General features: G+C 66.5%; 44 protein-coding genes (1 of these 44 cut by a window edge). 23 read left to right on the plus strand and 21 right to left on the minus strand.

The window, feature by feature from the left end:
• The 6 genes from NF876_RS10265 to NF876_RS10290 form a co-directional block, all read right to left on the minus strand.
• Window positions 1-344, minus strand: partial view of an SAM-dependent methyltransferase gene (locus NF876_RS10265; protein ID WP_262268702.1) — the beginning only. Its footprint begins 514 nt before the window's first position; the window shows 344 of its 858 coding nt (coding positions 1-344); it begins with the start codon at window positions 342-344; its stop codon lies beyond the left edge, outside the window.
• Window positions 341-1,495, minus strand: coding sequence for an NAD(P)/FAD-dependent oxidoreductase (locus NF876_RS10270; protein WP_262268703.1), 1,155 nt, complete (start codon window positions 1,493-1,495; stop codon window positions 341-343). The genes NF876_RS10265 and NF876_RS10270 overlap by 4 nt, the downstream gene beginning before the upstream one ends.
• Entirely contained in the window at window positions 1,492-2,205 is a 714-nt protein-coding gene (locus NF876_RS10275; protein WP_262268704.1) for a methyltransferase domain-containing protein, read from the minus strand. The genes NF876_RS10270 and NF876_RS10275 overlap by 4 nt, the downstream gene beginning before the upstream one ends.
• Before the next feature lie 8 nt (window positions 2,206-2,213).
• The gene (locus NF876_RS10280) at window positions 2,214-3,305 is read right to left on the minus strand and encodes a type III polyketide synthase (protein WP_262268705.1); all 1,092 of its coding nucleotides are present in this window, start codon (window positions 3,303-3,305) and stop codon (window positions 2,214-2,216) included.
• Between the two features lie 111 nt (window positions 3,306-3,416).
• Complete coding sequence (locus NF876_RS10285) at window positions 3,417-4,337, minus strand: DMT family transporter (protein WP_262268706.1); 921 nt, start codon at window positions 4,335-4,337, stop codon at window positions 3,417-3,419.
• A gap of 90 nt (window positions 4,338-4,427) precedes the next feature.
• Complete coding sequence (locus NF876_RS10290) at window positions 4,428-4,733, minus strand: hypothetical protein (RefSeq protein ID WP_262268707.1); 306 nt, start codon at window positions 4,731-4,733, stop codon at window positions 4,428-4,430.
• 387 nt (window positions 4,734-5,120) lie between these two features.
• On the opposite strand from NF876_RS10290, the gene purT reads away from it, so the two are divergent.
• From purT to NF876_RS10310, 4 genes are all read left to right on the plus strand, one after another.
• Window positions 5,121-6,293 carry a formate-dependent phosphoribosylglycinamide formyltransferase gene (gene purT / locus NF876_RS10295; RefSeq protein WP_262268708.1) on the plus strand — a complete coding sequence of 391 codons (1,173 nt, stop codon included), beginning with the start codon at window positions 5,121-5,123 and terminating at the stop codon, window positions 6,291-6,293.
• A gap of 171 nt (window positions 6,294-6,464) precedes the next feature.
• Window positions 6,465-9,155 carry a PAS domain-containing protein gene (locus NF876_RS10300; RefSeq protein WP_262268709.1) on the plus strand — a complete coding sequence of 897 codons (2,691 nt, stop codon included), beginning with the start codon at window positions 6,465-6,467 and terminating at the stop codon, window positions 9,153-9,155.
• Entirely contained in the window at window positions 9,155-9,586 is a 432-nt protein-coding gene (locus NF876_RS10305) for a response regulator (protein ID WP_262268710.1), read from the plus strand. The genes NF876_RS10300 and NF876_RS10305 overlap by 1 nt, the downstream gene beginning before the upstream one ends.
• Window positions 9,583-10,635 (plus strand): sensor histidine kinase, encoded by a 1,053-nt coding sequence (locus NF876_RS10310; protein WP_262268711.1) that lies wholly within the window; start codon window positions 9,583-9,585, stop codon window positions 10,633-10,635. Before NF876_RS10305 ends, NF876_RS10310 begins: the two co-directional genes overlap by 4 nt.
• A 354-nt stretch (window positions 10,636-10,989) precedes the next feature.
• Here the strand turns inward: NF876_RS10310 and NF876_RS10315 are convergent, their stop codons facing one another.
• Window positions 10,990-11,331, minus strand: coding sequence for a hypothetical protein (locus NF876_RS10315; protein WP_262268712.1), 342 nt, complete (start codon window positions 11,329-11,331; stop codon window positions 10,990-10,992).
• A gap of 416 nt (window positions 11,332-11,747) precedes the next feature.
• On the opposite strand from NF876_RS10315, the gene NF876_RS10320 reads away from it, so the two are divergent.
• Window positions 11,748-13,391 carry a Na/Pi cotransporter family protein gene (locus NF876_RS10320; RefSeq protein ID WP_262268713.1) on the plus strand — a complete coding sequence of 548 codons (1,644 nt, stop codon included), beginning with the start codon at window positions 11,748-11,750 and terminating at the stop codon, window positions 13,389-13,391.
• An 8-nt stretch (window positions 13,392-13,399) separates the two neighbouring features.
• On the opposite strand, the gene NF876_RS10325 is transcribed toward NF876_RS10320, so the two are convergent.
• Window positions 13,400-13,600: a hypothetical protein gene (locus NF876_RS10325; protein WP_262268714.1), complete on the minus strand. Its 201-nt coding sequence runs from the start codon at window positions 13,598-13,600 to the stop codon at window positions 13,400-13,402.
• 126 nt (window positions 13,601-13,726) lie between these two features.
• Here NF876_RS10325 and gcvA point away from each other — a divergent pair, with 126 nt between their 5' ends.
• Window positions 13,727-14,644 carry a transcriptional regulator GcvA gene (gcvA, locus tag NF876_RS10330; RefSeq protein WP_262268715.1) on the plus strand — a complete coding sequence of 306 codons (918 nt, stop codon included), beginning with the start codon at window positions 13,727-13,729 and terminating at the stop codon, window positions 14,642-14,644.
• A 39-nt stretch (window positions 14,645-14,683) separates the two neighbouring features.
• Here the strand turns inward: gcvA and mdoH are convergent, their stop codons facing one another.
• Entirely contained in the window at window positions 14,684-16,879 is a 2,196-nt protein-coding gene (gene mdoH / locus NF876_RS10335) for a glucans biosynthesis glucosyltransferase MdoH (protein ID WP_262268716.1), read from the minus strand.
• Window positions 16,855-18,426, minus strand: a complete 1,572-nt coding sequence (locus NF876_RS10340; RefSeq protein WP_262268717.1) for an OpgD/OpgG family glucan biosynthesis protein — start codon at window positions 18,424-18,426, stop codon at window positions 16,855-16,857. Before NF876_RS10340 ends, mdoH begins: the two co-directional genes overlap by 25 nt.
• A 184-nt stretch (window positions 18,427-18,610) precedes the next feature.
• Here NF876_RS10340 and glmU point away from each other — a divergent pair, with 184 nt between their 5' ends.
• Together glmU and glmS are read left to right on the plus strand one after the other, a co-directional pair.
• Entirely contained in the window at window positions 18,611-19,987 is a 1,377-nt protein-coding gene (gene glmU, locus NF876_RS10345; RefSeq protein WP_262268718.1) for a bifunctional UDP-N-acetylglucosamine diphosphorylase/glucosamine-1-phosphate N-acetyltransferase GlmU, read from the plus strand.
• A gap of 120 nt (window positions 19,988-20,107) precedes the next feature.
• Window positions 20,108-21,934, plus strand: a complete 1,827-nt coding sequence (gene glmS, locus NF876_RS10350) for a glutamine--fructose-6-phosphate transaminase (isomerizing) (RefSeq protein ID WP_262268719.1) — start codon at window positions 20,108-20,110, stop codon at window positions 21,932-21,934.
• Between the two features lie 531 nt (window positions 21,935-22,465).
• Here the strand turns inward: glmS and recG are convergent.
• Complete coding sequence (recG, locus tag NF876_RS10355; RefSeq protein WP_262268720.1) at window positions 22,466-24,583, minus strand: ATP-dependent DNA helicase RecG; 2,118 nt, start codon at window positions 24,581-24,583, stop codon at window positions 22,466-22,468.
• Window positions 24,584-24,777: 194 nt separating this feature from the next.
• Between recG and NF876_RS10360 the strand changes: the two genes are divergently transcribed.
• Both NF876_RS10360 and mfd read left to right on the plus strand, forming a co-directional pair.
• On the plus strand, window positions 24,778-25,074 hold the full coding sequence (locus NF876_RS10360; RefSeq protein WP_262268721.1) for an FAD assembly factor SdhE: 297 nt from the start codon (window positions 24,778-24,780) through the stop codon (window positions 25,072-25,074).
• A gap of 197 nt (window positions 25,075-25,271) precedes the next feature.
• Window positions 25,272-28,793, plus strand: coding sequence for a transcription-repair coupling factor (gene mfd, locus NF876_RS10365; RefSeq protein WP_262268722.1), 3,522 nt, complete (start codon window positions 25,272-25,274; stop codon window positions 28,791-28,793).
• Window positions 28,794-29,039: 246 nt separating this feature from the next.
• Here the strand turns inward: mfd and NF876_RS10370 are convergent, their stop codons facing one another.
• Both NF876_RS10370 and NF876_RS10375 read right to left on the minus strand, forming a co-directional pair.
• On the minus strand, window positions 29,040-29,384 hold the full coding sequence (locus NF876_RS10370) for a response regulator (protein WP_262268723.1): 345 nt from the start codon (window positions 29,382-29,384) through the stop codon (window positions 29,040-29,042).
• A gap of 127 nt (window positions 29,385-29,511) precedes the next feature.
• Window positions 29,512-31,326, minus strand: a complete 1,815-nt coding sequence (locus tag NF876_RS10375) for an extracellular solute-binding protein (RefSeq protein WP_262268724.1) — start codon at window positions 31,324-31,326, stop codon at window positions 29,512-29,514.
• A gap of 218 nt (window positions 31,327-31,544) precedes the next feature.
• Here NF876_RS10375 and NF876_RS10380 point away from each other — a divergent pair, with 218 nt between their 5' ends.
• Window positions 31,545-32,351, plus strand: a complete 807-nt coding sequence (locus NF876_RS10380; RefSeq protein WP_262268725.1) for an invasion associated locus B family protein — start codon at window positions 31,545-31,547, stop codon at window positions 32,349-32,351.
• A 76-nt stretch (window positions 32,352-32,427) separates the two neighbouring features.
• Here NF876_RS10380 and hspQ read toward each other — a convergent pair whose 3' ends face one another.
• Window positions 32,428-32,757, minus strand: coding sequence for a heat shock protein HspQ (gene hspQ / locus NF876_RS10385; RefSeq protein ID WP_262268726.1), 330 nt, complete (start codon window positions 32,755-32,757; stop codon window positions 32,428-32,430).
• 251 nt (window positions 32,758-33,008) lie between these two features.
• Here hspQ and NF876_RS10390 point away from each other — a divergent pair, with 251 nt between their 5' ends.
• Entirely contained in the window at window positions 33,009-33,980 is a 972-nt protein-coding gene (locus tag NF876_RS10390) for an AEC family transporter (protein WP_262268727.1), read from the plus strand.
• A gap of 90 nt (window positions 33,981-34,070) precedes the next feature.
• On the opposite strand, the gene NF876_RS10395 is transcribed toward NF876_RS10390, so the two are convergent.
• Window positions 34,071-35,282, minus strand: a complete 1,212-nt coding sequence (locus NF876_RS10395; RefSeq protein WP_262268728.1) for a UbiH/UbiF family hydroxylase — start codon at window positions 35,280-35,282, stop codon at window positions 34,071-34,073.
• Between the two features lie 315 nt (window positions 35,283-35,597).
• Here NF876_RS10395 and NF876_RS10400 point away from each other — a divergent pair, with 315 nt between their 5' ends.
• From NF876_RS10400 to pncA, 5 genes are all read left to right on the plus strand, one after another.
• A complete protein-coding gene (locus NF876_RS10400; RefSeq protein ID WP_262268729.1) occupies window positions 35,598-37,145 on the plus strand; it encodes an ABC transporter ATP-binding protein in 1,548 nt (515 codons plus the stop codon).
• The gene (locus NF876_RS10405; RefSeq protein WP_262268730.1) at window positions 37,135-38,211 is read left to right on the plus strand and encodes an ABC transporter permease; all 1,077 of its coding nucleotides are present in this window, start codon (window positions 37,135-37,137) and stop codon (window positions 38,209-38,211) included. Before NF876_RS10400 ends, NF876_RS10405 begins: the two co-directional genes overlap by 11 nt.
• Complete coding sequence (locus NF876_RS10410; protein ID WP_262268731.1) at window positions 38,208-39,125, plus strand: ABC transporter permease; 918 nt, start codon at window positions 38,208-38,210, stop codon at window positions 39,123-39,125. The genes NF876_RS10405 and NF876_RS10410 overlap by 4 nt, the downstream gene beginning before the upstream one ends.
• Window positions 39,126-39,228: 103 nt before the next feature.
• On the plus strand, window positions 39,229-40,311 hold the full coding sequence (locus tag NF876_RS10415) for a BMP family ABC transporter substrate-binding protein (protein WP_262268732.1): 1,083 nt from the start codon (window positions 39,229-39,231) through the stop codon (window positions 40,309-40,311).
• 98 nt (window positions 40,312-40,409) lie between these two features.
• The gene (gene pncA, locus NF876_RS10420; protein WP_262268733.1) at window positions 40,410-41,060 is read left to right on the plus strand and encodes a bifunctional nicotinamidase/pyrazinamidase; all 651 of its coding nucleotides are present in this window, start codon (window positions 40,410-40,412) and stop codon (window positions 41,058-41,060) included.
• Window positions 41,061-41,198: 138 nt separating this feature from the next.
• On the opposite strand, the gene rimO is transcribed toward pncA, so the two are convergent.
• From rimO to NF876_RS10435, 3 genes are all read right to left on the minus strand, one after another.
• Window positions 41,199-42,515, minus strand: coding sequence for a 30S ribosomal protein S12 methylthiotransferase RimO (rimO, locus tag NF876_RS10425; protein WP_262268734.1), 1,317 nt, complete (start codon window positions 42,513-42,515; stop codon window positions 41,199-41,201).
• A 280-nt stretch (window positions 42,516-42,795) separates the two neighbouring features.
• Window positions 42,796-43,302 carry a GAF domain-containing protein gene (locus tag NF876_RS10430; protein WP_262268735.1) on the minus strand — a complete coding sequence of 169 codons (507 nt, stop codon included), beginning with the start codon at window positions 43,300-43,302 and terminating at the stop codon, window positions 42,796-42,798.
• A gap of 169 nt (window positions 43,303-43,471) precedes the next feature.
• Entirely contained in the window at window positions 43,472-44,512 is a 1,041-nt protein-coding gene (locus NF876_RS10435; protein WP_262268736.1) for an endo-1,4-beta-xylanase, read from the minus strand.
• 71 nt (window positions 44,513-44,583) lie between these two features.
• Here NF876_RS10435 and NF876_RS10440 point away from each other — a divergent pair, with 71 nt between their 5' ends.
• From NF876_RS10440 to NF876_RS10450, 3 genes are read left to right on the plus strand one after another with little or no spacing between them, the layout of a single operon-like run.
• On the plus strand, window positions 44,584-46,578 hold the full coding sequence (locus NF876_RS10440; protein ID WP_262268737.1) for a PP2C family protein-serine/threonine phosphatase: 1,995 nt from the start codon (window positions 44,584-44,586) through the stop codon (window positions 46,576-46,578).
• Window positions 46,565-46,900: an STAS domain-containing protein gene (locus tag NF876_RS10445; protein WP_262268738.1), complete on the plus strand. Its 336-nt coding sequence runs from the start codon at window positions 46,565-46,567 to the stop codon at window positions 46,898-46,900. Before NF876_RS10440 ends, NF876_RS10445 begins: the two co-directional genes overlap by 14 nt.
• Before the next feature lie 33 nt (window positions 46,901-46,933).
• Window positions 46,934-47,377: an ATP-binding protein gene (locus NF876_RS10450; protein ID WP_262268739.1), complete on the plus strand. Its 444-nt coding sequence runs from the start codon at window positions 46,934-46,936 to the stop codon at window positions 47,375-47,377.
• A 2-nt stretch (window positions 47,378-47,379) separates the two neighbouring features.
• Here NF876_RS10450 and NF876_RS10455 read toward each other — a convergent pair whose 3' ends face one another.
• Complete coding sequence (locus NF876_RS10455; protein WP_262268740.1) at window positions 47,380-47,850, minus strand: hypothetical protein; 471 nt, start codon at window positions 47,848-47,850, stop codon at window positions 47,380-47,382.
• Window positions 47,851-48,190: 340 nt separating this feature from the next.
• On the opposite strand from NF876_RS10455, the gene NF876_RS10460 reads away from it, so the two are divergent.
• Together NF876_RS10460 and NF876_RS10465 are read left to right on the plus strand one after the other, a co-directional pair.
• The gene (locus NF876_RS10460; protein ID WP_262268741.1) at window positions 48,191-48,985 is read left to right on the plus strand and encodes a PIG-L deacetylase family protein; all 795 of its coding nucleotides are present in this window, start codon (window positions 48,191-48,193) and stop codon (window positions 48,983-48,985) included.
• Window positions 48,985-49,299 carry an STAS domain-containing protein gene (locus NF876_RS10465; RefSeq protein ID WP_262268742.1) on the plus strand — a complete coding sequence of 105 codons (315 nt, stop codon included), beginning with the start codon at window positions 48,985-48,987 and terminating at the stop codon, window positions 49,297-49,299. The genes NF876_RS10460 and NF876_RS10465 overlap by 1 nt, the downstream gene beginning before the upstream one ends.
• Window positions 49,300-49,566: 267 nt before the next feature.
• Here NF876_RS10465 and NF876_RS10470 read toward each other — a convergent pair whose 3' ends face one another.
• Window positions 49,567-51,417: a glycosyltransferase family 2 protein gene (locus NF876_RS10470; RefSeq protein WP_262268743.1), complete on the minus strand. Its 1,851-nt coding sequence runs from the start codon at window positions 51,415-51,417 to the stop codon at window positions 49,567-49,569.
• A gap of 185 nt (window positions 51,418-51,602) precedes the next feature.
• Between NF876_RS10470 and NF876_RS10475 the strand changes: the two genes are divergently transcribed.
• Window positions 51,603-54,758 carry a tetratricopeptide repeat protein gene (locus tag NF876_RS10475; RefSeq protein WP_262268744.1) on the plus strand — a complete coding sequence of 1,052 codons (3,156 nt, stop codon included), beginning with the start codon at window positions 51,603-51,605 and terminating at the stop codon, window positions 54,756-54,758.
• A gap of 228 nt (window positions 54,759-54,986) precedes the next feature.
• On the opposite strand, the gene NF876_RS10480 is transcribed toward NF876_RS10475, so the two are convergent.
• Entirely contained in the window at window positions 54,987-56,165 is a 1,179-nt protein-coding gene (locus tag NF876_RS10480) for an acyltransferase family protein (RefSeq protein ID WP_262268745.1), read from the minus strand.
• Window positions 56,166-56,712 lie beyond the last annotated feature (547 nt).

Raw genomic sequence — 56,712 nt, forward strand, 5'->3', positions numbered from 1 at the left:
AGAAAACGGAGGCGCGGTGAGCCGACGACACGCTGGTCCGCGCGCCCGATCTGGGCGGCCGACAGGGTCACCCCGGTGACCCGGACACCATGATGGCGGGCAAGCCATTCGGCCGTCGCGCCGTAACCGCAGCCGACGTCGCAGACGTGCTGTCCGTGCACGAGCGCCAAGGCGTCGGCAAGATGCGCGATCAGGGCTTCGACCGCCCCGTCCGGCGTCTCGCGGCCTGTCGTCCACAGCCCATGATGCACGTGCTCGCCCCAGATGTCGCGGTAGAACCGGTCGAGCTCGTCGTAATGCTCGGCGACGGCTGCGGAGGATTGCGGCTCCCGAGGGATGATCATGGGGGCGCCAAAGCGCGGGCCACGGCGGCCTCCTGCACCCGCGTCAGGGACGTGACATAGCGCATGGCATCAGGCCAGATCCGGCTCACATGAAACACCGCGTGCCGGCCCGCCTCATGGCGCACGGTGCGGTTCAGCGCCGAGGCCAGCCGGATCGAGCGCCCGATGTCGGATCGGACCCGATGATGAAAGATCGAGCTGGCCGTGCCATGGGAGAGATAGGTCGCGGCGGCCAGGCACCCGCTGTGCAGCGCAATCGACATGCCTTCTCCGGTAAACGAGGGAATGACCCCGACCTGGTCGCCCAGGCGATACAAGCCCTGCGGCTCGCGGGCATCGGGGGCATGGAGAAAGCCATAGGGGATCTGGAAGATCGACGACGGGCGCGGGAAGAGCGGTTGCGCGTCCTGCAGGCGCTCGGTCAAGGGCGGGCACTCGTCCGCCATGTGGGCGATGAGCGCATCCCACCGCCTCCCGAGTTCGTCGAACCGTTGGCGGGACACGACGAGGCAGAGATTGGCGATGTCCTTCTCGATCATCTGAAGCCCGGCATATCCGCCGGAGAAGAGAATGACGTCGACGCAGCCCTGGAGCGCCCGCTGCTGGCTCTTGGCCAATCGGTAATGCAGCTTGAAGCCGATGAGATCGCCCATGGTGTTCGCCGTCGGCCGCTTCACGCCTCTCACGTCGTGTTTGCCCGACGCCAGGAAGACTGTGTCCGCCTGGATCGGGCGGCTGGCGGCAAGCGCGAACCGCGCCGTGGTCCGGTCGAACGAGATGGACCTGACAGGCTCGTTTCGGACGATTCGGGCGCCTCGGGAGCGCGCCTGAACCAGCAGGGCCTCGTCTAGGACCTTTCGGGACAATCCTCTGGCCACGAAAGGCAGGGAGACCTCCGTCGCGCCGCGCTTGCGGACGAGGCGCAGGCGCGAGATCCGGCTTGCTCCGAGGCCATCGAGATCGATGCCGAGACGGGACAGATAGGTCTGCGCCTCGATGCTCAGAAACTCGCCGCAGACCTTGTGCCGGGGCTGCGCATCGCGCTCGAGCAGAAGAACGGAACGTCCCGCGTCGGCCAGGATGCAGGCCGCCGACGCGCCGGCCAGTCCGCCGCCGACAATCACGATCTCCTCGTGCCATCCGCCGCTCATTTCAACCGGCTCACGCAGAGACGGAAGGAGGGATACCACCGGATCCGGGCCGTCCCGGGTCCGAGACCGGCGGCAGCCAGGATCCGCTCCCAATCGTCCCGACGGAAGCTTCGGGCGATCGAGATCGGCCCGTCGTGCCGGACGAAGCGGTGCCAGCGCGCCGCCCAGGAGAGCGCGCGAAAGAAATGGAACGGGATCGGATGGCGGTAGAGATCGGCGATGAACCAGCCGCGCGCGGCGGTCCGCTCCATCCAGCGCACGAAGCCCGCGACCTCCTGGTCCGACATGTGATGGGTCGTCTGCGAGCAGATGATGAAATCGATGGGGCGTTCGGGCTGGAAATCGAACACGTTTCCTGTCCGGAAGTCGATGGGAACGCCGGCGGGGGTCGCAGCGCGCGCAATCGGCTCGCTCATGGGGTTGAGATCGACGCCGATCAGGTCCACGGGGTGGCCGCGGCGCCGGCTCCAGGAATGGATCCGCCGCAGCAGGTCCCCGTATCCATAGCCGACGTCCAGGATCGTCACGCGGTCGCTGGGGTTCAGGTGACGGGTGGCACGGTCGAGCCATTTCAGGACAGGTCCGTGGGTCATGGTCACCACATTGACGGCCGCCAGATCCTTCAGGCAGGCGCGGTAATCGTCGAGGCTGACAGGCTCCGTGTCCATCCACTCGGTCTCGGGGCTGCGCTGGGCGAAACTCCGGCTCATGGAGGCCTCTATCCGGCGAGGGTGAAGCGGAACGTCTCGGCCGCCAGTCCCGGTCCGAAGGCCATGCCGAAACCGTTCGAGCTCGGGGGAGCACCCTGCATGATCCGGCCCAGGACGAACATCAGCGTGGCCGAGGACATGTTGCCGAAGTCCCGCAGCACGCCGCGGGACCAGCGCAGGGCGTCCGGGGAGAGATCGAGGCCCTGTTCGACCGCGTCGAGGATCGTTCGCCCGCCGGCGTGGACGGCCCAAAGATCGAATTTGTCCTTGCGCTGACCGCGCAGGATGCCGCCCTCGTCGTTGCGGGTGGCCTCGTGGCGCAGCGCCTTGGCAATCTGCTGCGGGACCTCTCCGGACAGGCTCATCTCGAACCCGGCATCGCCGATCCGCCAGGTGATCAGGTTGCGGGTGTCGGGGATCGTCGCGACGCGGAAATCCTTGAGCGCGATGCCTTGCGGATCCGCCGACACGAGGCTGGCCGCGCACCCATCGCCGAAGAGCAGGGCGCTGAGGATCACCTCAAGGTCGGACGTCTCCTGAAGGTGGAGCGTGCAGAGCTCCAGATTGACCACCAGGACCCTTGCCTCCGGCTCGGACCGGACGATGTGATGGGCCACCTTCAGGGCATTCACGGCAGCCGCGCAGCCCATGAATCCCACCATGGTCCGCTCGATCGAGGGGTTGAGCCCCAAGCGCTCCATGATCTGCTGATCGAGCCCCGGTGCGGTGAAGCCGGTGCAGGATGCCACCACCATGTGGGTGAGAGAGGATAGGTCCTCGTTCAGCTCGAGCGCCTCGACGGCCTGCTGGGCGAGATCGACGGCATGGGTCTCGAAACGCTGCATCCGGGCGCCGGTCCCGGCAAACGCGCCGGGCCGGAAAAAGCCCTCCCGGTCGGCTGCCGCCTCGAGGTTCTCGCTCGGAGACAGGGTGGAGTAGCGATGTTCGATGCCCGACCGCTGAACCATGCGGCGGAAGATCAGCTTGTTTTTCCGGTCGGGGAGAAACTGGTCCACGAAGCCGATGAAGGTCTGATGGACGTCATGCTGCGGGACGGCAGTGCCGATCCGGTTGATATACGCGCCTGCCAAGGAAACCACCTGTCAACCTCGGCCCTGGCCCGGACGTCGAGCGATCAGAGCCCTTCAGGTGAAGAATAGGGCGTTGCCGGGTGGAGAAAACGACGGTTGGCGCACAAGTCGCACCCGGCCTCAGCCCTGCGCAGGTGGCGCAGCCGTTCCGGCCGGGACAGCCTCGGCCGGGGTATCCGTCCGGGGCTGCCCGCGCTTGAGGGTCTGCTCCCGGGCGAAGATGAACAATCCGGCCGCCACGACGATGAAGATGCCGACCAGGGCCAGGGCGTCGGGCCATTCGTCGAAGAACAGCGCCCCGATCGCCAGAGCCCAGAGGATCTGGCTGTACTGGGCCGCTCCCAGCCGGTCGGCCGGAGCGTACAGGGTCGCGATGATGAACAGCGCCTGCGCGACGAAGGCTGTCGCCGCGAAGGACAGCAGCAGGACCCACTGCTGGGCGGTGGGCCAGGCAAAGCCCGGGATCATCAGAAGTCCCGCCAGAACGGTCGTGGCCAGAAAGACCGTTCCGATCAGGGTGAAGCGCTTCTCGGTATGACCGATCATCCGGCCGGTGATGACCCCGCCGGCGGCGCACAGAGCCGTGGCGAGCGCGGCCAGATGGCCCGGGAGAAACTCCTTGAATCCCGGCCGGACGATGATCAGCACGCCGATGAAGGCCGCGCAGACCGCGAGACCCCGGCGCCACCGGACATGCTCCTTGAGCACGAAGATGGAGAGCACGGTGACGAGGCTCGGCATGAGGAACAGGAGCGCGAACGCTTCCGCGAAGGGCAGACTCCGGAACGCCATGACGCTGAACGGAGTGGTCGCGGCGATCAGGAAGACCCTGAGCCCCATGAGCCATGGCCGGTTCCAGCGCACCAGATCGACGATCCTGTCACCGCTCTTCATGAAGACGGGCGACAGGAGAAGGGGGATGAGATAGCCGAAGAACGTCACTTCGAAGGGATCGAGCCCATGCCCGATCTCCTTCACGACGGCATCGCCCCAGGCGAAGACGGCAAAGGCAAGGAAAGCGAGAAGAATACCTTTGACCATGATGGGACAATCCCGCGGGACGGCGGCAATGAGGCACGGAGGACGGAGCCGTCGTGCGGCGCATCCGGACGAGCTGGCAGGATAGAGAACTTATCTCGGCATGACGAGGCGCGGGCGCTTGCGCTCCACCACCACGACCTTCGGCCCGTCGCTGCGCTCGGGCATGATCATGCGTTCGGGCATCCGCTCGGGACGACGCGGCTGGGCCGGGGTCTTCAGCACCACAGGGCGGACTTCGTCCTGCGGCAGCCCCATCAGCTGCGCGGCGATCTCGACCTGGCTGTCGATGTCGTCCGTCAGGCCCTGGGCGGCGACGATCGCCTCCTCGAGGACCGGAGGTTCGACCCGGGTGACGCGCCGATGCCGGCTCTCGGACGATTTCTTCTTGGCAAGCATTGGGTTTCTCCTGCGCAGACCCCTTAACCCATTGAACTTCCGATTGCGTAATGCGCGATTGAGACGGCAGGGCTGCATCCAACGCAAGCGAAGCCAGTTCCTGCCGCTGCTGTTGAACGCTACCCGGACAAACTTGATCCATGACCCGCCACGAAAAAGCCCAAAGCGGACGTCCGGCCCATTCGGCCGTCGCGAGGACGAGAGGCTGGCGCTATCCTGAGCGGACCGAGTCGATCCAAGCCTGAGCGGACCTTGCCGGGACTCGACCGGGCGGCTCGGGTCGTTCATTGGTGAGTCAGGGCGCTGCCTGTTCCACGCGATCGGCGGACCAGGTCCCGCGCAGCGTTTTTCGGGTACAAGGCCCAGCTCTCAACGAAAGGCATCGCCGTGTTCACAGCCAAGATTCTCCTTCTCGGATCCGGCGAACTCGGAAAGGAGTTCGTGATCTCGACCAAGCGTTACGGTTGCCACGTGGTCGCCTGCGACAGCTATGCGAACGCGCCGGCCATGCAGGTGGCGGACGAGACGGAAGTCTTCTCCATGCTCGATCCCGACGCCCTCAGGGCTGCCATCGAGAAGCACAGGCCGGATTTCATCGTCCCGGAGATCGAGGCGATCCGCACGGAGGTTCTGCAGGAATTCGAGGCCGAGGGCTTGACCGTCGTGCCCTCGGCCCGGGCCGCCTCGCTGACCATGAACCGGGACCGGATCCGGGAGCTCGCCGCCACCGAACTCGGCCTGCGCACGTCCAGGTACCATTATGCCGAGAGCCTGGAGGAGGTGAAGGCCGGGGTCGAGCACACGGGTCTGCCCTGCGTGATCAAGCCGGTCATGTCCTCGTCCGGCAAGGGGCAGAGCACGGTGCGCACGGCCGATCAGCTCGAGCAGGCCTGGAACGACGCGGTGGCGAACATGCGCGGGGACCGGAAGAAGGTCATCGTCGAGGAATTTGTGGCCTTCGAGTACGAGATCACCCTGCTGACGATCCGATCCCGCGAGGGCGTTTCCTTCTGCGAGCCCATCGGCCATCGCCAGGAACGGGGAGACTACCAGGAGTCCTGGCAGCCGACCCCCATGACCGACACGCTCCTCGGCGACGCCAGGGAGATGGCCAGGAAGGTGGTGGACAACCTGGGCGGCTACGGGATCTTCGGGGTCGAGTTCTTCGTGACCCGCGACGAGGTGATTTTCTCCGAGCTTTCGCCGCGGCCGCACGATACCGGGCTCGTGACGCTCCTGTCCCAAAACCTGTCGGAGTTCGACCTGCATGCCCGCGCGGTCCTTGGACTGCCGATCCCGCCGGTCCGGCTGCATGGCCCCACGGCGTCGGCGGTGATTCTGGCCGACCGGGAGGCCGAGCGCTTCACCATCGGGGGATTGCGTGAGGCTCTCGCTCTGGCGACACCCGATGCCGACGTGGAGGTGCGCCTTTTCGGAAAGCCGACCACCCGCAAGCATCGCCGCATGGGCGTCGCCCTGGCGTCGGGCCGCACCGTCGAGGACGCCCGCGAGCGGGCGCGCGAGGCGGCGGCGCGGGTCCAGATCAAGTATGGCGGGTGAGCCGGGCCGATGACGCCTCGCTCCGGGGCGCTCCGGAAGGTCCGAGTGTCGGATCGGTCACAGTTGCCGGGAGAGTGTCGCATCCTATGGTACTTGGCCGGGAGGCACCTACATACCGTTCAGCTCTGTCAGACAATGAACCAGGGGGCTGGCGGCTGACCAGCATTGCGATTGAAGACGATCGATTTCGAAGCGCTGTTCAGTGCCTCTCCCAACCCCTACGTGCTGGTGGACCCGTCGCTCACCATCGTCGGGATGAACGACGCCTACCTTCAGGTCACGATGCGCCGGCGGGAGGATCTGGTCGGACGCAACATGTTCGAGGCGTTTCCCAGCGATCCGGACTCCGCCAGCCACCGCCGGCTGCGGAGTTCGTTCGACAGGGTCATCCGGGACCGGGCGGCGGACCATCTGCCGCTCATCGAATACGCCATCCCGTTGCCGAACGGACAGGGCTTCGAAGAGCGCTTCTGGAGCGCGACCCACACGCCGCTCTTGAACCAGAAGGGCGAGGTGGCCTTCGTTCTCCAGCATACGGTCGACGTCACCGAGCTTCATCGGCTGAGGAGCCTGGCGAAGAGCACGGTCCTGCCGTCCGGCCCGTCCGCTCTGATCGAGACGGACATGTTCCGAAGGGCGCAGGCCGTCCAGGAGGCGAACCAGGCTCTGAGCGAGGAACGCCAGCACCTGCGGGGATTGTTCCAGCAGGCGCCGGGATTCATGGCCGCTCTCAGCGGACCGGATCACATCTTCACCATGGCCAATGCGGCCTATCTCCAGCTGGTCGGTCGTGAGAACATCCTTGGAAAGCCGGTCCGGGAAGCGCTTCCGGAGGTGGTGGGGCAGGGCTTCATCGATCTGCTCGATCGCGTCTATCGCGGGGGGCAGCCCTTCGTCGGCCGAAGCATTCGAATCGTCCTGAAGCAGAGCCCTGACGCGGTTCAGGAAGAAAGGTTCCTGGATTTTGTCTACCAGCCGATCTTCGGGCCGGACGGGCAGGTCTCGGGCATCTTCGTCCAGGGGCACGACGTCACCGAGACCCGTCAGGCCGAAGAGGCTCTCAGGGCCGAGACGCGGAATCTGGCCATCCTCAACCGGACCGGGGCGTCGATCGCCGCGGAGCTTGATCTCGATCGCGTCGTCCAGATCGTCACGGATGCGGGCGTGGCGCTGACCGATGCGCAGTTCGGGGCCTTCTTCTACAATGTCCTGGACGAGAAGGGCGAGAGCTACATGCTCTACGCCCTGTCCGGCGTGGAGCGCGAGGCGTTCGCCGGGTTCCCGATGCCCAGGGCGACGGCCGTGTTCCAGCCGACCTTCCAGGGCGAGGGGATCATCCGTTCCAACGATATTCTCCGGGATCCGCGCTACGGGCGGAACGGCCCCCATCGGGGAATGCCTGAGGGACATCTGCCGGTTCGCAGCTATCTGGCGGTGCCGGTCACGTCCCGCTCGGGCGATGTCCTCGGCGGGCTGTTCTTCGGCCATCCCCAGCCGGGCATGTTCAGGCAGGAACATGAGGTCCTGCTCGCCGGCATCGCCGGGCAGGCGGCCGTCGCGATCGACAATGCCCGCCTGTTCCAGGCCGCCCAGCGGGAGCTGGAGGAGCGGCGCCGGGTCGAAATCGCCTTGAGGGAAAGCGAGGAGCGCTTCCGGGCCATCGCCAATTCGATCGATCAGCTGATCTGGGCGACCCGGCCGGACGGCTTCCACGATTACTACAATCAACGCTGGTACGAATATACGGGCGTCCCGGAGGGCTCCACGGATGGCGAGGCCTGGAACGGCATGTTCCATCCGGACGATCAGGAGCGCGCCTGGGGCGTCTGGCGTCACTGCCTTGAGACCGGAGAGCCCTACCACATCGAGTACCGGCTTCGTCATCGCTCCGGGGAATACCGCTGGGTCCTCGGGCGGGCGCAGCCGGTTCGTGACGAGGAAGGGCGGATCAGACGCTGGTTCGGCACCTGCACCGATATCCATGATCTGAAACAGGCCCAGGTCGCGCTCCGGGAGAGCCGGGAGCGCGCGCTGCGGACCGAGGAGGAAACCCGCAGGCTGGCCGCCATCCTGGCGGACCGGGTGGCGGAGCTCGATGCGGCCAACGAGGAGATCCAGCGCTTTGCCTATATCGTGAGCCACGACCTGCGGGCACCGCTCGTCAACGTAATGGGCTTCACGAGCGAGCTCGAAGGGGCCCAGGCGGAGATCGAGCGGTTCTACCGGAATGTCGGCCAGGCCGATCCAGGCCTGATCGCGGCCGAGACCCGAGCAGCCATCGAGGAGGACCTGCCCGAAGCCATCGGATTCATCCGGTCCTCGACCGTCAAGATGGACAAGCTGATCGGCGCGATCCTGAAACTGTCCCGGGAGGGTCGCCGGGTTCTGGCCCCCGAGCCCATCGACATGGCCCGACTGCTCGAGGGCCAGCGAGGCAGCGTCGCGCACCAGCTGCACGAACGGGGCGCCGAGCTGCGGATCGAAGCGATCCCCGATCTCACCAGCGACCGGCTCGCCGTCGAGCAGATCTTCGGAAATCTGATCGACAACGCCGTTAAATACCTGCATCCGTCACGCCCGGGCCGTATCGTCATCCGAGGCTGGGAGCGCGGTTCCGATGTCCTCTATGAAATCGAGGACAACGGGCGGGGGATCGATCCGAAGGATTTCGAGAGGATCTTCGATCTGTTCCGGCGTTCCGGGGTGCAGGATCAGCAGGGTGAGGGAATCGGGCTTGCGCACGTGCGCGCTCTCGTGCGAAGGCTCGGAGGCACGATCTCCGTATCGTCCCGGCCAGGGGAGGGCTCGACCTTCACCGTTGCCCTGCCAAGATATGCCAGTCTGAACTCGGAAGCCGCCTGATGCCTCAGCAAAATCCTGTCACCATCATCATGGTCGAGGACGATGAGGGACATGCCCGCCTGATCGAGAAGAACATTCGTCGGGCGGGGGTCTGCAACGAATTGCGCACCTTCGCGAGCGGAACTGCGGCCCTGGAGCATCTCTTCAGCGAGGAAGTGCGCAATGCCGGTCCCTTCCTGGTGCTGCTGGATCTCAACCTGCCGGACATGAACGGGGTCGACATTCTCGCCCGGTTGAAGGGCGATGAGAAGCTCAGGCGCGCACCCGTGGTGGTGCTCACGACTACGGACGATCAGCGCGAGGTGCAGCGTTGTTACGACCTGGGCGCCAACGTCTACATCACCAAGCCTGTTGAATACGAGTCGTTCTCCCAGGCCATCCGCCAGCTCGGGCTCTTTCTGTCAGTGATTCAGGTGCCCGAATCCCTATGAGCGAGGGAGAGACCCAAAGCCCACCCGTCCGCCTGCTGTATATCGACGATGATCACGGCCTCGGCCGCCTCGTCGAACGGACCCTGTCGCGCCACGGATTCGAGGTCAGGCACGCCCTGAGCGGCGACGAGGGGCTGAACCGGCTCGCCGCCGAGCGGTTCGACGTGGTCGCGCTCGACCACTTCATGCCCGGCAAGGAGGGACTCGAGGTCCTCTCCGACATTCAAGCCATGCCGAACCCTCCTCCCGTCGTGTATGTGACCGGAGCCGACGAGGGCAGGATTGCGGTCGCGGCCCTGAAGGCGGGGGCGGCCGACTACGTCATCAAAGATGTCGGCGGGGTCTTCCTCGATCTGCTGCGGACGGCAGCCGAGCAGGCCCTCGCGGCCGAAAGGCTCCGCCGGGAAAAGGAAGTGGCCGAAAGAGAAATGCGCGAGGCGCGGGAGCGGGCCGAGATGCTTCTCCGCGAGGTCAACCATCGCGTGGCGAACAGCCTCCAGCTCGTTGCGGCCCTCGTGGCCATGCAGCAGCGGGCCCTGAGCCGCGACACCATCGCCCGAGATACCCTGACCGAAACCCAGAGCCGCATCACGGCCATCGCCCAGATCCACCGGCGCCTGTACACGTCGAACGACGTGCGGTTCGTCGAGATGGACACCTACCTGCAGGGTCTGGTGGAGGAACTCGAGGGGGCCATGCGGGCGGCCGGGCGGGAGCATACGATCACCCTGAGCGCCCAGCCGACCTCGGTTCCGACCGACAAGGCGGTGTCCCTGGGCGTGATCGTCACCGAACTCGTCACGAACGCCTTCAAATATGCCTATCCGAACGGCGCCACGGGGGACATCCGCGTCGCCCTGTCGTCGTCGGGAGGGAAGGCGGTGCTCGTCGTCGAAGATGACGGGATCGGGTGGAAGGGCACCGGTGTCGTCCAGGGGAGCGGCCTCGGCACGAAGATCGTGAAGGCCATGGCGTCCAACCTGCAATCCGCCATCGAGTTCGATCAGAGCCATGCCGGGACCCGGGCGGTCCTGTCCTTCGCGATCTGAGTTCGAAAGGGCGAGATCCGAGCGCACCGTGCGAAAAAGTGGACCCGGTTTTTCGCGTCGAACGGTGCGCCGGCCAAGAGGGGAGCATTGGACAATCGGGATCACCGGGACGAGCCCGGTGATGACGTGGAGGGTTGTATGAGGCGGTGCGAACACCCTCCCCACGTCATGGTCGGCCTTGTGCCGGCCATCCCGATGCGGAAAAGCGCCGCGCCTCGAACAATCGGGATCACCGGGACAAGCCCGGTGATGACGGGGTGGTGGACCGGCCGAGCGATCAAGACAGGGTCCCGAACGGTGCGCCAGCCAAGAGGGGAGCATCGTGCGGACCCGGAGGGCCGACGCCCGCGAGACCTATCGTGGCTGGTTCTTCTTCGAGGCGCCGGCGCTGAAGCGTGCCCGGATCTCTCCGACGATGATGTTCAGTTCCCGTTGCAGGCGGTTGAGGCGCGACAGGAGTTCGCCGTCCTGCATGCCTGTCGGGCTCGGGCGCGATTCGCCGTTCGGAGCAGGTTGCGTCATGCTGCGCAACTCCTCCAGGGTGGTCGGGCCGATATTGGGCACGGTGAGCCACTGGGCATCTGAGATGCTGGCAACCTCGCGGATGGTGGGACACCTCCCATGGAATTCCGCCAGAATTGCTCCCCGGACCCGTCCGGAGCATTTCTCGATTGGAAATGGATCGTCCAAACCCATCTCACGCCCTCGCACACCAACCAGTGGAATCCCGTCAATCAACGCCCGAACCGCCTTAGAACTTAGCTTTTAGGACACTTCATGCGTACCGATTATATGACGAAAAGAGCAGACGACCTTAAGGGGATGGCTGCATGCGTTAGGAGTAGCCAAATTGGTATCGGGGCCGTCCTGGTCGATTTTGGGCCGATGCCGATACCCTAACGGCTAAGCCTGATCGTCGAACGGGGACGGGGTCCGAGGCTGCGAAACATCGCTGGCGCGGGCTTTCCCATCGGCTATGGGGGCCGCGTCATCCGATATTCTGGAGATCGTTCCGGCACATATTCATTATTAGCCGGCAACCTGATTGCGGTGGCGACGATTGGTCGGTAAGTAACAGGATCGTGCCGCGTCTCCCGGATTCAGAGGACTGAATGTCTGCAACTTCCGTCATGATCCACCTGTTCGGTGAGATTGCCCTGCTTCTGTGGGGTATCAACATGGTCAACAGCGGGGTTCAGCGGGCGTTCGGCAGCGATTTGCGATGGATCCTCGGAGTGGCACTGCGGACACGGCTTCAGGCCTTTCTGGCCGGCCTCGGGGTGACGACCGTCCTACAAAGCAGCACAGCCACGGCCCTCATGGTGGCGTCCTTCACCGCAGGCGGGGCCGTCGACGTCGTTCCTGCCCTGGCCGTGATGCTCGGCGCGAATGTGGGGACGACGCTGATCGTCCAGGTGCTGTCCTTCGACGTGTCTCTGATTTTTCCCGCCCTGATCTTTGGCGGCTTCGTAGCCTACCGCAGGGGGAGGACGAGCCGGATCAAGGATTTGGGGCGAGTGACCATCGGTCTCGGCCTGATGCTGCTGTCGCTGCACCTCCTGGGTGAAACGATAAGGCCGATCGAATCGTCGAAGGTGATCAAGGATCTTCTGGCCGTCATAGCCCCGGATCCCTTGATCCTGGTGCTCCTGTCCGCGTTGTTTGCCTGGCTCGCCCATTCCAGCGTCGCGGCGCTGCTGTTCATCATGTCGCTTGCCGGCGCCGGCGTCATCGACGCTCATTCGGCGCTGGTCATGGTCCTGGGAGCCAACCTCGGCAGCTCTCTCAATCCTCTTCTGGAGGGTGCGGGGGGCGATCCCGCCAAGTTGCGGGTGCCCTTCGGCAACTTCGCCATGCGGGCTGTCGGATGCCTCGCGGCCTTGCCGCTGATCGACCCGATCCTCGCGGCCATGGCGGTGTTCGACCCGAACCCGGCCCGGCTGGCGGCGAATTTCCATACGCTTTTCAACGTCGTCGTGGCGGCGATCTTCATCGTGCCTCTGCCCTGGATCGCGGACCTCCTGCTCAGGACCTTTCCGGAGAAGCTCCGCGCCTCCGATCCGGGCACGCCGCAATATCTCGACACAGACGCCCTCGACACGCCATCGGTCGCCCTCTCCAATGCCGCCCGCGAGGTCCTGCGCATGGTCGATACGGTGGAGTCGATGCTGCGCAGTTCCCAGGATCTCTTCCGCCTGGACGATATCAGCCGGGTCGACCAGGTCAGCCGCACGGACGATGTGCTCGACCGGCTCTTCAGCGCCATTCGCCGCTATCTGAGCTCGATCAACCACGAGGCCCTGAGCGAGGCGGAGGCGAAACGTCTTTCCGACATTCTCGCCTTCGCGATCAATCTGGAACACGTGGGCGACATCATCGACAAGAACCTGATGGAGCTGGCGGCAAAGCGCATCAAGAACCATCTCCGCCTTCCGAAGGACAGCCTGGACGACATCACCGGCATGCATGGGAAGCTGCTGGAGCATCTGCAGCTCGCGGCATCCGTTCTGATGTTCCAGGACCTCGGCTCCGCCCGCAGGCTTGTCTCCGAGAAGGAGCGCTTCCGGGATCTCGAGCGTGCGGTCGCCCAGAAACACCTCGAACAGCTTCGGTCCGGCAGGACGGCCGGCGACACCAGCGCGCTTCAGCTCGACATCGTTCGCGATCTCAAACGAATCGAAGCGCATATCGCGTCGACCGGGCACTCGCTCCTCGAACAGAGCGGGGAGCTCAAGCCGAGCCGCCTGACGTCGTGACCTCCGATCTACTTCTGGTCTCTCAGAGCGCGCCAGTCCATGTAGCGGGCGGGCTCAGGCAAGCCAATGTCGCGCCGCTCGTGATCGGACAGAGCGCCGAGGTCCCAGATCACGGGTCCTGTTCTCCGGGAAACGGGCCGGAACCAGAGCTTCAGGCGCAGCCAAGCGCCCTCGACGCCGCGGAGGCGGCGGGCATCGTCGTATCTCATGACAGCTACCTTGCTTGTTCGTCAGGGCGCCAGCGCCCTCGGTGATGAGATCGAGGATGCGCCTGTCGCAGGATCTTGACAAAGCAAATGCCAATAGGCTGGCATAAGTCAGCCTTATGGATCGACATGTCTAAGCTGCCGTCAAAACTCCCTCCCATGAGCGCCGTCAGAGTCTTCGAGGCGGCCGCCCGCCATCAGAGCTTTACCCGTGCGGCCGAGGAACTCGGCATGACGCAGGCGGCCGTGAGCTACCAGATCAAGCTTCTCGAGGATCGGGTCGGGGCTCCGCTGTTCATCCGCTTGCCCCGGCAGGTGACCCTGACGGCCAAGGGGCGGCAGCTCGCTCCTGCCGTAACGGAAGCTTTCGAGGCCCTGCGAAACGCATTCGCGGGCGTGGAGGAGATGGTGCAGACGGTGCTGTCGATCACCACCCTGTCGACATTCGCGTCCAACTGGCTGGTGCCCCGTCTCGGACGCTTCCGGCAGCTCCACCCCAATATCGCGGTTCAGGTCTCCGTCTCGACCGAGATCATCGAGTTCGCTCACAGCGAGTTCGACATCGGAATCAGGAGCGGTACGGGAGATTGGCCCGGGCTCGAAGCGCATGTTCTTTTCCCGAACCAGTTCATGCCCGTATGCAGCCCCGCACTGGTCCGGGACGTTGAACTGCGCGACCCGGTCGACCTTCTCAGCCTTCCGCTCATTTCGCCCAGCGACCCGTGGTGGCGGGATTGGTTCTCCGCGGCCGGGGTGCCGAACGTCGATCTCTCCCGGCATCCCGACAATTCGCTCGGCGTCCAGCAGTTCGAGGGCATGGCGGCGATCGCCGGTCAGGGCGTCGCGCTCATCAATCCCTTCTTCTTTCCCGAGGATCTGGCGTCCGGACGGCTCGTGAAGCCCTTCGACCTGATGGCCACCACGGACCGGAGCTACTGGCTCGTCTACCCGAAGGCGCGCAGGCGCTCCGCGAAGATCGAGGCTTTCCGCGACTGGGTGTTGAGCGAAGTGGCCGGCGACAGCGAGAGGACTTCTCCCGCGCCTTGAACGGAAACCGGGGCCCGAGCCCCGGTTTCGAGCAGATCGTCACTCGGCTGCCTGGGCTTCCGGCGGTTTTGCCTTCAGGTGGACCAGCATGTCGATCAACGCCCGGTCGTGGAGGACGACCATGCGTTCCTTGTTGTGCAGCCAGCTGACCGCATCCTCGACGGTCTCGGCGTCGACCAGCTTGGCCTCGGCCAGGGCCCGCTCCGTCTCGATGACGCCCCGCTTGCGCGGAAGGGCGGGCGGAAGCATCTCGATGTGCCGCTCCCTCAGATTCGCATCCGCGTAGATGGCCCGGAGGCTGTCCGCATCGTCGAAGCCGAACGTCGCATTGCGCGCCTGCAGCTCATTGGCACGGGTTGCAATGGCCGGGGGCTGATGCTCCTCAGGGGTTCTGAGGAGCCCAAGGCGTTTCAGGGCCAGTCCGGCCCCGAGCTGGCCGCTGAGCCACGACAGGGGAATGGCAAGCAGCAGGCCGATGATCGTCGGCGACATCCACAGGAACAGGGACGTGGCGATCATGAAGGCCGAGATCCCCGCCAGGGCGCCGAGAACCGTATGGGCCCGATGGCGGCGGACGATGTCCTTGAAGGGAATCGATCCGTCGTCGCGACGCTGCGGCTGCCAGCCCGTGTCGCGACCGAGCAGGATCTGGAAGACCGACCCGGACTGGATGAGCATCAGGATCGGCGCCAGGAGGGCGGACAGGATGATCTCGATCGTGGACGAGATGACCAAGCGGATGCCGCCGCCGGAGGCGCGCCTGTCCTGGCCGCGGATGAGCATCAGCAGAAGGCCGAAGACCTTCGGTGCCAGCAGAATTCCCATCGTCAGCGCGAAGAGCGCCAGGGCTCGCTCCGGATCGAACCGGGGCCAGATCGGATAGAGCCGAAAGTCCCGGGCGAAATATTCCGGCCGGATATAGGTCGTCTGGAGGACGAGAGCGATACCGACGATGAGCTGGAACAGCCAGAACGGAGAGGCCAGATAGGACATGATGCCGGTGGCGAAATGCTGTCGCGTCGGCAGCTTCAGTCCCTTTGCGCCGATGACCCGCATGTGCTGGAGATTGCCCTGGCACCAGCGCCGGTCGCGGGCGGACAGGTCGATGAGCGACGGCGGGCTCTCCTCGTAGGAGCCCTGGAGGTCGGCCAGCATGTAGACCGACCAGCCGGCGCGGCGCAGCAGCGCTGCTTCGACGAAGTCATGGCTCAGGATATGGCCGCCGAATGGGGGCTTGCCCTTGAGGTCCGGGAGGCCGCCATGCGACGCGAAGGCACGGGTGCGGATGATCGCGTTATGGCCCCAGTAGTTGCCGTCGCGTCCCATCCAGACCGCCAGCCCCATGGCGATGACCGGTCCGGTGACCCGGGCGGCATATTGCTGGAGGCGGGCAAAGAGCGTGTTGCGGTTGATGATCAGCGGCAGCGACTGGATGATGCCGGCATCGGGATCGGCTTCCATGGCCGCAGCGAGCCGCACGATGCAGTCGCCGGTCATCAGGCTGTCGGCATCGAGCACCAGCATGTGCTCGTAATGGCCGCCCCACCGGGATACGAAATCGGCGATGTTGCCGGCCTTGCGGTGATGGTTCTTCTGCCGATGGCGGTAATAGAACCGGGCACCGGGGCCCAGCCGGTCCCGGAGGGCCAGGAAGGCGCGTTCCTCGGCGATCCAGGCATCCGGATTCGTGGTGTCGGAGAGAATGAAATAGTCGAAATGATCGCCCAGACCCGTTGCGTGAACCGATTCATAGATCGCTTCGAGAGCCGCGAAGGTGCGGTCGGTCTGCTCGTTGTAGACCGGCATGACGATGGCGGTGCGCTGCTGCAGCGAGGACGGCAGCGGGCCTCGGTGCCCTGGGCGCCGCAAAACGGCGAAGAAGCCCAGCAGGGCACTGGTGAACGCAACCGCAATCCACGAGAAATTCACCGTGAACAGGCCAACGAGAACCCACTGGAGGGCGGTGGTACGGCTCACCGACACGACCTGGTACATCTCGTAGGTGCCGTAGGCCGTCAGCAGCAGGCCGCCTCCGAACACGAACAGGCGGGCGAGCCACGTCCCCAGCTTGGGATGCTGCGCAATCGGCCTGCGCTCCTCCGCGTCCGACCAATGCCGCAGCGATTGCGTCGGCATGTCGAGGTGTTTTTCCGGCGGCATAGCGGAAGCCGGCCGCTCGAGGGCGGCCACATTCGGGTTTGAGTCGGAACTTACGGTGTCCAACGATACAGCCATGTCTCGCTAATCGGTTTCCCGCCTGATTCAAGGATCAGACGCATCTCACACGCGTTTTCGTTGCCCGGGTCAAGCTCGAACGCAACACGAACCGTCTTTCGTTCCGGATATGGCAAAAGTTTGAGGTTCTGGAACGTCCCAGGGCCAACGGTTAGAACGGATTTAAGGTCCGCCGGCAAATTGTCACCCAGCGCGTCCCCGGTGAAGTCGACGGTGAAACGCCGCCTCCGCCCGCCGCTGCCGCGTCCGGAGCGCGTGGCCGATACGGTGGCGAGCGGTGGCCGCTCGGGCGAGTTCCATCCCCAGTACTGGCGGTACGCGACCGCAACTTCCGACCCGGCCGCCATCGGCGCCTTGGGCCGCCAGTACGTGAGGATGTTGTCGTTGATCTCCGCGTCCGTCGGGATTTCGAGGAGCTGGACGCTGCCCTGACCCCAATCGCCGAGGGGCTCGATCCAAAGGCTCGGACGGCGCTCGAACCGCTGTTCGTCGTCCTGGAAGGCTTCGTAGGAGCGTTCGCGCTGCAGAAGTCCGAAACCCCGCGGGGAGCTATCGACGAATGCCGAAATCTGAAGGGTTTCGGGATTGTGTAACGGGCGCCACAGCCATTCTCCGGACCCGTTCAGCATCTGGAGGCCGGAAGACTCGTAGACCGCCGGCCTGATATCGTCGGAGTTCAGCAGATCGTTGGGGCCGTAGAGGTAGGTCGACGCGATGCCGCCCAGGCCCACATGTTCCAGGTTGACCCGCGGGAACAGGGTCATTTCCACGTCCACGATGGTCATGTCGCCCGGGCGGAAGGTCATGCGCACCGCTCCGCTGGTCGATTCCGAGTCGAGCACCCCGTGGACCGTGATGGCATTGCTGCCGACCCCGGGCCGTTCGAGCCAGAAGGCACGGAAGACCGGGAACTCCTCGCCGCGGGCTTCGGCCGGGCGCAGGGTCAGCGCGCGTGCGATCGCGCCGTAGGTTTGGCCCCGGGCAATGGCACGAAAGAACGTGCCGCCCTGAACGAAGGCGAAATCGAACGGCTTGCCGTTCCCCAGCTGGGCGATCAGCTTGAAGCCGGAATAGCCGATATCCGCTATATTGTTCGGCAGGTTGATGCGACCGTAATCGAACTGCGTCGGGCTGAAGCCGATCCGCCGGACGGCGCCGTCCTCCACGACGAAAAGGTCGACCGAGTCCCGAAAGACGAAGCCGCGGTGGAGCGGTTCCACCGAGATGCCGCGGGCTTCCGTGCTCCAGATGGCAGGCTGGGTATAGCGAATCGCCGAGTACTGCTCCTGGTTCAGATTGGCGAACACGTCCGGCAGGTCGTTCGGGGCGGCCGCGTAAGGCTTCTTGGAGAGTTGTCGCGCGATGTCGACGACGACGGCCGGATCGAACCGCTGATTGTCGCCCATCCTGGCTGAAATCGTCGCCTGGGGTGTCTGACCTCGGACGACCGGCGCGAAAGCAAGCCCGGCGACGGAGACGCCGATATAGGCCAGCATATCGCGCCGGCGAAGGGAGAAGGGGGACGGGCCCCTTGGCGAAACCGGCACAGCGATACTCTTGTGTGAACGAGGCTCTTCAGCCAGACAGTTGGAATGCCCTATACATATCGTCAATCGTGAGCATGAAGTAAACGAGCCCCGCAGCGGAAAGCGCGCCATTGCTCATGAAATGATTGCCGAAATACTCCATCTGATCTAGCTCCACGGCAAAGCGCCACCGGATTGAAACTGTATGACCTCGACCGCCTCCTTCAAGACTCCCTCTGATCGGAGCTGCCTTGCCGTCGTGCTCGCGGCCGGCGAGGGCACCCGGATGAATTCCGGGAAGCCCAAGGTTTTGCACCAGGTCGCGAACCGCTCCATGATCGGACATGTGCTGTCCACCCTCGCGAAGGCCGGCGCCACGAGCGTCGCGGCAGTCGTCGGACCCGACCGCGAGGATGTGGCGAACGAGGTGCGCAAAGGCTTCCCCGGAGCGCAGATCTTCGTTCAGCGGGACCGTCTCGGAACCGCCCATGCGGTCCTCAGCGCCCGGGAGGCTCTCGAGCAGGGGGCAGACGACGTGATCGTCGCCTTCGGCGACACGCCGCTGGTCCTGGCCGAGACCTTCGCCAAGCTGCGTGCTCCCTTGGCTCAAGGGGCGGGTCTGGTCGCCATGGGGTTCGAGGCTCAGGATCCCACCGGCTATGGCCGTTTCATCACGTCCGGCGACGAGCTTCTGGCCATCCGTGAGCACAAGGACGCCAACGAGGCCGAGCGGGCGATCACCCTGTGCAACGGCGGCCTGATGGCCATCCGCGGCGACCTGGCCCTCTCCTTGCTCGGGCGGGTCGAAAACAACAACGCCAAAGGCGAGTATTATCTGACCGATATCGTCGAGATCGCCCATGGCCTCGGTTATCGAACGGCCGTCGCCATCGTGCCCGAGGACGAGGTTCACGGCGTCAACGATCGTGCCCAGCTCGCGGCGGCCGAGCGGATGATCCAGGATCGGCTGCGCCAGGAGGCCATGGCTTCGGGCGTCACGCTCGTTGCTCCCGAGACGGTTTTTCTCAGTCACGATACGCGCCTGGGCCGGGACGTCCTGGTGGAGCCTCACGTGGTCTTCGGCCCCGGTGTGGTCGTCGACGATGGCGCCGTCATCCATAGCTTCAGTCATCTCGAGGGGGCGCGGATCGCACCCGGAGCCGGCGTCGGACCCTTCGCGCGCCTGCGCCCGGGCGCTTCCGTCGGCCCGAAGGCCAAAGTCGGAAACTTTGTCGAGATCAAGAACACCGAACTCGGAGCCGGTGCCAAGGTGAGCCACTTGACCTATCTGGGCGACGCGAGCGTCGGGGCCGGGGCGAATATCGGCGCGGGCACGATCACCTGCAATTACGACGGCTTCGGGAAATATCGGACCGAGATCGGCGAGGGAGCCTTCATCGGATCGAACTCCTCCCTCGTGGCTCCCGTCGCGATCGGGAAGGGCGCTTTCGTCGGGTCCGGCTCGGTTATTACGGACGATATCCCCGATGATGCCTTGGGTCTTGGCCGCGGACGTCAGATTGTGAAGGAGGACTGGGCCATCGCATTCCGGGAAAAAGCGCGGGCCGCCAAGGAAAAATAAGATCCAAGGGAAAATAAGATCTCTTGTCACAATAGGTTACGCAAGTTGATTCCTCCGCGTCGTCGAGCCTCTGTAAGAGAACGGTGACCGTGGCGCTGATCGGATGAAAAGGTAGCAGGCATGTGCGGAATCGTTGGAATCGTCGGAAAGGCCCCCGTTGCGTCCCAGATCGTCGAGGCCCTCAAGCGGCTCGAGTATCGGGGCTACGATTCCGCCGGCGTCGCGACCCTGGAGGAGGGGTGCCTCCATCGCCGGCGGGCCGAAGGCAAGTTGCGGAACCTCGAGACGAAGCTGTCCCAGTCCCCGCTGTCGGGCGTGATCGGGATCGGTCACACCCGCTGGGCCACCCACGGCAAGCCCAATGAGACCAATGCCCATCCGCATGCCACCGACAGGCTCGCGGTCGTTCACAACGGCATCATCGAAAATTTCCGTGAGCTGAAGACCGGGCTCGAAGCCAAGGGCATCCGGTTCGAAACCGAGACGGACACGGAGGTGGTGGCTCAGCTCGTGACCTACGAGATCCGTCAAGGGCGCCCGCCCATCGAGGCGGTCGCCGTGACCTTGCCGCGGCTGCGCGGCGCTTTCGCCCTCGGATTCCTGTTCTCGGGGGAGGACGACCTGCTGATCGGCGCCCGGCACGGGGCTCCCCTCGCCATCGGGTACGGCGACGGCGAGATGTATCTCGGGTCCGACGCGCTAGCGCTGGCGCCGTTCACCGACGAGGTCGCTTATCTGGACGACGGGGACTGGGCGATCCTGACCCGCCGCGGGGCCGATATCCGGGACGAAACCGGCAAGCCGGTGCATCGGGTTCGTCACAAGATCCCGATCGGAACGTTTCTGGCCGACAAGGGCAATTACCGCCATTTCATGGCGAAGGAGATCCACGAACAGGCGGAGGTCGTCGGTCGTACGCTTGCCCATTACGTCAATTTCGCGTCCGAACGTGTTGAACTCCCTGTCGAATTGCCTTTCGACTTCAGATCTCTCAAGCGCATTTCCATCTCGGCCTGCGGGACGGCCTATCTGGCTGGATTGATCGCGAAATACTGGTTCGAGCGCCTCGCGAGGATCCCGGTCGAGATCGATGTGGCTTCGGAGTTCCGCTACCGGGAGGCTCCGATGGAGCCGGGCGGCCTGGCGCTTTTCGTCTCCCAGTCGGGAGAGACGGCCGACACCCTCGCGTCGTTGCGCTACGCCACCTCCGAGAAGCAGCATACGCTGTCCGTGGTGAATGTGCCGACCTCCACGATGGCCCGCGAGAGCGACGTCATCGCGCAGACCCTCGCCGGCGTGGAGGTGGGGGTCGCCTCGACCAAGGCCTTTACCTGCCAGCTCACGGTGCTCCTGTCGCTTGCCATTGCGGCCGGCCGCGCGCGGGGCACCCTCGGCGCCGAGGAGGAGAAGGAACTGGTGGATGCCCTCATCGCCGTTCCTGGCCAGATGACCGAGGCCATGAAGCGGGAACACCAGATCGAGATCCTGGCCCGTGACCTGTCCAAGGCGAAGGACGTTCTCTATCTGGGACGCGGCACGTCCTACCCGCTCGCCATGGAAGGCGCCCTGAAGCTCAAGGAGATCTCCTACATCCACGCCGAAGGCTACGCGGCAGGCGAGCTGAAGCACGGACCCATCGCGCTCATCGACGAGACGATGCCGGTCATCGTGATCGCGCCCCACGACGCCATCTTCGAGAAGACGGTCTCCAACATGCAGGAGGTGGCGGCCCGCGGCGGCCGCATCATCCTTATCACGGACGAGCGCGGCGCGCTCGAGGCCGGTCTCGACACCATGGCGACCATCGTGATGCCGTCCGTGCACCCGATCGTGGCGCCGATCGTGAACGCGGTTCCGATCCAGCTTCTGGCCTATCACACGGCCGTGTTCATGGGCAAAGACGTGGACCAGCCGCGCAATCTTGCCAAGTCCGTGACGGTGGAGTGACGGCGGTCCGTCCATCGATCCGTCCATCGATCCGTCCATCGATCCGTCCTGCGCGACCGGACGACCTGGCCGGGCTCGCCGGCATCGAGCGTTCGGCCGCGCCGGTCTTCAGGGCTGCCGGCTTGGCCTGGCTGGCGGAGGGTGCCATCACCCGCTCCCACCATCCTCCCACGTCATGGCCGGCACAAGGCCGGCCATGACGTGGGAAGGTCGTGCATCCCGATATTCCATCCTCACGTCATCACCGGGCTTGTCCCGGTGATCCCGCTTGTCTGGAACGCCGAGCCCCCAAAAGATCGGGATGGCCGGCACAAGGCCGGCCATGACGTGTGGAGGGAATCATCACCAGGCTTGCCCCGGTGACCTCGATCTGAAGACCGCCGAGCGCATCCTGCGGACGCAAGCGGTTTACTGACGTGGATCTTCCGGTCGCTGACGCGGCCCTTCGGGTCCGCTCGGACGATGCGCCGCCTCAGGGTGTGGCCATCGGATGCGTACCCAAACCTGGGTCCACTCTTCACGTCCGATGCTCTAGCCCGCCCGCAGCAGCCTGATCGCCGAATCCCGCTCGAACAGGTACAGCAGCACCCGCAGGGCCTGGCCGCGCTCGCTGACGAGGTCGGGGTCCCGGTCGACGATCAGGCGGGCGTCGTCCCGGGCGGCGGCGAGCAGGTCGCCGTCCGTTTCGAGGCGGGCGAGCTTGAAGCCGGGCGTGCCGGACTGGCGCGTGCCCAGGACCTCGCCCTCGCCGCGCAGGCGAAGGTCCTCCTCGGCGATGCGGAAGCCGTCCTCGGTCTGGCGCATCATCTCGAGCCGGGCCTGGGCGACCTGGCCGAGGGGACCCTTGTAGACCAGGAGGCAGGTGGAGGATTTCGACCCGCGGCCGATGCGCCCGCGCAGCTGGTGGAGCTGGGCGAGGCCGAAGCGCTCCGCGTGCTCGATCACCATGATCGTGGCGTTGGGCACGTCGACGCCGACCTCGATCACCGTGGTGGACACGAGGATCTTGGTCTCGCCGCCGGAGAAGCGCTCCATGGCGGCGTCCTTGTCCCGGCCGGCCATCTTGCCGTGGACGAGGCCGACCCGGTCGCCGAAGAAGCCCTGGAGCATCTCGAAGCGCTCCTCGGCGGCCGCGAGATCGATGGATTCCGACTCGCCCACGAGCGGGCAGACCCAATAGACCTGATCGCCGCCCGCGATGGCGCGCCCGATGCCGCCCACGACCTCGTCGAGCCGGTCGATGGAGATCAGTTTCGTGCCGATGGGCTTACGCCCGGCGGGCTTCTCGCTCAGCACCGACACGTCCATGTCGCCGAAATAGGTCAGCGCCAGGGTGCGCGGGATCGGCGTGGCGGTCATGACCAGGATGTCGACGGCCTCGCCCTTGGAGCCGAGCGCTAGCCTCTGGTGCACGCCGAACCGGTGCTGCTCATCCACGACCGCGACGCCAAGGTCCTGAAACGCGACTCCCTCCTGAAACAGGGCATGGGTGCCGACCGCGATCTGGATGCTGCCATCCGCGAGGCCCGCCAGAATGGTCCGGCGGGCGACGCCCTTCTCGCGCCCGGTGAGCAGCGCGATGGTGAGCCCCGCCTGCTCGGCCATGGGGGCGAGGCGCTCGTAATGCTGGCGGGCGAGGATCTCGGTCGGGGCCATCATGGCCGCCTGGCGGCCGGCCTCGATGGCGCTCGCCATGGTGAGCAGGCCCACCACGGTCTTGCCCGAGCCCACGTCGCCCTGGAGCAGGCGCAGCATCTTCTTGTCGGACACGAGGTCGTGGCGGATGTCCTCGATGGCCTGGGCCTGCGAGCCCGTGAGCCCGAAGGGCAGGGCGGCCTTCAGCCGCTCGACCAGGTGGCCGTCACCCGCGTTCACCCGGCCCGGAAGGCGCCGCATGCGGCTTCGCACCAGGGCGAGGGCGAGCTGGGAGGCGAGCAGCTCGTCATAGGCGAGCCGCCGGCGGGGGGCGGATTTGGCCAGCGCGTCCTCGGAGAGCTGCGCGGCGCTGTCGGGTCGGTGCAGGGTGGAGAGCGCCTGACGGAAATCGGGCAGGGCGTTCCGGTCGAGCCAGGCCGGATCCTGCCATTCCGGCAGGCCCGGGACCTTGTCGAGGGCAGCTCCGATGAACTTGCCCACCATGCGCGAGGAGAGTCCCTCGGTCAGGCCGTAGACCGCCTCGACGGCCGGCAGGCTCTCGATGCTCTTCTCGTCGAGGATCCGATCCGGATGGACCATCTGGCGCCGGCCGTCCCAGAGCTCGATCTTGCCGGACACGTAGCGGCGCTCGCCGACCGGCAGGATCCTCTCGAGGCGCGCCTTCTGGCCGTTGAAGAAGATCAGCGTCACGTCCCCGGTCTCGTCCTCGACCAGGATCCGGTACGGCGCCCGGCGGCCGGGCGGCGGCGGGCGGTGGGCCACGACGGTGACGGACAGGGTCACGGGCTCGCCCACGGGCGCATCGGCCACCGATCCCTTCATCTCCCGCGAGATGCCGCTGGTCGGCACGTGGAACAGCAGATCCATGACGCGCGTGGGCTTGCCCGGCTCGCCCAGGAGGCGGTCGAGCAGGGGGGCGATCTTGGGCCCGACGCCCGGCAGGGTGTTGGCCGGGGCGAAGAGCGGATCGAGAATGGACGGACGCAATGACATTCGACGGGATGGCAACGGGCAGGGAGATGGTTATATAGCGGCTAGAGCATCGGACCCGAAAGTGGAATGCACTTTTGGGAGCAATCCGAGACTCAATCCCTTAAACGGCGCATCACCGAGTGCGAGCCCGGAGGGTCGCACGATGCGCCGGGCCGCCCGGAGGCGACGTCAACTTGACCGATCGGAGCAATCCCATGAGCGGAACGACACGCAGCAGCGCCGGCCTCGACACCCGCCGCAGGCAGATCCTCTACCGCTCCTGGCACCGGGGCATGCGCGAGATGGACCTGATCATGGGCCGGTTCGCCGATGCCGAGATCGGCGACCTCTCCGAGGAGGATCTCGACGAGTTCGAGCGCCTGATCGAGGTGACCGACCGCGACCTTCTCGGCTGGATCACGGGCGAGATCGCAACGCCTTCGAATTACGACACGCCCCTGTTCCGGCGCCTGAAGGCCTTTCACACCCACACCGCGCCGATCCACAGTTGAGGCACCTGCACGTCATCACCGGCACGAGGCGGGTGATGACGCGGGAGGGTGAACCTCCGACAGAGGCATGGAACAGGCCCCTCGACCGGGATGACAGACGCCCCGGCCGCGGACTAAACCACGCCAATCTTTCTCCCATCCGACGAACCGGGCGGAATCGCCCGCGTTCTTCTTGATCTCTGACCCGATACCTCATCATGAAGCCAGCCCTGACCCGCGCCCTCGATGCCCTTAAGAAAGGCCAAAGCCTGACGCTGTCGAGCGTTCCGGACGGCTTCGACGCGCTCGCCGTGGCGGATCTTGCCCGGGGCCTCTCCGGTGAGGTGGAGGGGCCGGCGGTGCTGGTCCATGTGGCCCGCGACGGGCAGCGGCAGCAGAACTTCGCCAACAGCCTGGCGTTCATCGCGCCGGAGATCGAGATCCTGACCTTCCCGGCCTGGGACTGCCAGCCCTACGACCGGGTCTCGCCCAATGCGGCGATTACCGCGCAGCGCATGACCACCCTGGCGCGGCTTGCCCGCTCCAGGACCTCCGAGGACAAGCCGCGCATCCTGTCGACCACGGTGAACGCCCTGGTCCAGCGCGTGCCCCCGAAGGCCCGCATCGCGGCTGAGACCTTCTCGGCGGCGCCCGGCAACGTGGTCGACACGACGCAGCTGATCGCCTGGCTCGAGAGCAACGGCTTCCTGCGGACGGGCACCGTGCGCGATACGGGCGAATACGCGGTGCGCGGCGGCATCATCGACCTCTACCCGGCAGGCCTGCCCAACCCGGTGCGCCTCGACTTCTTCGGCGACGCGCTGGAATCGATCCGCGCCTTCGATCCGGAGACCCAGCGCACGGTCGGCACCCTGCGCTCCCTCGACCTCGTGCCCATGAGCGAGGTCCAGCTCACCACCGAGAGCATCCGTCGCTTCCGGCAGGCCTATGTGGCGGCCTTCGGGGCGCCGACCCGCGACGACCGGCTCTACGAGGCGATCAGCGAGGGGCGGCGCTACCCCGGCCTCGAGCACTGGATGCCGCTCTTCCACGACCATCTCGACACCCTGTTCGACTACCTGCCGGGCGTCCCGGTGGTGTTCGACGCGCTCGCCGACGACGCGGCGGGCGAGCGCCTTGCCCAGGTGAAGGATTATTACGACGCCCGCCGCGACGGCATGGGGCAGAACCAGCCTGGCGTGGCGCCCTATCGTCCGCTGCCGCCGGACGCGCTCTATTTCGAGCCAGAGGAATGGTCCGAGCGCACCGCCCGTCTCCCGCTCGCGCGGCTGACGCCCTTCGCGGTGCCGGAATCGGCCGGCCGGCTGGTGATCGACTGCGAGGCCCGCCAGGGCCGCAACTTCATCGCCGAGCGGGCGGACGAGAACGCCAACGTGTTCGAGGCGGTCGTCCGGCACATCCGCGACCTGCAGGCGGCCAAGAAGCGCGTCATGCTCGGCGCCTGGACGGAGGGCTCCCGCGAACGCCTCTGCCACGTGCTGCAGGACCACGACCTGCGCCAGACCAAGCCCATCGCCCGCTTCTCGGACGCGCTGGCCTACCCTCGGAACGAGGTCCCGGTCGGCATCTGGCCGCTGGAATCGGGCTTCGAGACGGCCGATCTCGCCGTCGTCAGCGAGCAGGACATCCTGGGCGACCGGCTCGTGCGCCAGAAGCGCAAGTCCAAGCGCCCGCAGGACTTCCTCACCGAGGTGGCGGCGCTCACGCCCGGCGACCTCGTGGTCCACGTGGACCACGGCATCGGGCGCTTCGAGGGCCTGAAGACCATCGAGGCGGCGGGCGCTCCGCACGACTGCCTGGAGCTGCATTACGCCGGCGGCGACCGGCTGTTCCTGCCGGTGGAGAACATCGAGCTCCTGACCCGCTACGGGTCGGAGGAGACGGAGGTCCAGCTCGACAAGCTCGGCGGCGGGGCCTGGCAGGCCCGCAAGGCACGCATGAAGCAGCGCATCCGCGAGATGGCGGGCGCGCTCATGAAGATCGCCGCCGCCCGCATCCTCAAGGACGCCCCGCGGCTGACGCCGCCGGAAGGGCTCTACGACGAGTTCGCCGCCCGCTTCCCCTACGACGAGACCGAGGACCAGCTCAACGCCATCGAGGCGGTGCTGGACGACATGGCGTCGGGCCGCCCCATGGACCGCCTCGTCTGCGGCGACGTGGGCTTCGGCAAGACCGAGGTGGCCCTGCGGGCCGCGTTCGTCGCCGCCATGGGCGGCAAGCAGGTGGCCGTGGTGGTGCCGACGACCCTGCTGGCCCGCCAGCATTACCGCACCTTCTGCGACCGCTTCCGCGGCCTGCCGCTCAACGTGGCCCAGGCGTCCCGCTTCGTGCCCGCCGCCGAGATGAAGAAGACCAAGGAGGGGCTGGCCGACGGGTCGGTCGACATCGTCATCGGCACCCACGCGGTCCTGGGCAAGACCATCAAGTTCAAGGATCTCGGCCTCATCATCGTGGACGAGGAGCAGCATTTCGGCGTGTCCCACAAGGAGCGCCTGAAGGAGCTGCGCGCCGAGGTGCATGTGCTGACCCTGTCGGCGACGCCGATCCCGCGCACTCTGCAGCTGGCGCTCACGGGCGTGCGCGAGCTGTCGCTGATCACCACGCCGCCGGTGGACCGCCTGGCGGTGCGTACCTTCATCACGCCCTTCGACCCGCTCCTCATCCGCGAGGCGCTCCTGCGCGAGCGCTACCGCGGCGGCCAGGCCTTCTACGTGGTGCCGCGCCTCGACGATCTCGGCGACGTGAAGGCCTTCCTGGACAAGGAGGTGCCGGAGGCCAAGGTGGCGGTGGCCCACGGCCAGATGGCGGCCGGCCAGCTCGAGGACGTCATGACGGCCTTCTACGAGGGCAAGTACGACATCCTGCTCTCCACCACGATCGTGGAATCGGGCCTCGACATCCCGACCGCCAACACGCTCATCGTCCACCGGGCCGACATGTTCGGCCTGTCCCAGCTCTACCAGCTGCGCGGCCGCGTCGGGCGTTCCAAGACCCGCGCCTACGCGCTGTTCTCGGTGCCGGCCAACAAGCCCCTGACGGTCCAGGCCGAGCGGCGCCTCAAGGTGCTGCAGACCCTCGACACCCTGGGGGCCGGCTTCCAGCTCGCCTCGCACGACCTCGACATCCGCGGCGCGGGCAACCTCCTGGGCGAGGAGCAGTCCGGGCACATCAAGGAGGTCGGCTACGAGCTCTATCAGCAGATGCTGGAGGAGGCGGTGGCCCAGCTCAAGGCCGGGATCGAGGAGCCGGCGGAAGACCAGTGGTCGCCCACCATCGCGGTCGGGGCCCCAGTGATGATCCCGGAGAGCTACATCGCCGACCTGCAGCTGCGCCTCGGCCTCTACCGCCGGCTCTCGACCTTCGAGGCCGACCAGGAGATCGACGCCTTCCGGGCCGAGCTGGTGGACCGGTTCGGGCCGGTCCCGTCCGAGGTCGATCAGCTGCTCAAGATCATGGCGATCAAGGTGCTCTGCCGCCGCGCCAACGTGGAGAAGGTGGACGGCGGGCCGAAGGGCATCATCATCTCGTTCCGCGACAACGCCTTCGCCAACCCGACCGGGCTCATCTCCTACGTGACCGAGCAGGCCTCCTTCGCCAAGGTGCGGCCCGACATGAAGATCGTGTTCGTCCGTGAGACCGAAACCCCGGACGAGCGCATCAAGGCCGCGACCACGATCCTGCGCAGCCTCGTGCGGATCGCGGAGAAGAAGGCGGCGTGACACCCGCGCGGTCCGCCGGCCTGTGCTTCCTAAAGCATCGGACCCAAAAGTGGACTTGCACTTTTGGGATCCATCCGATGCTCTAGTGGCGAGGGCAGGGCCAGGGTGACGACCTTACCGCGTCGTCACCGGCCTTGTGCCGGTGATCCCGATCATGAGACGCGCGGTGCTCGAGACAATCGAGATGGCCGGGACAAGCCCGGCCATGACGTGGGGGGTATCCGTTGACGGAGAAGCGGTGAACCCTCAGAGGTCCGGAGCCGCGACCGTGTGCATGCCGAGCTGGTTCTGGAGCATCGTGGCGGCGCCGCTCACACCGCCGGTGACGATGACCGGCGTGCCGGTGTCGGCCAGGCTCTTGCGCAGGCGGGTCGCGAGTTCGAGGAACCGGCGCCGCTCGGCCCAGCCCGCATGGCGGGGCATCTGCAGCACCACGGCCGCCGGGCTCGGGATCAGGGCCAGGACGTCGTCCGCGGCCTCGAAGGGGGTCGTCACGCTCGCATATCCCATGCCGGCCAGCTCCGCCGACAGCGCGCTGTCGGGAGCACGGTCGCCGTTGTCGACGACGAGGACCTTCGGCATTGCGTTCATGGCGATACCCTGCAGTTGGACGCGTCGGTTGAGAAAGAGGTGCTCACCTAACGTCGAAGCAGAGCATTAGTTTCATTGTCTCCATGAATGGAAGCTCAACAATAGGGGGTATCCACGCCTCTTTGGGCTAGTGCGGCCGGCGCCACCACGTATCGATATTGACCCCCATCAGGGGCGTCCGGTCCGGCCGGCCGAGGTCGCCGCTATAGGCAAGCCACTGATCTTTCAGGTAGAACAGCGGGATCACGTAGAAGCCCGACAGGAGCGTCCGGTCGAGGGCCCGCACGGCGGACACGAAATCCTCGCGGCTTTTCGCCTCCAGAAGCGCGTCGATGAGGCGGTCCACCGCGGGGGACGTCACTCCGGCATGGTTCTGGGACCCGCCCCGCTGGGCGGCCGCCGAGCCCCAGCGGTTGCGCTGCTCGTTGCCCGGCGAGGGCGTCCCCGGCCAGAGCCACTGGACCATGTCGAAGTCGAACCGGGCGAGGCGGCGCCAGTACTGCACGTCGTCCACCAGACGCACGCGGGCCTGGACGCCGATGCGGCCCAGGGATTGCGAGACATTGAGGGCGAGCCGCTCCTGCGAGCGGGAATTGACCAGGATCTCGAAGGCGAAGGGCTCGCCCGTGCCCTTCCGTCGCAGCACGTCGTTGTCGAGGGTCCAGCCGGCCTCCGACAGGAGCGCGAGGGCGCGCCGGGCCATGTCCCGGTCCCGGCCCGATCCGTCGCCGGCGGGCGGCTGCCAGCGCCCTTCGAGGATGTCCTCCCGAACGGCCCCCGGGAACGGGGCGAGCAGGGCGCGCTCCCGGGCGTCGGCGGGACGGCCCGTGGCCGCGAGGTCGGAACCGGAAAAATAGCTGTCCGAGCGGGTGAGCTGGCCGAAATAGAGGTTGCGGTTCACCCAGTCGAAATCGAACAGGTAGCTCAGAGCCTCCCGGACCCGGGTGTCGGCGAACAGGGCCTTCCGGGTGTTGAACACGAAGCCGTTCATGCCCTTGGGCAGCCGGGTCGTCAGGGTCTCGCGCCGGATGCGCCCGTCCCGGACCGCCGGAATATCGTAGCCCGTCGTCCATTGGCCCGGATCGCCCTCGATCCGGAAATCGTAAAGTCCCGCCTTGAATGCCTCGAACAAGCTGTTGGCATCGCGATAGAAATCGTACCGGATCTCGTCGAAGTTGTAGAGCCCGCGGGTCACGGGCAGGTCCTCGCCCCAGTAATCCTTGCGGCGGGTCAGGACGATCCGCTCGCCGGGCCGCACCTCGGTCAGGGCATAGGGGCCGGACCCGATGGGCGGAGCGAGGCTCGTCCGGTCGAAGGTCTCCAGGTCGGTCGCATGGGCCGGGAAGATCGGCATGGTCATGCCGATGAGGAGCGGCAGTTCCCGGTCGCTGGAGCCGGACAGGTCGAAGCGGATCCGGTGCGGGTCCAGGATCTCGACCGCCTTGACCTGCCCGAAGCTCGACCGGTGGAAGGGTTTTCCGTAGGTCTTCAGAGCCTCGAACGAGAAGCGCACGTCCTCGGCCGTCAGCGGGTGGCCGTCCGAGAACCGCGCCCGGGGGTCGAGGTTGAACGTGATCGCGCTCCGGTCCTCCGGCATCTCCACCGTGCGGGCCACGAGGCCATAGACCGTGAACGGCTCGTCGGTGGAGCGGATCATCAGGCTCTGGAGCACGTAGCGGGGCACCGCGTCGGGCGCCACCCCGAGGACGATCAGGGGGTTGAGGCTGTCGAAGGTGCCCTGGAGGCCGAGCGTGATTCGTCCGCCCTTCGGCGCTCCGGGGTCGGCATAGGGCAGATGGTCGAATCCCGGCGCGAGCGCAGGCTCCCCGTGCATCGCGATGCCATGCCGCAGCGCCTCCGCCCCGGAGGCGGCGGAGATCGCCCATCCAGGCAGGAGAAACACGGCTGCAAGCAGCAGATTCCGTATAAGCCAGCGGCCCATGGCGCTCCCGGTGCAAGGTGTCGTTGAACCCGAGCAATGTTGTACAGAAATTTGCCCCGGGTGACTGGAAACCTACCACACGAAAGGTTAAAGGAGCGCCACACGTCTTGTCTTCGCCACATTCGGCAAGGATTTGGACCCCGTCATTGCAGGTTAAGAACACGCCGGGTAAACGGCCTATTCGAAAGCCGAACTTTCGACTGAAGAGGATCACACACATGTCTTTCGCGACACGCTTCGCGAGCCTGGGGGGGACCCGTGGCCTGGCAACTGCCTTGGCTCTTCTGGTGAGCGCACCCGTTCTGGCTCAGACCGCCCCGGCCCAGAAGCCCGCCGCCCAGCCGGCCCGTCCGGCCGCCCCGGCCCAGCAGCCGGCGCCGGGCGCCGCCGCCCAGCCGCAGCAGAACGCCGGCCCCACGGTCGTGCAGGTGAAGGCCGAGCCGTCCCAGCCGGAATGGACCAAGGTCTGCGGCAAGGACCAGAACACCAACACCGAGATCTGCTACACCACCCGCGACTTCGTGTCGGACCAGGGCCAGCCGGTTCTCGCGCTCGCCGTCTATGACGTGAAGGGCCAGCAGCCGCAAAAGGTCGTCCGCTTCGTGATGCCGCTCGGCCTGCTGCTCCAGCCCGGCCTGCGCTTCGCCGTCGACCAGGGCCAGGCCACGCCGGGCCGCTACGTCATGTGCCTGCCCAACGGCTGCTTCGCCGAGGCCCAGGTGAAGGACGACTTCATCGCGGCCATCAAGAAGGGCAACAACCTGAACGTCAGCGTCCAGAACCAGATGGGCCGCGAGATCACCTTCGCGGTTCCGGCCGCCGGCTTCGGCAAGGCCTTCGACGGTCCGCCGATCGACCCGAAGGTGCTCGAGGAGCAGCAGAAGAAGCTCCAGGAAGAGCTGCAGAAGAAGAGCGAGGAGATGCGCCAGCGCATGCTTCAGAGCCAGGGCGGCGCCGCCGCGCCGGGTGCTGCTCCTGGCGCTGCCGCTGGCGGCGCCGCCGCTCCGGCCGCCCCCAAGCCGTAAGGCCTGGACCATCCGCACAAACAAGAACGCCGGGCTCCAGGGCCCGGCGTTTTTTCTTGTCGCGACGAGGGAGATCTCAATTGGCCAGAATCGGCTTCGCCTTGTAGCTGCCGTTCTTCTCCCGGGTGAACATCTCGGCGATCATGGGATTGCGCAGAGGTTCCTCGGAATGGTCGGGCAGGAGGTTCTGCTCCGACACGTAGGCGATGTATTCGGTTTCCCCGTTCTCGGCGAAGAGGTGGTAGAAGGGCTGGTCCTTCCGGGGCCGCACCTCCTCGGGAATCGACAGCCACCATTCCTCGGTGTTGTCGAACTCCGGATCGACATCGAAGATGAGCCCCCTGAAATCGAAGACCCGGTGCCGAACCACTTGGCCGATCGCGAATTTTGCTGAACTCGCTTTCATGGTCTTAACTCCTTGATCTTCATATAGAGATCCTTGGCGGATTCTCCAAATCGCCCCGGTCACGATTGAGAGAGCAAGATCCGTGCCAGGGCCGAGCCGGAGACGAACCGGAGACGAGCCGGAGACGAGCCTTGCATTGGCGGCGGGGCGGCCTGCCGAAAACCGGGATTGCCGCAAGGTTGGAACCTTGCCAGAAGACGGTCTCCCGCCGGACATGCCGTCCGTTCCTCCTGCCGTCCCCGGAGCCGCCGATGTCCGACCTGATCGGGCTGTTCAACCTCCTTGCCCCGTTCTTCGGCCTCATCGGGCTCGGCTTCTTCTGCGGCAGGGTGGTGAAGCAGCCGGAAGCCGGGCTCGCCTGGATGCAGTTCTTCCTCATCTACGTGGCGCTGCCCTGCCTGTTCTACCGGCTCATCGCCGACAAGCCCCTGGACCAGCTCGCCAACTGGCCGTTCATCGCCGCCACCACGGTCTCGACCGCCTGCGCCTTCGCGCTCTCCTTCGCGACCGGCTGGCGCTACACGAAGGACCTGCCGCAATCGGTCATGCAGGGGGTGGCCGGGTCCTATTCCAACATCGGCTATATGGGGCCGCCGCTCATCCTGGCGGCGATCGGCGCCGCGGCCAGCGCCCCGGTGGTCCTGATCTTCGTCTTCGACACCCTGTTCCTGTTCTCGGTGGTGCCGCTGCTGATGTCCATGGCCGGCCTCGACCGGCTCAGCCTGCCGGCGACCATCCGCCGGATCGTCTGGCGCGTCGCCACACATCCGTTCAACATTGCCACCGCGGTGGGCATCGCGGCGAGCTACCTGCACCTGCGCCTGCCGGGACCGGCCGACCAGATTGTCACTTGGCTGTCCGGAGCCGCCGCGCCCTGCGCCCTGTTCATCCTCGGCGTCACCGTGGCCCTGAGGCCCCTGCGCAAGATACCCGGCGAGGTGCCGGCTCTCGTGTTCATCAAGCTGATCCTCCACCCGGTCTTGGTCTGGGTGGTGCTCTCGGCCGTCGGCGATTTCGGCCCGGACTGGACCTACGCGGCCATGGTCATGGCGGCCCTGCCGCCGGCGCTCAACATCTTCGTCATCTCGACCCAGTACGACGTGGGCGTGGAGCGCGCCTCCGCGTGCGTCCTGATCGGCACCCTGGTGTCCATGGTCACTCTGACGGGCGTCCTCTACCTCACCACCAAGACGGGGGCATTGCCCTACGATCTGTTCCCGTGAGGGCTTGCCTTCGCCACGTCATCGCCGGGCTTGTGCCGGCCATGACCTTGGAGAGCGTCTTCCCGGGCCAGCGGATGACGAGGGTGAGTTTCAGCCGGCCGACGACACCCCCTGCATCAGCCGCGGCACGCCCACGCGGGGGAGAACGCCCTCGCGCATCACGATCCGGCGCAGCGGGCCGATGTTGCTCAGGGCCAGAAGACCGGCGCCGCGCAGGAAATCGGTCGGGATCATCCCGGTCAGGAGCGTCCGGTTGAGGCCGTCCACGGCGGCCGTGCGCAGGCGGACGTCCAGGTCCCGGCCGCGCTGGTAGGCGGCCAGGGTCTCGTCGGATCCGGGCCCGTGGCCCTGGTCGCCGCCGTCGATCACCGCGTCGCGCAGGGCGGCGGCGTCGCGGAAGCCGAGATTGAGGCCCTGGGCGCCGATGGGCGGGAACACGTGGGCGGCCTCGCCCACGAGGGCGAGATGGCGCGACCAGTAGCGGTTCACCGACAGGCCGCTCATGGGCACGAGCCCGCGCGGGCCGTCGACCCGCATGGCGCCCAGATGCGACTGCGCCTGCCGCTCGACCGCACGGGCGAGGGCCGCGTCGTCGAGGGCGGAAAGCCTTTCGGCCTCTGGCTTGCTCGTGACCCAGACCAGGCTCGAGCGGCGGCCGGGCAGGGGCACCAGGGTGAAGGGCCCGTGCCGGGTGTGAAACTCCGTCGAGGTCTCCCGGTGGTCCCGGTCATGGGCCAGGATCACGGTTACAGCCGATTGCGGGTACGACCAGGTCTGCGTGCCGATCCCGGCGATCTGGCGCAGCTTCGAATTCCGTCCGTCGGCGGCGACCACCAGTCCGGCTCGGAGAGATGTTCCGTCGGCCAGCGTCACGACGGCCCCGGTCTCGCCGGTCGCGAAGCCCGTGGCGAATTCCGGCACCAGGGTCAGGGTCTCGCGGGTCCGGGCGGCTTCCGCCAGCGCCTCGACGAGGGCGACGTTCTCGATGTTCCACCCGAAGGCGTCGAGGCCGATCTCGCCGGCCCGGAACGCGGCCGGCGGCGGGCGGAACAGGCTGCCCGTGTCGTCGACGATGCGCATGGTCTCGAGCGGTGCGGCAGCCGTTGCGACCGCGGGCCAGACTCCGAGCGCCTCCAGGAAACGGACCGAGCCGTTGAGCAGCGCGACGGTGCGCCCGTCGCGGCGCACGTCGAGACCGCCGACGAGAACGGTGCTGTAGCCGTCGCGGGCGAAGGCCAGGGCGGCGCTGAGCCCCACGGCTCCGGCGCCGACCACGGCGATGTCATAGGTGCTCTCGGTCACGGTGCTCTCTCACCATCGGGTTGTGGACGGATCGCGGACTCACGGGAAACGGCGGATTCGGCATTGCCGACCGGCGCGCCGCTTCCCTATGATCGCTCCATAACGGAACTGTGGACCGAACAGCTCTTGCCAAGGTCTGCGCGGGCCGTCATCCATGTGCAAATTCCTGGCGCATCGTGCGGACCCGAAGGGCCCTCCGGGTCCGCTCCGAACGATGCGCCAAGCCAGACTATGGAGGATCGGACCCGGAAATGCATTCCGCTTCCGGGTCCGATCCTCTATCCCGCCGCAACCCTTGAAACCAGAGTCGCTTGTGTGAAGCCAGACGTATCATCATCCGGGCCGCCCCTCGTCGAACTTCAAGGCATCAGCAAGCGCTACGGCGACCTTCTCGCCAATGACGGGATCGATCTGGCGATCGAGCCGGGCGAGATCCACGCGCTTCTGGGCGAGAACGGGGCCGGGAAGTCGACCCTGGTCAAGATCCTCTACGGGGTCATCGAGCCCAGCGCGGGCGAGATCCGGTGGGAGGGCCGCCCGGTCTCGATCGGGTCGCCGGTCGAGGCGCGCAATCTCGGCCTCGGCATGGTGTTCCAGCACTTCTCGCTCTTCGACGAGCTGACGGTCGCGGAGAATATCGCCGTGGCGCTCTCCGGCGAGTGGAGCCTGTCCACGGTCCGCGGCAAGCTCGGGGAGATCAGCCGGACCTACGGTCTGGCGCTCGATGCCGACCGGGCGGTCTGGACCCTTTCGGCGGGCGAGCGCCAGCGCATCGAGATCGTCCGCTGCCTGCTCCAGAATCCAAGGCTGCTGATCCTGGACGAGCCGACCTCGGTGCTCACGCCCCAGGAGGCCGAACATCTCTTCGCCACCCTGGACCGGCTCTCGGCCGATGGCTGCTCCATCCTGTACATCTCCCATAAGCTCGAGGAGGTGCGCCGCCTCTGCCGCCGCGCCACGATCCTCAGGGGCGGACGGGTGGTCGCCACCATCGACCCGCGGGCGAAGAGCGCCCGCGAGATCGCAGCCCTCATGGTCGGCAACGAGGTCGGCGAGGTGCGCACCGACGCGCCGCATCGGGTCCAGGGCGAGGTGCTGAGGGTCTCGCGCCTGTCGATCCCGCCGGCCGGGCTGCACGGACAGGCCCTGCGCGACATCGATCTCGTGGCCCGGGCCGGCGAGGTGGTGGGCATCGCGGGCGTCGCGGGCAACGGGCAGAGCGAATTGTTCGCCGCCCTGTCGGGCGAGCGCCCGGCGGAGCGCGCGGACGTCGTCGTCATCGCCGGGAAGCCGGTCGGCACGGTGGGCATCGACGCCCGCCGCCGGCTCGGCGCCGCCTTCGTGCCGGAGGAGCGCCTGGGCCATGCGGCCGCGCCGACCCATCGCCTGAGCGAGAACACCCTGATCTCCCACGCGTCCGCGGAAGTGAGCCGCTCGGGCTTCATCCTGGTCAATGCCGCCCGGCGGCTCGCCCGCTCGATCATCCAGGGATTCGACGTGCGCACGCCCGAGGGCGACCCGCAGGCGCGCAAGCTCTCCGGCGGCAACCTGCAGAAATTCGTCATCGGCCGCGAGATCATCCGCAGACCCAAGCTCATCATCGTCGATCAGCCGACCTGGGGCGTCGACGCGGGGGCCGCGCGCCTCATCCGCCAGGCGCTCGTCGACCTCGCCCGCGCGGGCAGCGCGGTCGTCGTGGTCAGCCAGGATCTCGACGAGCTGTTCGAGGTGGCGGACCGGATGGCCGTGATCCACCAGGGCCAGTTGAGCCCGCTCAAGCCGGTGGGCGAATGGACCAGGGAGGCGATCGGACTGGAGATGCTGGGTGTTGCACAGGGCCAGGGGGGCGTTCATGCGCTTTGAGCTGACGCCACGTGCGAGCGTCTCGCCGGTCATGCGGGCGCTCGCCCCGGTGGCCGCCTTCGTGACCGCGTTCCTGATCGCCGGCTTCGTGATCTGGCTGATGGGCCGCTCGCCCGTCGCGGCCTTCGACGTCTACGTGCTCCAGCCCCTGAGCGACCCCTGGTCCCTGCAGGAGCTCGCCGTCAAGGCCACTCCGCTGGCGCTGATCGCCATCGGGTTGTCCTATTGCTTCCGGGCGAATCTCTGGAACATCGGCGCGGAGGGCCAGTACGTGATCGGCGCCGTGCTCGGCAGCTGGCTCGCCCTGAGGACCCACGGCACCGAGGCCGGGGCCTGGGTGCTGCCGCTCATGCTGATCCTCGGGGTCGTCGGCGGTGCGCTCTACGGGCTGATCCCGGCCTTCCTGAAGACCCGGTTCGGCGTCAACGAGATCCTGACGAGCCTCATGCTGGTCTATGTGGCGCAGCTCATCCTCGATTACCTGGTGCGCGGCCCGTGGCGCGACCCGAAGGGCTTCAACTTCCCGCAATCGGTCACCTTCGACCCGTCGGCGACCCTGCATCCGGTCCTGGAAGGCGGGCGGGTGCATTACGGCGCCCTGTTCGCCCTGGTGGCGGTCCTGCTCACCGCCGTGATCCTGGGGCGCACGCTCTTCGGCTACCGCCTGAAACTCACCGGCGACGCGCCCCGCGCGGCCCGCTTCGCGGGCTTCAGCGCGAAGGCCACCACCATGGCGGTCTTCGCGATCTCGGGGGGGCTGGCGGGCCTTGCCGGCATCTCGGAGGTCTCGGGCCAGATCGGGCAGCTCCAGCCTTCCATCTCTCCGGGCTACGGCTTCACGGCCATCACGGTGGCGTTCCTGGGGAGGCTGAACCCCATCGGGATCCTGATCGCCGCGCTTGTGGTCGCGCTGACCTTCATCGGCGGCGAGAGCGCGCAGATTCTCCTGAAGCTGCCGCTCGACCTGACCCAGGCCTTCCAGGGCATCCTGCTGCTCTGCGTGCTCGCGGCCGACGCCCTGGTGAGCTACCGCATTCGCTTCGTGACCCGGGGAGGGGGCAAATGACCACTTTCGAGGCCATCCTTCTCACCATCGTCACGGCATCCACGCCGCTCCTGATCGCGGCGCTCGGCGAGCTGGTCACGGAGCGCTCCGGCGTCCTCAACCTCGGGGTCGAAGGCATGATGGCCATGGGGGCGGCCTGCAGCTTCGCGGCCGCCGTCACCTTCGACTCGACCCTGCTCGGCGTCGCGGCCGGCATGCTGGCCGGGGTCCTGATGGCCGCGCTCTTCGCCCTCGTGGTGCTGGGCTTTGCCGCGAACCAGGTCGGCTCCGGCCTGGCGCTGACCATTCTCGGCCTCGGCCTGTCCGGCCTGGTCGGGGCTCCCTTCGTGGGGGCGAGGCGCGATCCGATCGCGCATATCGACATTCCGGTCCTGAGCGACATCCCGGTGATCGGCCGCCTGTTTTTTGAGCAGGACCTTTTCGTCTACGGGTCGATCGCGCTGACGATCCTGATCGCCCTGTACCTCACCCGGACCCGGTCCGGCCTGACCCTGCGCTCCATCGGGGAGAACCATACCTCGGCCAATGCGCTCGGCCTGCCGGTCTGGCGGGTGCGCTTCTGGGCCATCCTGTTCGGCGGCGCCTGCTCGGGATTGGCGGGAGCCTATCTCGCCCTTGTCTATACCCGCTTCTGGTCGCCCGGCATGACGGCGGGGCGCGGCTGGATCGCCCTGGCCCTCGTGGTGTTCGCGGCCTGGCGGCCGGGCTGGCTCCTGGTCGGGGCCTACATCTTCGGCGCGGCGACCGTGCTCCAGCTCCACGCCCAGGCGGCCCAGTTCGGCGTGCCGCCCCAGGTCCTGTCGGCGGTGCCTTACCTGGCGACGATCCTCGCCCTGCTGCTGCTCTCCCTGCGGCGCGGCCGGGCCGTCGGGGCGCCCGGCTCCCTGGGGGTGCCGTTCGTGCCTGACCGGTGAGCAAACTGGTGTTAATCTGACCAAAGTGTAGGCAGAGGAATTCTTGCCAGAACGCCTCAGACCTGCGACGGAAAGATGGAAATCCAAACTCGAGGGAACGAGCATGTTTTCAGGGAAAGTCTTCGGAGCCGTTGCGGGGGCGGCGGTCCTGGCTCTGTCCGCGACCGGCGCTTTCGCGCAGGCGAAGGACAAGGTCAAGGTCGGCTTCATCTACGTGGGCCCCGTGGGCGACTTCGGCTGGAGCCACCAGCACGACCAGGGCCGCCAGGCGATCGAGAAGGCCTTTCCGGGCAAGGTGACGACGACCTTCGTGGAGAGCGTGCCGGAGGCTGATTCCGAGCGCGCCATCGAGCAGCTCGCCCGCACGGGCCACGACCTGATCTTCACGACCTCCTTCGGCTTCATGGAGCCGACCCTGAAGGTCGCCAAGAAGTACCCGAACATCAAGTTCGAGCACGCCACCGGCTTCAAGCGCGCCCCGAACCTGTCGACCTATGCGGCCAAGTTCCACGAGGGCCGCTACATCACCGGTGTGATCGCCGGCAAGATGACCAAGTCCAACGTGATCGGCTATGTGGGCGCCTTCCCGATCCCGGAAGTGATCGCCGGCATCAACGCCTATTATCTCGGCGCCCAGTCGGTGAACCCGAACGTCAAGATCAAGATCGTGTTCGCCAACACGTGGTTCGACCCGGCGAAGGAAGGCGACGCCGCCAAGGCGCTCCTCGACCAGGGCGTGGACGTGCTCGCCCAGCATACGGACAGCCCGGCTCCGATCCAGGCCGCCGAGGCACGCGGCAAGTTCGGCTTCGGCCAGGCCTCCGACATGGAGCGCTTCGCCCCGAAGGCGCAGCTCACGGCCATCACGGACAACTGGTCGGACTACTACGTGGCCCGCACCAAGGCGGTTCTCGACGGCACCTGGAAGTCCGAGGACACCTGGGGCGGCATCAACGCCCACATGGTCGTGATGACCCCCTACAAGAACATGCCCGACGACGTGAAGAAGATGGCCCAGGACACCGAGGCGGCCATCAAGTCCGGCCAGCTGAACCCCTTCAAGTGCCCGGTCCTCGGCCAGGACGGCAAGGAAATCGAGTGCAAGGGCAACGGCGCCCTCTCGGACGAGCAGGTGCTCGGCATGAACTTCTACGTGAAGGGCATCGAGGACAAGATCCCGCAATAAGCAGTCGCGGGTTCGGAACGACGCGGGGGCAGCCGGGAGCCGGCTGCCCTTTTTCGTGCGGTCCCCTTATCCGTCGACAGTGCGAGGGAGGATGACGAATGGACGAGCAGGCGACGATCCGGCCGGGCGAGGGCGACGTTCTCATCGTGGTGGATATCCAGAACGACTTCCTGCCCGGCGGCGCGCTCGCCGTGCCCGACGGCGACGCCGTGATCGCGCCGATCAACCGGCTCGCGAACGCCTTCCGCCACGTGGTGCTGACCCAGGACTGGCATCCGGCGGGCCACGCCTCCTTCGCGTCGAGCCATCCGGCCAAGGCGCCCTTCGACACGGCTGACCTGCCTTACGGCCCGCAGGTGCTGTGGCCGGACCATTGCGTGCAGGGCACCCCGGGGGCCGAGATCTCCCCCGACCTCCACATCCCGCATGCGCAGCTCGTCATCCGCAAAGGCCACAACGCGGGCATCGACAGCTATTCGGGCTTCAAGGAGGCGGACCGGCGGACCCCGACGGGCCTGGCGGGCTATCTGAGGGAGCGGGGCTTCCGCCGGGTCTTCTGCGCCGGGCTCGCGCTCGATTTCTGCGTCGCCTGGACGGCGCTCGACGCCGCCGAGGCCGGGTTCGAGACGTTCCTGATCGAGGACGCCTCGCGGGCGATCGACACGAACGGGTCGCTGGAGAAGGCGAGGGCGGATCTAGAGGCCGCGGGCGTCCGGATGGTCCACAGCACGCACATCGGGGGCGCTTGAAGCGTTCGCATCATGGCCGGCCGGTCATCACCGGCATCTTGCCGGCCATCCCGAGCCGGTGAAGCGCGGCGCCTCTCAGAAGCGGGATCACCGGGACAAGCCCGGTGATGACGTCAAGTTGTGCCGAACCGGCCCGCCTTAAGCCACGGTCCCGTGCAGATCGTACTCGTCGGAAGCCTCGATCCGCACGTTGACGATCTCGCCCGGCTTGAGCGGGGTCTTGGACGCCACATAGACGACGCCGTCGATCTCGGGGGCGTCGTACTTCGTGCGGCCGGTCGCCACCGTGGATCCCGGATCGTCGATGATGACCGGCAGGGTCCTGCCGACCTTCGCCTTCAGGATCCCGGCGCTGACCGTCTGCTGGGTCTGCATGAAGCGGTGCCAGCGCTCCTCCTTCACCTCCGGCGGCACGGCGCCGTCGATGTCGTTGGCGGGCGCCCCTTGGACCGGCTCGTACTGGAAGCAGCCGGCCCGGTCGATCCTGGCGTCCTTCAGCCACTGCATCAGGAAGTCCACGTCCTCCTCGGTCTCGCCGGGGAAGCCGACGATGAAGGTCGACCGGATGGCGAGGTCCGGGCAGATCTCGCGCCATTTGCGGATGCGCTCCAGGGTCCTCTCCTGGTTGCCCGGGCGGCGCATGGACTTCAGGACCCGCGGGGAGGCGTGCTGGAACGGGATGTCGAGATAGGGGAGGATCTTGCCCTCGGCCATCAGCGGGATGACCTCGTCCACATGCGGGTAAGGGTAGACGTAGTGCATGCGCACCCACATGCCGAGATCGCCAAGCTCCCGGGCAAGCTCGAAGAACCGGGTGCGGACCTCCCGGTCCTTCCACAGGCTCGGCTGGTACTTGATGTCGAGCCCGTAGGCGCTGGTGTCCTGCGAGATCACCAGAAGCTCCTTCACGCCCGCGCGGGCGAGCCGCTCCGCCTCGCGCAGCACGTCGGCGATGGGACGGCTGACCAGGTCGCCGCGCAGCTTGGGGATGATGCAGAAGGAGCAGCGGTTGTTGCAGCCCTCCGAGATCTTCAGATAGGCGTAGTGGCGCGGGGTGAGCTTCACGCCCTGGGGCGGCACGAGATCGACGAAGGGGTCGTGCGCCGGCGGCGCGGCCTGGTGCACGGCCGAGACGACGGATTCGTAGGCCTGCGGTCCGGTGATCGCCAGGACGTTCGGGAACTGGTCGCGGATCTGCTCCGGCTCGGCGCCCATGCAGCCGGTCACGATGACCTTGCCGTTCTCCGCCATGGCATCGCCGATGGCTTCCAGCGACTCGGCCTTGGCGCTGTCGAGGAAACCGCAGGTGTTGACGATCACCACGTCGGCCCCGTCGTGCTCCTTGGTGAGCTGGTAGCCCTGGGCCCGGAGCTGGGTGATGATGCGTTCGGAATCCACCAGGGCCTTGGGGCACCCTAAGGAAACGAACGAGACTTTCGGCGCGGGAGCATTCATCCGCCACATCCACTTGTTCTAATCGAAACTGACATCCGTGCGGTGCCCCGCCCAGGCCGCATCAATGCGAAGTCACGGCGGAAGGACCTGTCGATCGAGGGCAGGAACACCCGGCCCATCCGGCGAAACCGCGCCCGGACCGGCCCGATCTGCCGCCTGGATCGATCCAGCGCCTCGCGCAGGCGTTCCCCGATAGGAGGAAGCGCGCGACCGAAGACGCGCGTGTGCCTTTACAGCACCGGGTCGGCCTTTACAACATCCGGCTTTGACGCGGGTCCGATCAGGCCGGCTCGGTCCATTCCAGTTCCTTCCGGGCGATCTCCCGCACGACCCTGTCGGCGAACAGCCGAAGCTCGGCCTTGTCGCCGCGGGAGAAGGCGCGGGGCTTGGTATCGAGCAGGCACAGGGCCCCGAGGCGGATATCCTTCAGGAAGATCAACGGAGCGCCGGCATAGGATCGGATATGGGGCGCTCCCGTCACGAAGTGGTTGGTCCTGAACCGCTCGTCCGCCAAGGCGTCCTCGACCACGAAGACGTCGTCGCGCAGGATCGTGTAATTGCAGAAGGCCGCCTCCCGCCGGGTCTCCCCGGTCTCGAGGCCCCGGGCCGCCTTGATGAGCTGACGGGCGCGGTCGATCAGGGTGATGGTGCACATCGGCACGTGGAAATGAGCGCGGACCTCGTCGCAGATCCCGTCCAGGGCCGGATCGGCCCGGGATGTGAGGGCGCCGGTTTCAAGGAGAGCTCGCAGGCGCTCTTCTTCATGAGGACCTGTCGGAAACGGCATGGAACACCTTTCTACGCAAACTCTCAGGCCGGGTGCGGCTCCGCAAAGCTCGGCTCAACCGGGCGCACACTCAATGGCAATCCTGCATAGTCCAGCTTCACCGGAGAGGTAAGCCCGGATGATGCAATAACATGGCCGCACCATTGCGACGCCCTCCGGTCGGGCAGCGTCAGGCACCGGAAACCGGGCGGTCGGGAGCATGACCGAAGGCATCCTTGACCGCGTGCCAGGCGGGCTTGCGCCGGAAGGCGCGGTCGTGGAGGAGCGGCCTCTGAGGAGCTCCGTCGGCCCGCGGCCTGAACCCGTTGAGCCAGGTGGAGCCGTCGCTCAGCCCCCAGGTGCTCACGGCGCGGACGGCGCCCTCCGCGAGGACGAGATCGAGATACGCCCGGTAGGTATCGGCCACGATGGCATCGCGCCGCGTCCGGTCCCGGGGGCAGAGATGGTCGGAGACGTCCAGCTCGGTGATCATCACGGCGAGGCCCATGCGCTCGATCTCCCGCAGGAAGGCGCGGAGCTGCGGATGCTCCCGGGGCTGTTCGAGGGCTGTCAGGTGCGACTGGATCCCGAGGCATCCGATCGGCGTGCCCCTGGCGAGCTCCCGTTCGAGGAGACGCAGCATCATCCGCCGCTTCGTCTCCGCCTCGGGATGGGCGTATTCCAGGCCCATTTCGTTGAGGACCAGAAGGGCCGCCGGGTCGAGATCGGCCGCCCGGCGGAACGCCGTCGCGAGATAGTCGGGGCCCAGGGCATGGAGAAACCGCGAGCGGCGCAGCCCGTCGCCTCGTCCCTGGGAGGAGTCGAGGGGTTCGTTGATCACGTCCCAGGAATGCAGGCGGCCGGCATAGCGCGCCACGGTCGTCTCGAGATGCCGCAGGGCCGCTTCCTCGAACCGGCGGTCCGACCCTTCGCGCCAGGCGGCCGGGACGGCCTCGTGCCACCAGAGCGTATGGCCGTGGACGGCGAGGCCGTTATCCGCCGCAAAGGCGACGAGCCTGTCGGAGGCCGAATAATCGGGCCTGTGAGGATCGGCGCCGATCACGTCCCACTTCATCTCGTATTCGGCCGTAACCAGGTTGCAATTCTTGAGTATTGCGCGCCGGAGCGGTTGCAAGGACAGGTCAGAGGTGCAAAGAGCGGTGCCGAAAAGCAGGTCTCGGCGAACGGCAACGCTCGACAAGCCATCCCGACTAAGGCCATGCTGGGCCATCAATTCCTAGTCCGCGAAGAAAATCGTCCATCGTGATGTAAACCGATTGCAGCGATTGCAGATCCCGCCTCATGAAGATCCGCCACACCCTCCTGATATTGACGGCTTTCCTGGGAATCGCCCTGCTGGTCGCGGTTTCGATCCAGATTCGCGCCGAGCTTCTCGATTACCAGACCGCGCAACGCCTGGCGGCGTCGAACGCGGTTCGCGAACAGCTTCTTCTCGGAACCGAGGCCCTCGCCAACGAACGAAGCCAGACCTTCGTGGCGCTGCTCGATCCAGGCCGCCGGATCGGGAGGCCCGGGAGCCTGGAAGAGGCTCGGCGCCGGGTCGACTCGTTTCTCGGAGCCGCGGAACGGGAGCTGAAGGGCACGGCCGGTTTCATCAGCAGCACCGATGCGGGCCTGGCGGCTTTGGCCCGGATCCGCGAGGATATCGGGGGGCTGCGCAGGCAGGCCGATACCTCCCTCGCGTCCGATCGGCCGCAGCGGGGCGGTGAATTCGCGCCGCGCTGGTTCCAGGAAGCGACCCGTCTCATCGGGGACCTGCAATCCTCGCGCCTGACGCTGCTCCAGCAGGAGCGACCGCTGGAGCCAACCCTGCGCGCGGAGGCGAACCTGAGGACCCAGGCCGGGATCCTGAGCGAGAGCATCGCACGCAACCAGGCGCTCATGAGTCGCGCGCTGATGGAGCCCGGAACCGTCGGGGGGCTGGAATTCGACGCCATCAGCCGCAATGCCGGCCGGGCCGGTCTCGCCTGGGAGCTGATCGACGGGCAACTGGGCTCTCCTCTGAGCCCATCGGTCACCGCGGCGATCGCGGCCACGCGGGAGGATTACACCTCGACCTTCGCGCCGCTCCAGCAATCGCTTCTGAATTCCCTGCTGAGCAAGGTGCCGATCGGGATCGACGCGGCCCAATGGTACGACGCCACGGACCATTCCCTGCGCAACATCGCCCACTTGCAGCAGGAACTGCTCGGGAGCTCTCGCAACCGCCTCGAGGCCACGCTTCGCCGGGCCCGCCTGTCGGTCCTGCAATGGTCCGGGCTTCTGCTCCTCGGGATCGCGGCGGTGATCGGCAGCGTCCTGGTGGTCCGCCGACGGGTGGTGCAGCCCCTCGAGGCGCTGAGCCAGACCATGCTGAGGCTCGCCGACAACGACCTCTCCACACCGCTCCCGCGGCTGATGCGCGCCGACGAGATCGGCGAGATGAACGACGCGCTGCGCGTCTTCAAGGCCAACGCGATCCAGCGGGAGCGGGCGCAGAACGAGAAGCAGGTTCTCCACGCCCGCCTGAGGGAGACCTACCGGCAGCTTCGCAAGGATCTCGAGGCTGCCGCCGTCATCCAGGGCGCCATGCTGCCTCCGGCGGCCGCCATGGGCAACGTGAGCTACCGGGGGCTCTACCGCCCCTCGAGCCTGATCGCCGGCGATACCTACAACGTGTTGCGCCGCAATGACGGCGGGATCGGATTCTTCCAGGTGGATGTGGCCGGCCATGGGGCGGCGGCGGCTCTCGTGTCCGTCGCCTGTCACCATACCCTGTCCCAGGCGATCCTGACGCGGACCCAGGGGATGCGCCTGGAAGAGATCGCCGCCCAGATCAACAACGACTGGCCCGAGGATCTTCCGTACTTCACCATGATCCTCGGCGAGATCCATCCCCGGACCCACCAGGCCAGCATCGTGCAGGCGGGGCATCCCTCGCCGGTGGTGATCCGGTCGGACGGGCTCGTCGAGATGCTCGGCGAGGGCGGGTTCCCCATCGGCATGTTCCCGGCGGCCGCCTATGAGCGCCTGGATTTCGAGTTCGCGCCGCACGACCGGCTCCTGATCTACTCGGACGGGTTGGTGGAAGCCGAAGACAAGGACGGAGAGCAGTTCTCGGAGGAACGCCTGCGCCGCATCGTCGGCGAAAATGCCACGGATTCCACCCGCGCGCTCCTCGACCGGCTCGATGTCGCGGTGCGGACGTGGCGCGGCTCTGAAACCCTGGACGACGATTTGAGCGTTCTCATGCTGGAGCGCTTGCCTGAAAGGATCCCTGTCGATGCTGTCCACTGATCTTCGTAACAATGTCCTGGTCGTCCGGGTGTCGGAAAGGCGGATCGACGCGAGCCGGGCGCCAGCCTTCAAGGACGAGATCACGAAGTGCATCGAGGCCGGCCAGAACCAGATCGTCCTGGATCTGAGCGGCGTCGAGTTCATCGACAGTTCGGGTCTCGGCGCCCTTGTTTCGTGCCTCAAGCGCCTTGGTCCGCGGGGGAGCCTTGCGGTGGCGGGCGCCACGGGGGCGGTCAGCCGACTGTTCACCCTGACCCGGATGGACAAGGTCTTCACCCTTCATCCGAACGTGGAATCCGCCGTCGAACAGCTTTCTGCCTGATCGGTCGCCGCGAGAGAGCAGGAAGAAACAGGAATGGTCGCCTCCATCAGCCTTTCCATCGACAGCGACCTCGACAAGGTCTCCCTCCTGGCACGCGCCGTGCGGGCCCTGTGCGAGGACTTCCTCGGCCCTGACGACCTCGACGCCGTGGAACTCAGCCTCGTCGAGGCCATCAACAACGTCATCAAGCACGGCTATCACGGAGAGAAGGGCAAGGACGTCCAGGTCGCCGTCGGGCTCCAGGCCGACCGGATCGTGATCGACGTGATCGATCACGCGCTTCCAATGGCGGCCGGGGTCCTGGAACAGGCGTCCGACGATCCGTTCACCTTCGACGAGACCGATCTGGCCGAGATCCCGGAGGGCGGCATGGGCCTGGCCCTCATCCATATGAACATGGACGAGGTCGAGTACGTGTCGAACGAATCGGAGAACCGCCTGCGGATGGTCAAGCGGATCGCCCGCCCCGGGTCCTGACGTCAGCTTCTCGGCGACGCGTTGAGCCCTGCGATCCTGTCCTGGAGCGACGGGAACGCGACGGCGGCCGAGCCGAGCGCGGCGTCCACCACCGTGCTGGGCTCGCCGCGCCGGCGTTCCATGTCGGCGACGACCCGTTGCGCCCGCGTCAGGCCGTCTTCGGGCCTCAGGATGCCGAGCTGCACGGCCGACGAGAGGGTGGACAGAAGGGCCGCCCGGGTGGTGGGGCTGTCGGGATCGGCGCCGTAAGCCTCTTCCGAGCGCTGGAGATTCGTGCGCACCGCAGCCTCGATGGCGGGCGAGACCGTCGCCGGCGCGTTCCTCTGCCGGGACAGTTCCGTCGCGACCCGGCCCTGGATATGCGCCTCGGTGTCGAGCGCTTCGAGATAGATGATGATTCCGGTCGAGATCGCCAGCGCGGCGATGAAGGTAAGCTGCCCCCGGGCCTTGAGGAGGCCATCCCTGAAAGTCACCGTTGAGCCTCCGGTAAGCTTGGAACGCGATACTGAAACGGGTTGCCGTCCCCATAGCGGGGACGAGGTGCCGACATTAGAAGTTCGTCCCGGTCCCTGGCAAGCGAGCAGGCAGAGGTCCATGTGGAGCAACGGCGGCTTCTTGACTCGCTGACACGTTGGAACATTCTTGTTCGATCGCATTCCGATCAGCGACGGTTGGCGTCTCCCACCGCGACGTCCAGATCGGAATTCATTCGATCGAAACTTTTTGCGGCAAGGCTCCGGCTTCCCTGCCATGGCCATCTCCGCTAAAGGCTCGCTCGACCGTTCCGGCGTCAGGTAGAAGAAGCAGAATTCGATGAACTCTCCGGCGTCAGGACCGGCGCTTTTCATTCAGCCGCATTATGACGATGTTCCCCTGTCCTGCGGCGGAACCGTCGCGCTTCTGGCCGAGCATGGGCACGAGCCGCGCATGGTGACCGTCTTCGCCGGCGAGCTGGTCGACGAAATGGTCGGCCCCTTCGCCGCCTGGAAGCACGAGCGCTGGAAGGTCACGGATGCCGAGCAGGTGCTCGCCGTCCGGCGCGCCGAGGATGCCGACGCCGCCCGCACGCTCGGCGCTCCGGTCCGCTGGCTGGGCATGCCGGACGCCATCTATTGCGGCGACCGCTACAAGTCCGATCAGGAGCTGTTCGGCCCTCTGATCGGCGAGGAGCTCGAGCTGGCGATGCACTTGGCCGAGGAGATCCGCCACCTGCCGGAATGGTGCGAGGGGATCCGTGTCTTCGTTCCGCTCGGCGTCGGGTCCCATGTCGACCACCAGCTCGTGTTCGAGGCGGGCCGCAGCCTGGCCGGGCAGGGGGCGCAGGTCTACGCCTACGAGGATTGCCCCTATGCGATCCATACGCCGGCCGGCGTTACGGCGCGCCTCGCCGCGCTGGGTGGCGCCGTCGGCGAGCCCGTCCTCGTCCCGATCGGCTATGCCCTCGACACGCGTCTCGACGCCATTGCGTGCTACCGGTCGCAGGTGCCGGTGATCTTCCGCTTCACGGCCGATTTCCGGAGCGCCGTCGCGGAGTTCGCCATCCGGACCGGCGGCGCGTCGGGTCCGGCCGAGCGGTTCTGGCCCGTTCGTCCGCACGGTTCCCCGTGATGGTCGTCCACGTGGAGCACCTGGCCGGGGCCGTGGCCCACCTGCGCCTCCAGGGCCGGCTGGATGCCGCCGCCGCGCCCGGGCTCAGGGCCCGCCTGGACGGCGCGCTCGCCGGTGGGGCGACGCAGGTCCTCGTCGATCTGGCCGAGGTGCCGTTCATCGACAGCACGGGCCTCGGCGTGCTGGTGTCCGGCCTCAAGGCCGCGCGCAGGGCCGACGGCAACCTGCGTCTCGTCGCGCCCGGTCCTCAGGTGCGCAGGCTCATGCGCCTCACGGCCCTGGACCGGGTCTTCACCATTCTGGAGACCGTCTAGAGCCTCGGACCCAAAAGTGGACACCACTTTTGGGATTTATCCGAGGCTCATTCTCTTGACCGGCGCATCGGATGAGACGGACCCAGCGGGCCGCGCAAGCGACCCGAAGGGCCACGCCAGTGAATGCCGGGTCCACTTTTCCGTCCGATGCGCTAGCCCATCGTGCGGACGAAATCGGGCCTCGGTCGCGTCCCGAACGATGCGCCAGCCAAGAGTGGAGCATCGGATCCGATCCCGAAGGTGGAGCCCGCTTTCGGGTCCGACGCTTTAGAGCCCCGTCGGCAGCGCGCCTTCGGTGATGGCCGCCTCGTACTCGGGATCCGGCTGCCAGTACGCCGCCCGGATCACCGGGAGCATGGACAGGGCATTGCTCAACCCCCAGAGCGTGTTGGCGATCATCGCCCCGAGCGTGTAGCCCTCGCGGCCGGTCCCGAACGAGTACCAGCCCCAGATCAGACCCGCCAGGGTGACGATCACGAGCCCGATCTGCCACCGGACGAGGCGGCCATAAGTGCCCACCTGGCGGTCCTTCGGCGTGACCGGGAACGAAATCTTCTGGCCTCTCACCACGGCCCAGAGGGCCTGGAGGTTCAGCGGGAACATGGCGAGGTACCAGGCCCGCCCCTTGGCGTTCGAATTGCCCCACATCGCGACGAGCTGCGACAGCTCGTTGAGAAGCAGGAACGGCGCGATGTGGAGGAAGAAGTCGAGCGAGTAGCCGGACACCGGAGCGATGCCCGAAAAGAGGAACACGATGGGCGAGACCAGGAAGATCACGTTCCAGAGCGGCGACAGGTACGAATAGAAGGTGGAGCCGTACATGAGCTTCTGCGGCAGCGTCAGGCCACGGCGGACGAGCGGGTTGTCATGGGCCAGGATGTCCAGGGTGCCGCCCGCGTACTTGAAGCGCTGGATGGTCCAGCTGAGGAGGTCGTTGGGGGACAGCATCTTGGACTGGACCACGGGGTGGAGGACGGATTTCCATCCGCGCTCCCGGTCGCTGTGGAGCACGATCGACGTGTAGATGTCCTCCGACACGTGGAACTTGTAGGGCTGGAACTCCTCGTCGAGGGCGCTCTGCCAGCGCATGGCGTCGCTGATCGAGTCCGTGATGACGGCCTCGCCGGTCAGCTCGCGGGCGGCCGTCTCGTTGCGGCCCGCGGCGGCCGCCACCTGATCCGACCATTGCCGCAGCGCCGCCTCCATGACGGCCTCGCGGCGATGGATCGAGCCGGCCCCGCAGCAGAAGCTCGCATTGGCCCAATTCCGCCGGCGCTGGATCACGTCGAAGAAGAGCTGGGGGTCGTTGGCGAACGGATCCTCGCCGATCTGAACCGCGCCGAAGATCCGTTCGAAGGCGCGGCCGAGACCGCGGCCGAAAGCGCCCAGGCGCCGTTCGAGCGCAGCCGGCAGGGGCACGCCCGGCGGGATGTCGTAGAACCAGTGGGGGGTCTGGACCCACGCCACCTTGGGATCGCGGAAATAGCCGAGCGTCTCCTCGAGAAAGGTCGGGAAGGGGTGCATGTCGGCATCGCAGATCAGGATGAAATCGCCCGACGTGGCCGACATGGCATTGCGGAGGTTCCCGGCCTTGAACCCGACATTGTCGGACCGGGTGATGTAGTTGACCCCTTCCTCGCGGGCGACCGCCTCCATGGCCGGCCGCTTGCCGTCGTCGAGCACGTGGATCTGGAGGCTGATGGGGTAGGGATAGGTGAGCTTCTTGGAATGCTGCAGGCCCACCCGGACCAGTTCGGGATCCTCGCTGTAGGTGGCGACGAAGACGTCGACCGAGACGGGGCGGTCCGGCATGTCGGGATCGTCCGAGCACTCGCGGGCCGTCGCGGGGAGCGCACCGCGGACCGGAGACTTCGCCGACCAGAGATTGACCGTGAAGAACACGAGCCCGATGAAGGATCCCGTCTCGGCGATCAGCAGCGGGATCGAGAACCAGAGGGCGTCGTAGTTGATCGATTTCAGCCAGCGCCATCCCAGATACCACGTGCCGAACACGAGGCTCGCCGTGCAGAGGAACTGCCAGATCGTTTCGTGCAGGGGAGAATAGGGCAGCGGTGTCCAGGGCTTCTGAGTTTGGAAACGCGAGGCAGGGCGGGACAAGAACGGCAACTCCCAAAAAGTTGGAGGCGATAACCTCTGGCCGAGGAAGGAACTTAGGCTATTTTTGAGGAAAGAAACCCATGCAGGCGTTGCGACCCCGTGAAAGATGATCTTTACCTGCTATAAGGCCGAATTCCAGATATTGATCCTCCCGACCATAGTTCACGATTCGAGATTCCGAGACGATGTTTCCACGCAGGCTTGCCCTTCACGTGTGTTTCGCAAGCCTGCTGGTCCTGTTCGGGGCGGGTCTCGGCCCGTCGCGGGCCTGGGCCCAGTCGGCCGACGAGGTGGTGGAGCAGGCCCGCCAGGCCGCCGGCGCGAACGACAACCGGGAGGCCGCGCGTCTCTTCGAACAGGCGATCGTCCTGGCGCCTGAGCGCCGTCGCGACCTGCTCCTCGAATATGCCGATCAGGTCACCTATTCCGGCCGTCCCGCCGACGCGGTGCCGCTCTACCGGGAGTTTCTCTCCCATTCCGGCCTCGAGGCCGACATCCGGCAACGCGCCGAGCGGGGGCTCGCTTTCGCCCTCTTGTGGGGCAGCCGCTTCCAGGAAGCGGTGGCCGCCTGGGAGGCGCGCCTGCGCGCCGATCCGACCAGCGACGAGGCCCGAAAAGCCCTGTCCGACGCTCTCGTGGGCGCTGCCCGGCAGGCCGGGGAGCGCAATGAGAACGCCAATGCCGTCCCGCTCTTCGCCCGGGCGATCGAAGCGGCACCCGGGCGGCGTCAGGAACTGCTGCCGGAATGGGCCGACCAGACCGCCTATGCCGGCCAGCCGGCTCAGGCCGTTCCTCTCTACCGGGAAGCCTTGCGCGATGGCGGCCGCCCGGCGGACCAGCAGCGACGCCTGAGGCGCGGCCTTGCCTTCGCGCTGCTCTGGAGCGGTCAGTTCCCGGCCGCCGTGGGAGCCCTCGAGGAGGCCCTTCGGGAGGCGCCCGAGGACGCCCAGCTGCGCCAGGGGCTGGCCGATGCGCGCGCCGGGGCGAGCCGTCCGGCCGCGCCGACCGTCCAGGCTGCGCCAGCCGCGCCGGCGGCACCGCCCGCGCCGGCGGCCGCTCCGGCCGATGCGGCGATCGCCGCGGCCCGGGAGGCCGCGGGTCGTGGGGCGAACAAGGAGGCCGCGGCACTCTTCGAACGCGCGATCGCGCTCGACCCGTCGAAGCGCGGCCAGATCGGACGGGAATATGCGGACCAGCTCGCCTATTCGGGCGAGCCGGGCCGGGCGGTGCCTGTCTATCGCGAGGTTCTCGCGCGCCGGGATCTCGCCCCGGCCGAGCGCCGGCCGGTCGAGAGGTCGCTGGCCTTCGCCCTGTTGTGGAGCAGCCAGTTCCCACAGGCCATCGAGGCCTGGGACACGATCCTGAGGGCGGACCGGGGCGACGCGGAGGCCCGCAAGGCTCTCTCGGACGCGTATGTCGGGGCCGCCCGCCAATCCGCCCAGAGGACGAAAAACGCCGATGCCGCCACGTTCTTCCGGCAAGCCATCGAGGCCGCTCCGCAGCGGCGTCAGGAATTGCTGCCGGAATACGCCGACCAGGTGGTCTATTCGGGCGATCCGGCGCGGGCCGTGCCGCTGTACCGGGAGGCTCTTCGCGACGGGCAGCGCCCGGAGGCCGAGCGCCGGCGCGTCCGGCGCGGGCTGGCCTTCGCCCTGCTCTGGAGCAGCCAGTTCCGGGAAGCGATCTCCGCGTGGCAGAGCATCCTGCGGGAGAACCCGCGCGACGCGGAGGCGCGCAAGGCCTTCTCCGACGCCCTCGTGGGCGCTGCGCGTCAGGCCGCCGGCCAGGCCCGCAACGCCGAGGCGGTCAACCTGTTCGAGCGCGCCCTGACGGTGATGCCGGGCCGCCGCCGGGAGCTGCTGCGGGAATATGCCGAGCAGGTCCTCTATGCGGGCCAGCCCCTGCGAGCCGTTCCGCTGTTCCAGGAGATCCTGGAGCGGCCCGACCTCACGGGCAAGGAGAAGCGCGACGCGCAGCTCGGATTGGCCCGCGCGCTCGCCTGGAGCGGCCAGCAGAAACTCGCCATCCCGGTCTTCAGCGAGATCATCGCGTCCGATCCCCGTGACGTGGAGGCTCTGGTCGGGCGCGGCAACGCGCTCAACGACATCACCCGCCACCAGGCCGCACTGGTCGATTTCGAGGCGGTCCTCGCCCTGCAGCCGCGCAACGTGGAGGCGATCCGCGGCGCCGCGACGGCGGAACGATCCATGGGGCTTCCGCGCGCCGCGCTGGCCCGCCTGGAGCCTCTCCTGGCAGCCGGCGACCGCAACCCGGCGACCCTGTTCATCGCCGCCCAGGCACGGAACGAGATGGGCCGCCCCGACCTGTCCGAGACCTATGCTCGGGCCGTGCTCGCGGCGAAGCCCGGGGACGAGGGCGCTCAGCGCCTCCTCGATCAGCTCTATCTCGAGCGTCGCCCCCTGACTCAAATCGAGACCTGGTATGCGAGGCGCTCCGACGATCTGGCGATTTGGTCGCTGCAGGCCTCGCACGAGCTGACGTTCAATGCCGGCCTGACCAAGTTCGCCTCTCAGACGCGCTTCATGCGCTACAGGGGCGCGGATTTCCCCAGCGTCGACATGTACAGCCTCGGCCTGGCGGGCCGCCACCGGTTCAACGATTATCTGGAGTTCAAGACCTCGTTCTTCCTGAACCTGGAGGAGGAGATCCCGAGCCGGGTCAGTCCGAAGGACGAGCAGGACGTGACCTTCACCCACGAGACGACCCTGAGCCTGATTCCGTCCGATCTCCTGCGGTTCGACCTCGATCTGGGGCGGCGCTACGCGGACGAGAACACGCGCTCCATCGTGAACGACATCCTCGCGAACGATTTCGGGTTCTCGGTGGATCTCACGCCGGATAACGCCACCCGGTTCAGCGCGCAGGGGATCTACAGCCAGTATTCGGACGGCAACGAGCGCGTCTGGGGCCAATTCGAAGCGGCCAAGCGGTTGACCGCCAACCCCTATTTCTGGCTCGGCGCCCGCTACACGGGTTTCGAGTTCAAGGAGGTGCTCGACAACGGATACTGGAACCCGAAGCGTTACCAGTCCCTCGAGGCGACCCTGCAGTTCTACGGTCCTCTCGCGGACAAGTGGTGGTTCGACATCCAGGCGGCCGCGGGATACGGCTTCAGCGAGCCGGGCGAGGTGGGTTTCGTCTCCTATACGTCGGCGCGCCTGAACTACGACTTCACCCAGCAGGCTTCCTTCGCGCTCTACGCCAACTACCTCATCTCCTATGCCCGCTCGTCAGACGACGACGGCAGCTTCAATCCGCAACAGGACGACGAGCCGTTCAGCCGCTGGTCCGTCGGCGGCCAGCTGCGGGTGCGGTGGTGATCCGCAGCGCGACGGCACGGGTCCCGGCAGGGTTTCAACGAAGAACGAGGGCTTGCCGTCGCTTGTTGCCGTGATGTGAGGGCAGGGCACCCGGCGAGATCTCGCTTTGCGCGGCTGAACGAGCGCCTCCCTCTCGTGGCTGTTGGCGTGGCTCTTGGCTGAATGCCTCGCGACGAAACGGAGGCGGGCGAGAGTCCCGCCCGCCTCCCTGGCTCATGCCCAACTCCGTCAGGCGCCCACTTGCGGAACTTTCTCCGCCATTGGCCTGCTGACGCGATTCCGGGCGGCGCTCCACAGCCGCGAGCGGCCGCCGCTCAAATGATCGAAGACCGAGGGGGCGACCGCGTTGAGCACCCATGCGGCGCCGATGGTCAGGGCGACCGAGAGAATCGAACTGCCGAAGAAGTTGATCAGCAACGTGAAGTCGCTGTGATCGGGAAACATGCGGACGAACCAGGCCTTCATGAATTGATTGAGGGGCCAATGAAGCGCATGGAGGAAGAACGCGATCGCCGCAACCTTTCCGATCATTCGCCCCACATAGGTCGATACGAGCAGAGGTGCGATGCCCCACAATGCGACGACTCCCAGCAACCGCAGCCCGTCGCTCCAGACGTTGAGCAGGGCTTCGCGCGCCGGTAGATCATCCGGCACGAAGAGGGGAGACAGGGTCCGGACGCCGACGAGCACCAGCAAAGACACCAGGGCGATGATCCCGGCTCGCGGAGTGACCATCGTGGCGACCGGCCAGTTGAGGAGCCGCGCCATGGCGCCGATGTAGAAGAAGAAGAGAACGTCAGGGCGATGGAAAATGTGCCACGCATTGAAGTTCAACAGCCATACGACGAACAGGACCGTGAAGCCGGTCCAGGGCGCTCGCCTGATGACGAAGGCCAGAATCGGCGAGCACAGGACGGTCAGGAACAGGTCCCTCAGAAACCAGAACTGGAAGTTCGCGGGATTCTGAGTCAAGCCGACAAGCGCGTTGATGACGTCCTGCCATTTCAGATTGAAGACGTCATAAGCCAGGATCTCCCCGTAGTTCGGATTGACCGTCAGCACGGTCGCGGCCACCACCAGGGAGATCACGTTCCAGGACATCATGGGGAGGAGAACGGAGCGTACCCGGCTGCGATAGCGCTTGAGATAGAAGGCGACCGAGTGATCGACCTCTCGGAAGAAGAGATATCCCGAGATCGCGCTCAACAGAGGGACCGAACTGAGAAAGATGAAATAGAGATACGAGTTCGCGAATGTCGAAACCGGATAATCGGTTGGCACCAATCCTTCCCATGGATCGTGGGTATAGCCGGGGAACCGGCCGTAGTGCAGGAACACAAGACCGGACACGAGCAGGAATCTCAGTAGATCAATTTGCTCGCGCAGGTTTTCGTCCAGGCTTTTCATATATGATTCTCCACGATGCAATATGCGCCGCGATCAAGACATTATGTCATCGACAGCGGAGATTGAGGACGGATCCTTCGTGGCGAACTCTTCACACTACCGTGAATACTTGTCACTTCAACACCGATCCGCCGCCGGAAAAGGTTTCACAAAAGGCAGGTCTCGACCCGGCATGGCAGATGCGATTCGGCGCATGCGGACTTCCCCGGCAAGGGCCGTGCGCCAACACGACGCGCAGGATGTTAGATCCCGCTCCCCGGCATCACAAGCCGCGCGTATGGGACAGAGGTAGTAGTGGCGTCATGACAAGGCGCCGACCTTGGATTTCGTCGGTAACTCGGCTGGAGTAACGCACGCCATCTCGCCGAGAGGTCCGTTCCCCTACCGCGTCCTGCGCGGCGCCTCGACTCAAATGATCATGAAATCCTTGTGGGTGAGCTTCAGGTTCTTGCTGAGCTGGGCGAATTCCACGGCAGCCTTGCCGCCGGATCCGTCGGGGTCATAGGAGAGAATGCCGGTCTTCTTGTTGTAGAGCAGGTAGTCGTTG

This window comes from Microvirga yunnanensis, assembly GCF_025460875.1.

Coding starts and splice junctions, on each gene's coding strand:
- NF876_RS10410 (WP_262268731.1), top strand. CDS start 38,208: ATGACCACTTTCGAGGCCATCCTTCTCACCATCGTCACGGCATCCACG.
- NF876_RS10460 (WP_262268741.1), top strand. CDS start 48,191: ATGAACTCTCCGGCGTCAGGACCGGCGCTTTTCATTCAGCCGCATTAT.
- NF876_RS10285 (WP_262268706.1), bottom strand. CDS start 4,337: ATGGTCAAAGGTATTCTTCTCGCTTTCCTTGCCTTTGCCGTCTTCGCC.
- NF876_RS10270 (WP_262268703.1), bottom strand. CDS start 1,495: ATGAGCGGCGGATGGCACGAGGAGATCGTGATTGTCGGCGGCGGACTG.
- glmS (WP_262268719.1), top strand. CDS start 20,108: ATGTGCGGAATCGTTGGAATCGTCGGAAAGGCCCCCGTTGCGTCCCAG.
- NF876_RS10305 (WP_262268710.1), top strand. CDS start 9,155: ATGCCTCAGCAAAATCCTGTCACCATCATCATGGTCGAGGACGATGAG.
- NF876_RS10465 (WP_262268742.1), top strand. CDS start 48,985: ATGGTCGTCCACGTGGAGCACCTGGCCGGGGCCGTGGCCCACCTGCGC.
- NF876_RS10375 (WP_262268724.1), bottom strand. CDS start 31,326: ATGGGCCGCTGGCTTATACGGAATCTGCTGCTTGCAGCCGTGTTTCTC.
- NF876_RS10440 (WP_262268737.1), top strand. CDS start 44,584: ATGAAGATCCGCCACACCCTCCTGATATTGACGGCTTTCCTGGGAATC.
- NF876_RS10360 (WP_262268721.1), top strand. CDS start 24,778: ATGAGCGGAACGACACGCAGCAGCGCCGGCCTCGACACCCGCCGCAGG.
- NF876_RS10380 (WP_262268725.1), top strand. CDS start 31,545: ATGTCTTTCGCGACACGCTTCGCGAGCCTGGGGGGGACCCGTGGCCTG.
- NF876_RS10325 (WP_262268714.1), bottom strand. CDS start 13,600: ATGAGATACGACGATGCCCGCCGCCTCCGCGGCGTCGAGGGCGCTTGG.
- mdoH (WP_262268716.1), bottom strand. CDS start 16,879: ATGGCTGTATCGTTGGACACCGTAAGTTCCGACTCAAACCCGAATGTG.
- glmU (WP_262268718.1), top strand. CDS start 18,611: ATGACCTCGACCGCCTCCTTCAAGACTCCCTCTGATCGGAGCTGCCTT.
- NF876_RS10275 (WP_262268704.1), bottom strand. CDS start 2,205: ATGAGCCGGAGTTTCGCCCAGCGCAGCCCCGAGACCGAGTGGATGGAC.
- NF876_RS10405 (WP_262268730.1), top strand. CDS start 37,135: ATGCGCTTTGAGCTGACGCCACGTGCGAGCGTCTCGCCGGTCATGCGG.
- NF876_RS10290 (WP_262268707.1), bottom strand. CDS start 4,733: ATGCTTGCCAAGAAGAAATCGTCCGAGAGCCGGCATCGGCGCGTCACC.
- NF876_RS10445 (WP_262268738.1), top strand. CDS start 46,565: ATGCTGTCCACTGATCTTCGTAACAATGTCCTGGTCGTCCGGGTGTCG.
- NF876_RS10435 (WP_262268736.1), bottom strand. CDS start 44,512: ATGGCCCAGCATGGCCTTAGTCGGGATGGCTTGTCGAGCGTTGCCGTT.
- mfd (WP_262268722.1), top strand. CDS start 25,272: ATGAAGCCAGCCCTGACCCGCGCCCTCGATGCCCTTAAGAAAGGCCAA.
- hspQ (WP_262268726.1), bottom strand. CDS start 32,757: ATGAAAGCGAGTTCAGCAAAATTCGCGATCGGCCAAGTGGTTCGGCAC.
- recG (WP_262268720.1), bottom strand. CDS start 24,583: ATGTCATTGCGTCCGTCCATTCTCGATCCGCTCTTCGCCCCGGCCAAC.
- pncA (WP_262268733.1), top strand. CDS start 40,410: ATGGACGAGCAGGCGACGATCCGGCCGGGCGAGGGCGACGTTCTCATC.
- NF876_RS10430 (WP_262268735.1), bottom strand. CDS start 43,302: ATGCCGTTTCCGACAGGTCCTCATGAAGAAGAGCGCCTGCGAGCTCTC.
- NF876_RS10315 (WP_262268712.1), bottom strand. CDS start 11,331: ATGGGTTTGGACGATCCATTTCCAATCGAGAAATGCTCCGGACGGGTC.
- NF876_RS10320 (WP_262268713.1), top strand. CDS start 11,748: ATGTCTGCAACTTCCGTCATGATCCACCTGTTCGGTGAGATTGCCCTG.
- NF876_RS10310 (WP_262268711.1), top strand. CDS start 9,583: ATGAGCGAGGGAGAGACCCAAAGCCCACCCGTCCGCCTGCTGTATATC.
- NF876_RS10450 (WP_262268739.1), top strand. CDS start 46,934: ATGGTCGCCTCCATCAGCCTTTCCATCGACAGCGACCTCGACAAGGTC.
- NF876_RS10415 (WP_262268732.1), top strand. CDS start 39,229: ATGTTTTCAGGGAAAGTCTTCGGAGCCGTTGCGGGGGCGGCGGTCCTG.
- NF876_RS10480 (WP_262268745.1), bottom strand. CDS start 56,165: ATGAAAAGCCTGGACGAAAACCTGCGCGAGCAAATTGATCTACTGAGA.
- rimO (WP_262268734.1), bottom strand. CDS start 42,515: ATGAATGCTCCCGCGCCGAAAGTCTCGTTCGTTTCCTTAGGGTGCCCC.
- NF876_RS10475 (WP_262268744.1), top strand. CDS start 51,603: ATGTTTCCACGCAGGCTTGCCCTTCACGTGTGTTTCGCAAGCCTGCTG.
- gcvA (WP_262268715.1), top strand. CDS start 13,727: ATGTCTAAGCTGCCGTCAAAACTCCCTCCCATGAGCGCCGTCAGAGTC.
- NF876_RS10390 (WP_262268727.1), top strand. CDS start 33,009: ATGTCCGACCTGATCGGGCTGTTCAACCTCCTTGCCCCGTTCTTCGGC.
- NF876_RS10370 (WP_262268723.1), bottom strand. CDS start 29,384: ATGAACGCAATGCCGAAGGTCCTCGTCGTCGACAACGGCGACCGTGCT.